This is a genomic window from Bacillus sp. FJAT-50079 (genome assembly GCF_018343515.1).
GTDB lineage: Bacteria > Bacillota > Bacilli > Bacillales > Bacillaceae_C > Lederbergia.
Genome location: NZ_JAGYPD010000001.1, coordinates 749,729 through 807,399, shown reverse-complemented (window position 1 = coordinate 807,399; position 57,671 = coordinate 749,729). Strand labels below are relative to the sequence as shown.

Here is a 57,671-nt window from a genome sequence, read left to right as displayed (position 1 = left end):
TTTAGAGTCCACTCAAAATTTTGTTATCGACTATTACATAGAGGGTCAAGAGGTCACTCCATTTTTAAATGAGTTAAAGAAGGAAAGCTTGTATTTTCCTAATTTCTATCATCAGACAGCCCAAGGAAAAACATCTGACGCGGAATTTATTATTGATAATGGTTTATTTCCGCTATCTGGAGGATCTGTATTTGTAAGAAAACCACAAAATACGTTTTATTCCTTGCCTCATATTTTGAAAGAACAAAATTATGTTTCTGCGTCGTTTCATGGGAATGATGCCCAGTTTTGGAACCGCTCGGTGATTTATGATGCACTAGGATATGATCATTTTTTCTCGAAGGAATATTATGATGTAGACGAGCAAAATTCAATTAATTATGGATTGAAGGATATTCCGTTTTTACAGCAAACCATTCCATATTTACAATCACTTTCACAGCCTTTTTACGCTAAATTACTATTGTTAACGAATCATTTTCCTTTTTTACTTGAACCTGAAGATCAATTCATCGCTGAAGCGAATACAGATCAAGGTGTAGTGAATCGCTATTTTACAACGGTCCGCTATGAAGATGAAGCGATTAAAACATTTTTTGAACAAATTGCTAATACCGATTTATATAAAAATTCGATATTCGTATTAGTCGGTGATCATTATGGACTATCGCGAAATTATTATGATGCACTTGGGCTAGCGTTAGAAAAGGAAATAACACCGGCAGAACATATTTCTCTGCAAAAAGTCCCGCTTATCATTCATATTCCAGGTATTGAAGGCCAAGTAATTGATACAGTTGGCGGACAAATTGATTTACGCGCAACGATATTAGATTTGCTTGGAATTAAAAAAGAACAAAAAACAATTGAATTTGGCTCTAGCTTAATGTTAGATGATCACCAAGATTATGTTATTTTTCGGGATGGAAGTTTTGCAACGAAGGAGTATGTCTATACGGAAGGTGCGTGCTTAAGTGGAAAAACGGGAGAAAAAGTAAAGAGAAATAAATGTACGCCATATATTCGACACGTTCAGCAAGAATTAACCTATTCAGATAAAGTCATTTATGGTGATTTGCTCAGGTTCACCGATGTAGAAGAATAATAGTGATCGTAGTTATTTATTAGTTATGAATCGATAGCTTGATGAGAAAGTTACATTTCTCATCGAGCTTTTTTTAATTTCATCTAAGCGCTTATTGTTATTCACATGTGGATAAGTTAAAATGAAGAGTACGGGTTTTTGCGTTTGTGGATAATTCGCACATGAAATAATCTCCACTTTCGATTAAGTGGAAATTTTGGTATTCTATTATATTGTGGATAAGTTTTTCTATGGCTATTTCATTTCATATAAAATGTAATCTTTTAGTAAGGTGAGGTGATAATGATGGAATTTGCAACGATTGCTGCGATCTCTACACCGATGGGTGAGGGAGCAATCGCAATTGTTCGTTTAAGTGGGGAAGAAGCAATTCAGATCGCCGATCAGATTTTCCGTGCGGCGAATGGACAGAAACTTGCGGAAGTAGGATCACATACGATTCATTATGGAACAATTATTGATCTAAAATCAAATGAGACGGCTGAAGAAGTAATGGTCAGCGTTATGAAGGCTCCGCGGACCTTTACAAGAGAAGATGTTGTCGAAATTAATTGTCACGGTGGTATCGTATCGGTCAACCGCGTGCTTCAGCTTGCTTTACAAGCAGGTGCCCAGCTAGCTGAGCCAGGTGAATTTACGAAGCGAGCATTTTTAAACGGGAGGATCGACCTATCCCAAGCTGAAGCAGTGATGGATTTAATTCGTGCGAAGACAGATCGAGCGATGAATGTAGCGCTTAATCAAATGGAAGGGCGCTTATCCAAATTAATTCAATCGTTAAGGCAAGATATTATCGAAACGGTCGCACATGTCGAAGTAAATATTGATTATCCTGAATATGATGACGTAGAAGAAATGACGCATCGGATTCTTATTGAAAAGGCGACACATATAAAGAGCGAGTTACAAGCGTTGTTACAAACTTCACAGCAAGGGAAAATTTTGCGGGATGGTCTTTCAACGGTGATTATTGGTCGTCCAAATGTCGGAAAATCATCTTTGCTTAATAGTCTTGTTCAAGAAAACAAGGCGATTGTTACAGATATTCCCGGGACAACAAGAGATGTCATTGAAGAATATGTAAACGTTCGTGGGGTTCCACTTAAATTAGTTGATACAGCAGGAATTAGGGAGACGGAAGACATCGTTGAAAGAATTGGTGTTGAACGATCGAGGCAAGTATTAAAAGAAGCCGATTTGATTTTACTTGTCGTCAATTCTGCCGATGATTTTACAAAAGAGGACAAGCAGCTTTTTGAAGCAGTTCAAGGCATGAACGTCATCGTTATTGCGAATAAGACGGATTTACCGCAAAAAATCGACATGGATGAATTGCGTGCCATTGCGGAAAATCACCAAATCGTTACGACTTCATTAGTAGAAGAAAAAGGAATTGACGAACTCGAGCAGTCAATCTCTAGTATGTTTTTTGAAGGTCAGATTGAAGCGGCTGATATGACCTATGTTTCAAATAACCGCCATATCGCACTTTTAAACGAAGCATTACAAGCAATTGAAGACGTGCTAACTGGGATCGATTTAGGCACACCAATTGATATCATTCAAATCGACCTAACCCGCACATGGGAATTACTTGGAGAAATTATTGGCGACGCTGTACAAGAAAGCCTAATTGATCAGCTTTTCTCACAGTTTTGCCTAGGAAAATAAATGAGCGATTTTTAAATAAAAGGGCTCTTTTAAAGATATAGTTGATAGGAGCGGTCTGAAGCGGAAATCAACGTATTCGATAACAGAACAAAATAAAAAAGGAGGAACGATTATGCAACGATATGAGGCAGGACAATTTGATGTCGTTGTTATTGGGGCAGGTCATGCCGGATGTGAAGCAGGTCTGGCGGCTGCTAGAATGGGTGCCGAAACATTAATGATTTCGATGAACCTTGATATGGTTGCCTTTATGCCATGTAACCCGTCGATCGGGGGACCGGCTAAAGGGGTCGTTGTCCGTGAAATTGACGCGCTTGGCGGCCAAATGGCTAAAAATCTCGATAAAACGATGATACAAATCCGCATGCTTAATACTGGAAAAGGTCCAGCCGTTCAAGCATTACGTGCACAAGCGGATAAGTTTGAATATCAGCATGAAATGAAAAGAACACTTGAAAATGAACCGAATTTAACATTGCACCAAGGAATGGTTGATGAGTTAATTGTAGAAGATGACGTGTGTAAAGGTGTTGTGACGATGACGGGAGCGGTGTACCGTGCGAAAACGGTCATCATTACGACTGGAACATTTTTGCGTGGCGAGATTATTCTTGGGGAATTGAAATATTCAAGCGGTCCAAACAATCAACAGCCATCAATCAAACTTTCTGAGCATCTTGAAAAACTTGGATTCCAATTGGAGCGATTTAAAACAGGAACGCCACCAAGAATCAATAGCAATACGATTGATTATAGTAAAACTGAAATTCAACCTGGTGATGAAGAGCCACGCTCATTTAGTTATGAAACAACGAAATTCATTACAGACCAGCTTCCATGCTGGCTCACCTATACGAACTTACGTACACATCAATTGATCGATGAAAATCTCCATCGTTCACCGATGTTTTCAGGGACGATTAAAGGAATGGGGGCACGTTATTGTCCTTCAATTGAGGATAAGGTCGTGAAATTCCATGACAAGCAGCGCCATCAAATTTTCCTTGAGCCAGAAGGAAGAAATACAAATGAAGTATATGTTCAAGGCCTTTCAACGAGTATGCCGGAAGAAATTCAGCAGCAATTAATCGAGACCGTTCCTGGCCTAGAAAATGCGCGAATGATGCGTCCTGGTTACGCGATTGAGTATGATGCGATTGTACCTACTCAGCTATGGCCAACACTTGAAACGAAAAAAATTAAAAACTTATATACAGCTGGCCAAATTAATGGGACATCTGGATATGAGGAGGCAGCTGCTCAGGGCTTAATGGCTGGAATCAATGCAGCAAGAAATGTATTTGACAAAGAAGAGGTCATTTTAAGCCGCTCTGATGGGTACATCGGAGTCTTAATTGATGATCTTGTTACAAAAGGAACGAACGAGCCATATCGCTTGCTTACGTCAAGAGCAGAATATCGCCTATTGCTTCGTCATGATAATGCAGATTTGCGGTTGACGGAACTCGGGCATAAAATTGGACTTATCTCTGAAGAGAGATACGAGAAGTATGTAGCGAAAAAGGCGATGATTGAGGCAGAAATTGATCGTTTGCGCCATACGATCTTGAAGCCAAATGAAAAAACGCAGGAAGTTATTCGCAATGCAGGCGGAAGTGAATTGAAAGATGGAATTCATGCGTCTGATTTATTAAAGAGAACAGAAATGAAATATGCGCATATTCATGAGCTAGTTCCGGCCGAGCAACAATTGCCTGCTGATGTTATCGAGCAAGTCGAGATCCAAATTAAGTATGAAGGCTATATTGTGAAGTCACTTCAACAAGTTGAGCGCTTGAAAAAGCTAGAGGATAAAAAAATCCCCGATAATATCGATTATCACGCGATCAATGGAATTGCGACCGAAGCTCGTCAAAAGCTTGATAAGGTTCGCCCGCTATCCATTGCCCAGGCTTCCCGAATTGCAGGTGTAAATCCTGCCGATATTTCCATTTTGCTAGTGTATATTGAACAAGGAAAAATTGCACGGGTTTCTGGAGAAGATTGATAAGGAATGAATGACAATGACGATGGATCAATTTATTCAAATGCTGGAAGAAAGGGGAATCAAGCTTGATTCCCACCAGCTTGCTCAATTTGAACGTTATTTTGAGCTGCTCGTAGAATGGAATGAAAAAATGAATTTAACAGCGATCACTGAAAAATCTGAAGTGTATTTGAAGCACTTCTTTGATTCGGTTAGCGCTGCTTTTTATTACGATTTTCATCAGCCACTTACATTATGTGATGTCGGAGCGGGCGCTGGCTTTCCTAGCTTGCCTTTAAAAATATGCTTCCCCGAACTTGACGTGACGATCGTCGATTCATTACAAAAGCGAATTGGCTTTTTAGAGCATGTGGCGAAGGAACTTCAATTAGAAAAGACTCATTTTTATCATGATCGTGCTGAAACATTTGCACAAAAACAAGATTTTCGTGAACAGTATGATATTGTTACCGCAAGAGCAGTAGCAAGAATGTCTGTATTAAGCGAATTATGTCTTCCTTTAGTGAAGGAAGGCGGGCAATTTATCGCGATGAAGGCAGCGAATGCAGAGGAAGAGTTGAAAGTAGCGAAGCGGGCCATTCACCAGCTTGGCGGTGAGCTTTCTACGATTCATTCTTTTACATTGCCGATTGAAGAAAGTGAACGAAATATCATCATTGTGAACAAGGTGAAGAAAACGCCGAAAAAATATCCAAGAAAGCCCGGTACACCGAATAAAATGCCGCTCGAATGAATGAGGATTCTTATTAAAGAAGGAACTTGTTGCAGGATATTGATAAAGAAAATAGAATGGTGTATATAAAGGGAGTTTCTATTTAAGGTGGTGTAGAAGGATGAAACATCCTTTCTCTCGTTTATTTGGCTTGGGCGAAAAAGAATTGCCATTAGAAAAAGAAATGGCAGAAGTACGTGATGAGGTAAAAAACATTCCCGTATCTACAATCGTCCCCAATCGCTTCCAACCAAGAACGGTTTTTGATGAAACGAAAATTGAAGAATTAGCGAGAACGATTCATACTCATGGTATAATCCAACCGATCGTCATCCGCGAACTAGGCGATGATCAATTTGAAATCATTGCGGGAGAGCGGCGTTTTAGAGCTGTCCAATTGCTCGGTTGGGAAGAAGTACCTGCCATTATAAAAAATTTAAGCGATGCAGAAACAGCCTCTGTTGCATTAATTGAAAACCTTCAGCGCGAAGAATTAACGCCGATTGAAGAAGCAATGGCATATGGAAAGCTCTTGGAAATTCATAATCTGACACAAGAGGCATTGGCACAAAGATTGGGGAAAGGGCAATCAACCGTTGCCAACAAGCTCCGTTTATTAAAATTGCCTGAGGAAGTGCAAGATGCGTTATTACACAAAAAAATTACAGAACGTCATGCACGGGCAATGATTCCATTAAAAATTCCTGAAAAGCAAATCCAATTGATGGAGCTCATTATCGAAAAAAATTTAAATGTAAAGCAGGCGGAGGAACAAGTAGTCAAAATGCTCGCAGCTGCTGAACCAAAACCGAAGAAACGGCGTAAGGCAATAAGTAAAGATATGCGGATTGCGGTAAATACAATTCGCCAATCACTTTCGATGGTTGCTGATAGCGGAATTAAACTCGACTCTGAAGAAGAGGAATTTGATGAGTTTTATCAAATTACAATCAAAATCCCTAAAAATAAATGAGCGTGTAGAGAAGAAAAAGATGAGCAACTTTTTTAATAAGCTGCTCATCTTTTTAATTTTTTTGTATTAAGGGAGTAATTTTTAATAATAGTTTGCTAGAATAGAGACAATATTGTAATTTTGAAGGAGTAAAGGGTAGGTGACATCGTTGGAAAAGATCATTTCCATAGCCAACCAAAAAGGAGGAGTCGGAAAAACGACAACTTCTGTTAATTTGGGGGCCTGCTTAGCATATATTGGGAAAAAAGTGCTGCTCATTGATACCGATCCACAAGGAAACGCAACAAGTGGCGCTGGAGTTGACAAGGGAGAGGTTCATCAATGTATTTACGATGTGCTCGTCGATGATGTAAAGATAAAAGAAATCATAAAAGAAACGGCGGTAGAAAACTTACATGTGGCACCGGCAACGATTCAACTTGCAGGGGCTGAAATTGAGCTTGTTCCGACGATTTCTAGGGAAGTACGATTGAAACGAGCTGTCGATGAAATTAAGGATCAATATGATTATATTATAATTGACTGTCCTCCATCGCTAGGGCTGTTAACGATTAATGCATTAACGGCGTCTGACTCGGTACTTATTCCTGTTCAATGTGAGTATTACGCATTGGAGGGATTAAGTCAGCTATTAAATACCGTTCGTCTCGTACAAAAGCATCTGAATCATCATTTGATGATTGAAGGTGTTTTATTGACGATGCTTGATGCAAGAACAAATCTTGGAATTCAGGTCATCCAAGAAGTAAAGAAATATTTCCAGAATAAAGTATATCGAACAATTATACCTCGTAATATCCGGCTAAGTGAGGCACCTAGTCACGGCCAACCAATTATTGTCTATGATCCGAAGTCAAGAGGAGCGGAAGTATATTTAGAACTTGCAAAGGAAGTGGCTGAAAATGGCTAAAGGTCTCGGAAAAGGGATTAACGCTTTATTTGCAAATATGGATATTCATACAGATGAAGCTGTTCGTGAAATTGAATTAAAAGACATTCAACCGAATCCATACCAACCGAGAAAGGTATTTGCGGCTGAAGCGATTGAGGAATTAAAAGAGTCAATCATTCAGCATGGAGTCCTTCAACCAATTATTGTCCGGAAAAATATAAAAGGGTATGAAATCGTCGTCGGTGAGCGCCGCTATCGAGCATCGAAAGCAGCAAAAATGAGTACAATCCCAGCTGTTGTTCGTGAATTAAATGATCAGCAAATGATGGAGCTTGCTGTTCTTGAAAATCTTCAAAGGGAAGATTTAACACCGATTGAAGAGGCAAAAGCGTATGAAATGCTAATGGACCGTCTACATATTACACAAGAAGAGTTGGCGAAAAGATTAGGAAAAAGCCGCCCGCATATAGCAAATCATGTTCGGCTTTTATCGTTGCCAGAACAAATTCAGCAACATATTACGGATGGAATCTTATCGATGGGACATGGACGTACATTGCTAGGTTTAAAACAAAAAGATAAAATGACTGTTATTGCCGATCAATGTGTGAAAGAAGGATTAAATGTTCGCCAATTGGAAAAGCTTGTACAAAACATGAACAAGGATGTTCCACGTGAAACAAAAAAAACGCTACAAGAGAAAAATGTATTTATTCAAGAACAAGAGAATCATTTAAGAGAAAAGTTCGGAACTACGGTAACAATTAAACAGGCGAAGAAAAAGGGCAAAATTGAAATTGAGTTTTTGTCAAACGATGATCTAGAACGAATTTTGGACATACTTGGGCAATCTAAATAAGCCATCTTTGGGTGGTTTATTATTTTTTGAAAATCAGGTGAAATGATGGCATTATTAGGAACAATTGTAAATGGAATATGTATTATCGCTGGAGCGATGATTGGCAGGTACTTGCATCGGATACCGGAAAAAATAAAAGCAACCGTTATGCAGGGGATCGGACTCATTGTTATAATTTTAGGGTTGCAAATGGGCTTAAAAAGTGAAAACTTTTTAATAGTCATATTAAGCATTGTAATTGGTGCCGTTTTAGGTGAATGGTTGGGATTGGAAGATAAACTGAATGAAGCCGGAAAATGGCTCGAGCTTAGAGTTGGAGCATCAAGTAAAGGCAATATTGCCCAAGGGTTTGTGACGGCAACGCTCATTTTTGCAGTAGGAGCAATGGCGGTCATTGGCGCACTCGATAGCGGAATTCGTGGTGATCACCAAGTGCTTTATACAAAAGCGATCATTGATGGATTTACAGCACTTATTTTAACATCAACATTAGGAATCGGTGTTATTTTTTCAGCGGTGCCGGTAGTAGTATATCAAGGGCTTATCGCTCTATTTGCGACCCAAATTGATCGGATCGTTCCTCAAGAAGTGATGGATATGTTCATTGTTGAAATGACTGCTGCTGGCGGAGCAATGATTTTAGCGATTGGTTTAAATTTATTAGGATTAACGAAAATTAGGGTCGCTAACTTACTTCCAGGAATTATCGTCGTTGCAATCATTGTGAGCTTAATTTATGCTTTTGAACATGTATGGTGAAAGAAACAGGTAGCTACCTGTTTCTTTTATTTGGCAGGTGCTTCATCATTCATATCCCATTCTAATTGTAATGAACTGCTAATCATTGAGTATGTTCTTTCCGCATCGATGATCGCGCTAGCCATTTGTTTTGCCATTTTCATAACAAGATTTAATCTTGTGTTTTGCAAAACAAAAAACTCCATATACCCACTTACATTGACGACACCAGTAATATGAATATTTCCAACGAAAGGAAGATCTTTATTCACTCCAGCTCCAGGTTTAACAGGACCGTCGCCGACTTTTAATGAGCCGATATTATTTACTTTTCCTAAACAGGCATCGATTCCAATAATGAAGGGGCGAAAATGATGTTTTTGAATATAGGACAGCTTTTCCTGTAAGTTGACGGCATGTACAGGGTCATCTAATGTCCCATATAGGTGGAACCGCCTTAATCCAGCCTCTTCGAGAAAAGTTCCAGTGAGAGGTCCAAGTGAATCACCTGTTGACCGATCCGTTCCAATGCAAACGATAACGATCGGACGATGGTGCCCAAATGGAAGATATTCAATAATCGCCTTGGAAAGCTTCTCACTCGAAGCTTCCTCATCATATTTTACACGTATTTCATTTTGTTTTTGTACGTTAAATAAAAGTCGAGGCTTCATCAAGATCGCTCCTTTCATTCCTCTTTTCCCAGTATACGGAGAAAAATTCCTTTCTATACGTATGATTCCAGTGTTTTGTCAACATATGTTAAAATAAGCTAAGGATTTTAATAAAAGGTGTGATTGTATGAAGGAAGAGCCAATTGATTTTGAAGAGCTATCTTGGTTTCGAGAAAAGTTAATGGATACTGACATGTGGCTAGGCTTTGGATGGAAAGCTGTAAAGATTATTCTGATCATTATTTTGGCTGGTGCTGTCATTCGCATTGGAAGAAGTATGATTGGAAACATATTGAAGGGGAAGAGAAGAAATCATATTAAGATGTCAGAAAGAAGGGAAAATACCCTTGTAAAACTACTGCAAAATATTGTTACGTATGTTGTTTCGTTTATTGCAATAGTGACGATTCTTTCGACATTAACGATTGATATTACTGGTTTGCTTGCGGGAGCTGGGATTTTAGGACTTGCGGTTGGTTTTGGTGCGCAAAGCCTTGTGAAAGATGTTCTTTCTGGCTTTTTTATTATTTTTGAAGATCAATTTTCCGTTGGTGATGAAGTGCAGATTGGTGAATTTGAGGGGACTGTGCAGGAAATTGGCTTACGAACAACGAAGATTCTTCATTGGACAGGCAAGCTGTTTATTTTACCCAATGGCAGCATTACAAATGTAACGAATTTATCTGTTTTTAATAGTACAGCTGTCATCGATTATTCAATTAGTTATGAAGGTGACATCCATAAAGTCGAAGCGGTTATTAATCAACTTCTGCAAACAATGCCGAATAAATACGAAGAACTCCTTTCAACGCCGAAGCTGCTTGGAATCGAGCAAGTAAGTGGCTCTGATCTTGTCTTTCGCATAACGGCAGAAACAATTCCATCCAAACATTGGTATATAGAACGGCAAGTTCGCAGGGAACTAAAAATTGGGTTAGATGCTCAATTGCCGGAAAGTCAACAGGAGGGATAAAAATTGGAGAAAAAAGAATTCAATCTTTATGATGTCGTGGAAATGAAAAAGCCACATCCTTGTGGGACCAATCGTTGGCAAATTATTCGAATGGGTATGGACATCCGGATTAAATGTGTCGGTTGTAATCATAGTGTGATGTTACCGCGCAGAGAATTTACAAGGAAGGTTAGAAAGATTTTAGAGAGGCATGAGGAGTAGTCCTTCGCCTCTTAACTTGTTGCGCTTTTGTTCTTAAATCACTATAATTGTGAAAGGATAATGAGGGGGAAATGACCGTATAGCGGAGTAAGCCCCGGAAGAGGAGTGACGGAAATGGCTCTTACAGCAGGAATCGTTGGCTTGCCAAACGTAGGAAAGTCAACGTTGTTTAATGCGATTACAAAAGCGGGGGCGGAAGCTGCAAACTACCCGTTTTGTACGATAGATCCAAACGTAGGGATTGTTGAAGTTCCAGACGATCGATTACAAAAATTGACGATGCTTGTAAAACCGAAGAAAACTGTTCCAACAGCGTTTGAATTTACCGATATTGCTGGAATTGTAAAAGGTGCGAGTAAAGGCGAAGGCCTTGGAAATAAGTTTCTTTCTCATATTCGCCAAGTAGATGCCATTTGTCATGTTGTTCGCTGTTTTGCTGATGATGATATTACTCATGTATCGGGGACGGTTAATCCAATCGATGACATTGAAACGATTAATCTTGAATTGATTCTCGCCGATCTTGAATCAATCGAAAGACGAATCGAGCGCGTTGGAAAAATGGCAAGGCAAAAAGATAAAGATGCAATGTATGAATTTGAAGTCCTTTCTAAGTTAAAAGAAGCATTCGAAGCAGACAAGCCAGCTCGGACGGTAGAATTTACAGACGAACAGATGAAGCTAGTGAAAGGGTTGCATCTATTAACGAGTAAACCTGTACTATATGTGGCAAACGTTGGGGAAGATGATATTGCTGATCCGTCAGGGAATGAATATGTTCAACAAGTTCGTGAATTTGCCGCGAAAGATGATGCGGAAGTGATCGTTGTTTGTGCAAAGATCGAAGAGGAAATTGCGGAGCTTGATGATGATGAAAAGGCAATGTTTCTTGAAGAACTAGGCATTGAAGAGTCTGGTCTTGATCAGTTAATTCGTGCGGCTTATCATTTGCTTGGCCTTGCGACGTATTTTACGGCAGGAGTGCAAGAAGTACGGGCATGGACGTTTAAACAAGGAATGAAGGCACCTGAATGTGCGGGCATCATCCATACTGATTTTGAAAAAGGCTTTATCCGTGCAGAAACGGTTTCTTATGAGGATTTGCTAGCAGGTGGATCCATGGCAGCAGCAAGGGAAGCTGGTAAAGTAAGATTAGAAGGAAAAGAATATATCGTAAAAGATGGAGATGTAATCCATTTCCGATTTAACGTGTAAGGCACCTAATAGGGTGCCTTTATTTTATTTAGCGAGTTAAAAAATCAATTGTTGAATATCTTTTGAGAAGGGGGAAAATTTCGATTTCCCTTGGCAGCCGAAAAATTGGATGGACGGTAACTCGAAAGAGGTTGGAATGCCCTTGATGGCGGAAAAAGTAGCTGGATGGTAATTCGGAAGTGACTCGACTGCCTTTTGAAAATGAAATGACTGTTTAGAAAAGCTTCAATGGAAAATGGGGAAGGATTATTGCAAGGTGGGGCGAAACATACATATATGTAAGTAAAGGAGAGGAGACGGACATGAGAGAGGTTGTCATCATCGAAGCGGTAAGAACGCCGATTGGCAGAAGAAATGGTGTGCTTAGTGGGATTCGTCCAGATGAGTTGCTTGCGCTCGTATTAAAGGAGACCGTACATCGGGCGGGTATAGATTCTGCAATCATCGAAGATGTCATTGCTGGCTGCGTTACTCAAGTGAGTGAGCAAGCACCTAATATTGCGAGAATGGCCGGATTAATTGCTGGCTTTCCAGTTGATGTACCTGGAGTGACGCTTGATCGCCAGTGTGGATCGAGTGAGCAGGCAGTTCATTTTGCTTCTCAAGCAATTGCGAGTGGCGATATGGATATCGTAATCGCTTGTGGAGTGGAAAGTATGTCGCGCGTTCCGATGTTTTCCAATATAGCAGGCACAGAGCATAGTTCGCTTTTAACGGATCAGTATGAAATCATCAATCAAGGAGTATCAGCAGAAAGGATTGCCGATCAATGGGGTATTACTAGGGAAGAGCTTGATCAATTCTCACTACAAAGTCATAAAAAGGCGGTCTTCGCAATTAATGAGGGAAGATTTAACCGGGAAAGGATGTCGGTTACGATTGGAGAATCGACGATTAAAGTGGATGAAGGCCCTCGCGCACAGACATCGATGGAGAAACTTGCAGCATTGCAGCCACCGTTTGTAGCAAATGGAAAAGTGACCGCAGGTAATGCTAGCCAAATTAGTGATGGAGCAGCAGCAATTTTACTAATGTCAAAAGAAAAGGCCGAAGATCTCGGCTTGAAGCCGCGCTTTCGAGTAATCGCTCGAGCGGTTGTCGGTTCAGACCCGACGCTGATGTTAACTGGTCCCATTGAAGCGACGAAGAAAGTGCTTCAAAAGGCAAAGCTTGAGCTAGATGATATTGACTTATTCGAAGTGAATGAGGCGTTTGCGTCCGTCCCACTTTGTTGGTTAAAAGAAACAGGTGTCGATCCGAATAAGTTAAATGTGAACGGAGGAGCGATTGCGCTTGGTCATCCATTAGGAGCAAGTGGAGCAAGAGTAATGACAACACTTTTGCATGAATTGGAGAGATCAGGAAAACGCCTTGGTTTGCAAACAATATGTGAAGGATATGGAATGGCAAATGCGACTATTATTGAAAAAATAAACTGAGTCGCAACTAATTGGCAATTTTTACATGTTATAAACAGCTTCTTTCTTCAAAAAATAGAACGGAATCATGAGCAATCATGTTCTTGGTTTCGATGAAGAGGAAAGGAGTAGATCATGTGAAAACGTTACGACGAATTGCATTAGCCTTAGTCGTCATTGGAGCGATAAACTGGGGGCTTATTGGGTTATTCGGATTTAACTTAGTTGGTGCAATCTTTGGAAATGGAGGCTTCGCCAGATTTATTTACACATTAGTCGGAATTGGCGGTATTATATGTATTGGGCTCCTCTTTAATGCTGATACAGTCGACGTTCCTGCGAGGGAAGAAAGTCAAGGTTTTACTAATACGAGCTATGCAACAGAATTTGCTGAGGAACCAGATCTTGAACGATTATACAATCCTTCAAGGGATGCGTATGAAAATGAGGATATTGAAGATGAAGATGAATTAGTGTAAGGAAAAACCCGACAATTTGTCGGGTTTTCATTTGCAATGATAAGACCTATATGATATAATTTTTCATTGTGAGTAATGAAAATTGCTCCTTGCCCTTTTTATACCAAAAAGGGCCGCATAGTCCATAAGGAGGTGACTGAACGATGAGAAAGTACGAAATTATGTACATTATTCGCCCGAATATCGAAGAGGAAGCGAAAACTGCTGTAGTTGAGCGTTTCGATAACATCCTTACATCTGAAGGCGCAGAGATCATCGAATCAAAAGATTGGGGTAAGCGTCGACTTGCATACGAGATTGAGGATTTCCGTGACGGTTTCTACCGTTTAATCCAAACGAATGCAAAACCTGAAGCTGTTCAGGAATTCGAGCGTCTTGCGAAGATCAGTGACGACATTATCCGTCATATTGTAATTAAAGACGAAAAATAAACATGATATGTTCCACGTGAAACATTTTATAAAGAGTAAAGCGGGAAGAGGTTGATTCTGATGATGAACCGAGTTGTATTAGTAGGACGATTAACAAAAGACCCAGATTTGCGCTACACTCCTAATGGAGTACCAGTTGCAACATTTACGTTGGCTGTTAACCGCACTTTTTCGAATCAACAGGGGGAGCGGGAAGCCGACTTCATTAATTGTGTTATTTGGCGTAGACCTGCAGAAAATGTAGCTAACTACTTGAAAAAGGGTAGCTTGGCTGGTGTGGATGGTCGAATCCAAACTCGAAATTATGAAGGTCAAGACGGCAAACGTGTATATGTGACGGAAGTAGTTGCAGACAGTGTTCAATTTCTTGAGCCTAGAGGTGCTGCTTCACAAGATCGCGGTGGCGACTTTGGAGGAAACCCATTCGGTGGTGGAACCCAATACGGTGAACCCCAAAGAAGTCAAAACAACTCCTATGGCCAAAATCAGAATCAGCAGCGCGGCAATCAAGGCTATACCCGTACAGATGAAGATCCGTTCTCAAATGATGGACAACCGATCGACATTTCAGACGATGATCTTCCATTCTAAAGTAAAAGGAGGTTTTTACTATGGCAGGTGGACGCAGAGGCGGACGCAGACGTCGTAAAGTGTGTTTCTTCACTTCAAACGGAATTACACACATCGACTATAAAGATGTAGACATGCTTAAAAAATTCATCTCTGAACGCGGAAAAATTCTTCCACGTCGTGTGACTGGAACAAGCGCGAAGTACCAACGTAAATTGACAAGAGCAATTAAACGTTCTCGTCAAATGGCACTTCTTCCATTCGTTTCGGGTGAATAATAAATATTAAAAAGAGTAGCACATCATGTTGCTGCTCTTTTTTTGTGCCTGTTACCACCCGTATATTTTCGAAACCATCGACAATAGCGGAGAAGTGACAGGCACTATTTTGTTACTTTATAAAAATTTAATCATTTGTTTAGCTTTTCTTCCCTTTTAACCAGTACAATGAATATTGATTCCATTACAATTGAGGGAGATTTCTATGTCTATACGTAAACGGTTTTTTCTTTCACATGCAGCGATGATTTTGACACCGATTATTGTAATTGTATTCATCGTATTTTTAATACAAGTTGTTCTTAATAGTGAATCAGAATGGAATAATCGCACACAAGAGAGAACCAGTATAGATCTTTATAATCGTTTGAAGAAGACAGCATTTCTGGAACAAGAAAAATTATTTGACAGAGAATATTTGGACTCCATCGCTACGCAGTTATTAAAGGAAAATAATTATTTAATCGTTCGTAAAGGGGATACGCTAGTATATACAACAAATTCAATAGAGATGTTATCAAATCAAGATTTACCTGTTTTTAATAGTGAGGAGCTTAATGCAGCTGATGGTTGGATTAATAGCTCGCATTTTTCTATAAAGCAATACGATTTTTATTTTAAAGACGAGGTGGAGGGGTCAATTTTTCTTTTAAAGAATAGCTCTTCTTTTAATAAAATGGCCAGGGTGTTGTTTCCAATTTTGTTCATTAGCTTGATTTTTACTCTGATCCTCACTAATGTTCTTCTATCTTATTTTATGTCGAGAATTATTTTGAAACCTGTTCAGGAGCTTTCTGAGGCGGCTGAAAAAATAAGTAAAGGGGATCTTAATTTTAAAATGGAGGTTCGGGGAAAGGATGAATTGAGTAAGCTTACTCAAACATTCGATTCTATGCGAGCGCAGCTAAAGGAATCGCTGGAATATAGAGATAAATATGAGAATAATCGTCGGGAGTTGGTTGCCAATATATCTCATGATTTGAAAACACCAATTACCTCAATTATCGGGTATGTAGAAGGAATCCAGGATGGCGTTGCTAATACATCAGAAAAGCGCAAGCAGTATCTAGATACTATTCATAAAAAGGCAATATATACGAATCAATTAATCGAAGAGCTTTCCTTATATTCTAAATTGGACATGAAAAGGGTTCCCTTTAACTTTGAAAAAGTAAAGGTCCAAGCATTTATAGAAGATTATGTTAATGAGGTAGAAGATGATCTCTATGAAAAAGGGGTTAGATTATTTTTACAATCTCGAGATATTCATGTGGATGTTTTACTTGATCGAAATAGCATGGTTCGCGTGCTTAATAATGTCATTTATAATAGCGTGAAATATTTAGATAAAAACCAAGGTCAAATTGAAATTTCAATTTCTAACCAAGGGGAATGGATTCAAGTGAGCATCAGTGATAATGGACCAGGCGTGTCTGAGGAGCAGCTCGGCACTATTTTCCATCGCTTTTACCAGGCGGACCCTTCGAGAAGTGCAGGGGGAAGCGGACTTGGACTCGCCATTGCCGCGCAAATTATTGAAGCGCATGGTGGATCCATTTGGGCAGAAAATAAATCTACTGGCGGACTTGTTGTTCACTTTACACTAAAAAAATTTAAGGATGATCGTAATGGGTAAGTCGATTTTGATTATTGAAGATGATGAGAGTATAGCTGAATTGGAAAGAGATTACTTGGAGATTGAAGGCTTTCAAGTGGAAATCACTATAGAAGGAAAGAGCGGATTAGAGAGAGCTTTAAGTAATGAGTTTGACTTAATTTTGCTTGACTTAATGCTGCCCAACATGAGTGGATTTGATCTTTGCAAAAAGATTAGAAGCCATACCAATATTCCCATATTAATGGTTACAGCTAAATCTGAAGATATCGATAAAGTTCGCGGTTTAGGGTTAGGAGCGGATGACTATATTGTGAAGCCGTTTAGCCCAAGTGAATTAGTCGCACGGGTAAAAGCCCATCTTGCCATTTATGAGCGACTTGTACATGTGAAGAGGCCTACTGAAGAAGTGGAAGTACGCAGTTTGCGTATTAATATATTATCTCGGCAAGTATTTATGCAAGATAAAGAAGTAGAAATGACCAATAAGGAATTCGAATTGCTAACATTTTTAGCCACTCATCCAAATCAAGTATTCTCAAAGGAACAGTTATTTGAAAGAATATGGGGACTTGATTCAATCGGGGATAATGCAACGGTTACTGTCCACATTAAACGAATCCGGAAGAAAATTGAAAAAGGCTCCACAGATTCTCAGTATATCCAAACGGTATGGGGATCTGGATATAGATTTAATAAATAAGATCACAATCACATTATCCCTTTGACGGATGGAGTGGTTGTTTTTTGTATGAAGCCGGAAAGAATACCGCATGTTCGATCAGCAGATACGCGATTTCAAAAAATATTAATGAGTATTTTAGAAAAAGTTTATAAATGCTTTAGGCCATGTTCAGTTTTGCTTAGTAAACTTAAAACTGTCGACGAGGAGGTGAAAATGTGAAGATTTCATTAACATCCAGGCGATGGTTGCTCATTATTCATATTTTGTTTTCGGCAATTATGTTTGGAAATATGGTAACTTTCCTTATTTTAAGTATCACGATTGCTACAACGGAAGATTCAAGCCTAATTGTAAGTTGTTATAAAGTGATGCATATACTATCTAATTCATCTATAAAAGCATCTACAATTGGTACAACGATCACGGGCATTCTGCTTTGCATTTGGACGAATTGGGGATTGTTTAAATATAACTGGATTATTGTAAAGGAAATTCTCACTTTATTGCTTATCGGCTTGAACGTGTGGGGTATGTACGCTTGGACTTTAGATGCATTAAATGGGGTAGGGGCCGAAAGACTTTGGGGCGCAAATCTCAGTCTATGGACTGGTATTATTCTACAAATTGTTTCCCTCATTTTCATATTTGCAATCTCGATTTTCAAACCGTGGGGTAAAAGAAAGATACAAAAAGCACCAGTTAAATAAACCAATCAAGGAACGTTAATTAATCAAAAGAATGGAGGAACCGATATTCATGCACATTATACCAGTTTTTCCTTTTATATTTATTGCATTCATCTTCACGGCTATTGTTATTTGTAGACGACAACGGGAGCATGAACATACGTCATTTAACCCAATGACCATATTGGAAACTCGTTTCGTGAACGGAGAAATCGATAGTGAAGAATATGCAAGGATGAGATCAGTACTGAAGCAAAGTCGTAGTAAAAAGACTAGAAACGATTAAGTAAGTGTCTGTCACCGCCTGATTTTCCATTCGTTGTTTAGGGGAATAATAAATATAAAAAGAGTAGCACATCGCGTCGCTGCTCTTTTTGTTTTATCTATTTCTCTTTTTCTTAAAGCGAATCTTGCAGTAAAGTTGAATGATGGGCGAATCATCGGTAAAATAAGAAGGTATCGATTAGGTTAGAAGAGGTGAAAGAGTGAATAAAACTCGAATGCTTACAGAAGGAGCAATGATGCTGGCAATCTTTACTGTATTGCTCTGGATTTCTATATACGTTCCAGTCATTATGATCATTGTGCAATTGATATTAATCTTGCCCTTCCTTCTATATAGCAGCAAATATCCATTAAAATCTGCCATACTTTTGCTTATTGGTTCAATAATGATTTCGTTTTTAGTAGGCCCATGGATTGCCACCGTACCATTCACAGTGTTATTTGGCACAACTGGAATGATGGCAGGGTATGGAGTTAGAACGGGCAAAAGCAAAATAATTATTTATATCTCTTCAAGCATCGTCTTTCTTTTTAATTTAGTGCTCGGCTTTGCGATTGCATCGAAATTCTTTCAAATTCATTTTTTAGATGAATTAACACAGATGTTACGCTCTTCAACAAGCCAGTACATAGAAGCTCTTGAAAAGCTAGGACAAGCACCGCCTGCGAATTTACAAGAACAAATGAATGAAATGATTTCAATGATTGGATCAATGGCTCCAAGCTTATTAATTGGAACCGCATTTTTCACTGTTTGGCTAATATTAGTCATCAACTTGCCAATTGTTAAGCGACTTGGGGTTGATGTTCCGAAATTTGAGCCATTTCGTAAGTTAAGATTTCCCAAAAGTGTATTATGGTATTATTTAATTGCACTGATTTTAACATTGGTGATGAATCCAGAAGAGGGTACATATTTATACATGGTACTGATCAACGGAGCGTTTATATTGCAAACCCTTTTAGTGATTCAAGGACTATCATTTATCTTTTTCTTTGCTTATGAAAAAAAGTGGCCAATGATTGTACCGATTATCGCAGTTGTGTTGACATTCATTATGCCAATCTTCCTTTCCATCGTAAGGATGTTAGGTATAATTGAAATAGGCTTTGATTTAAGACAGCGTATGGGTAATAAATGAAAACTGGAGAAGGAGCTGAAGGGATGCCTTCATATTTAAATCAACAAAAGCTGCGCTATCCTTTATATGGCATCATGGCTATATCAGCGATTCTTTTAGTGTTTATCAGTCTGCAACGCTGGTGGCTAGCCATAATCGGAGCCGTGCTTCTAAGTGTGCTCATTTATTCCATGTTTATCATTGAAAAAGAAATGGTGAAAGCAACAGAGGAATATATTACAACATTGTCATATCGAATTAAGAAGGTTGGCGAAGAAGCGCTTATGGAAATGCCAATTGGAATTATGCTTATTAATGATGAGTATTACATCGAATGGACTAATTCCTTTATGGCATCTTCCTTTAATGAGAACACACTTGCCGGCCGATCTTTATATGACGTAGCAGAAACGATCATTCCGATTATAAAACAAGAAATTGAATCGGAAATCGTGAATCTAAATGGGAAAAAATTTCGTGTTCATTTTAAACCGGAAGAGCGGCTCCTGTACTTTTTTGACGTTACTGAACAAATTGAAACGGTTAAAAAGTATGAACGTGAACGAAATGTGATTGCGGTTATCTTTTTAGATAACTATGACGATGCTACACAAGGAGTGGATGATCAGACGAGAAGCGGATTAAACAGTACGGTGACATCTTTGCTAAATAAATGGGCGCTAGATCACGGGATTTTCCTTAAACGTATATCGTCTGATCGATTTGTCACTTTATTAAATGAACAAATTTTGCAAGAGCTGGAAAAAGAGAAGTTTTCTATTTTAGATAAAGTAAGGGAAGCAACAGCGAAGGAAAATATCCCGCTTACGCTTAGCATTGGTGTTGGACTTGGGGAATCTTCATTACCTGAATTGGGTGTTCTTGCACAATCAAGTCTCGATTTAGCTTTAGGTCGTGGTGGTGACCAAGTAGCGATGAAGTTGCCGAATGGAAAGCTGAAGTTCTATGGTGGAAAAACGAATCCAATGGAAAAGCGGACACGTGTGAGAGCAAGAGTCATTTCCCATGCATTAAAAGAATTAATGGTTGAAAGTGACCATGTTATTGTAATGGGACACAAATATCCTGACATGGATGCGATTGGGTCAGCGATTGGTATTCGTAAAGCAGCCGAAATGAATCAGCGTGAGGGCTACATTGTGATCGATTTTGATGAAATTGATACAGGAGTTAAACGCTTAATTGAAGAAATGAAAAAGGATCCAGAATTGTATTCTTGGTTAGTCACGCCAGAAGAAGCAAGTGAGCTAATGACTGACAATACATTGCTCGTCGTTGTTGACACACATAAACCATCGCTTGTGATTGATGACCAATTGCTAAATAAAACCGATCGGATTGTTGTGATCGACCATCATCGCAGAAGCGAAGATTTTATAAAAAAACCATTGCTTGTTTATATGGAGCCGTACGCTTCATCAACGGCTGAACTTGTGACTGAGCTACTTGAATATCAGCCGAAGGGAAATAAAATCAATTCATTGGAAGCAACGGCGTTGCTGTCGGGAATTATCGTTGATACGAAAAGCTTTACATTAAGAACAGGGTCAAGGACATTTGATGCTGCCTCTTATTTACGAGCCTTAGGTGCCGATACTGTGCTGGTCCAAAAGTTTTTGAAAGAGGATGTCGCAACGTATATTAAACGTTCAAAGCTCATAGAAACGGTTGAATTTTATGGAGATGGGATTGCGATTGCCACAGGGGACGAAGACTTAGTGTATGATCCGGTCATCATTGCTCAAGCGGCAGATATATTGTTGACGATGAATGGAATCACTGCATCGTTTGTCATCTCTAAACGTAAGGAAGATGTTGTGGGTATCAGTGCCCGGTCGCTTGGAGAAATAAATGTTCAAGTAATTATGGAAGCTCTTGGCGGCGGTGGCCACTTATCAAATGCAGCGGTTCAACTGCCCGGGGTTCAAATCATTGAAGCTGAGCTATCATTAAAACAAGCGTTAGATGAATATCTGGAAGGGAGTCAATTATCATGAAAGTAATTTTTTTACAAGACGTAAAAGGTAGAGGAAAAAAAGGTGAAGTGAAGGATGTCGCGGTTGGTTATGCGCAAAACTTTTTAATTAAAAATGGGCTTGCGGTTGAAGCGACTCCTGGCAATATGAAAAATTTAGATAATAAAAAGAAAAAAGAGCAAAAGCTTGCAGATCAAGAGTTAGCTGAAGCGAAAAAACTGAAAGAAACGATTGAAAGCTTGACGGTGGAATTGAAGGCGAAATCAGGTGAAGGCGGCCGACTTTTTGGATCAATTACAAGCAAACAAATTGCTGATGAATTGAAAAAGGCACATAAAATTACGGTTGATCGCCGCAAAATTGTCCTTGATGATGCGATTCGTTCATTAGGAGTAACAAAGCTACCGATTAAACTTCACCCTCAAGTAACAGCAACAGTGACTGTCCATGTAAAAGAAGAAAACTAAAATTACCATATTTAAAATAGGTAATCCATGATAGAATAGATGTAGATAAAAAATGTGATCTGGTCCTGGCCGATCACATTTTTTCTATGAGTGTATGGACGAACATAGTATAGATAGATTCGTAGAGTTACCGCCCATTCATAGATTTATGGAGGTGGAGAAGTGTGAGTGACTTATTTGCGGATCGAATCCCACCGCAAAACATCGAAGCAGAACAAGCGGTGATTGGGGCGATTTTCCTCGAACCGCCGGCATTAATATTAGCATCAGAAATTCTTATTCCAGACGACTTTTATAAAAGTGCACATCAAAAAATCTTTGATGTGATGTTGAAATTAAATGAGCTTGGCAAAGCTGTTGACTTAATTACCGTAACCGAGGAGCTTGCAGCCGCAAAAATGCTGGAGGATGTTGGGGGAGTTTCGTATTTAAGTGAAATTGCTGTTTCCGTACCGACAGCAGCAAATATCGGTTATTACGCTCGCATTGTTGAAGAAAAGGCATTATTACGCCGCTTAATTCGGACAGCGACAAATATTGCAACGGATGGTTATACGCGAGAAGACGAAGTGAATCAGCTTCTAGATGAGGCGGAGAAGCAGATTATGGAGGTAGCTCAGCGTAAAAATGCTGGAGCATTCCATGATATTAAAGACGTGCTTGTACGTACGTATGACAATATTGAACTTTTGCATAACCAAAAGGGAGATGTTACTGGAATTCCAACGGGGTTTAATGAGCTCGATCGGATGACGGCAGGCTTCCAGCGCAATGATTTAATCATCGTTGCCGCCCGTCCATCGGTAGGGAAAACCGCCTTTGCTTTAAATATTGCGCAAAATGTTGGAACGAAAACAGGCGAAAATGTAGCGATTTTCAGTTTAGAGATGGGGGCTGAACAGCTCGTCATGAGGATGCTTTGTGCGGAAGGCAATATCAATGCACAAAACTTACGTACTGGTAGCTTAACAGATGATGATTGGAAAAAGCTAACGATGGCGATGGGAAGCTTATCGAACTCAGGGATATACATTGATGATACACCGGGAATAAGAATTGGCGAAATTCGTTCAAAATGCCGCCGGTTGAAGCAAGAACATGGGCTAGGAATGATTTTAATTGACTACTTACAGCTCATTCAAGGAAGTGGTCGTTCATCCCAGGAGAACCGTCAACAAGAAGTATCGGAAATTTCCCGTTCATTAAAAGCTTTGGCACGTGAATTGGAAGTCCCGGTTATTGCCTTATCTCAGCTTTCTCGTGGAGTAGAGCAAAGACAAGATAAACGCCCAATGATGTCTGACATTCGGGAATCAGGGAGTATTGAGCAAGATGCCGACATTGTTGCCTTTCTATATCGTGATGATTATTATGACAAAGAATCGGAGAATAAAAATATCATCGAAATCATTATTGCTAAGCAGCGTAATGGTCCTGTCGGTACCGTACAATTGGCGTTTGTAAAAGAATACAATAAATTCGTCAATCTTGAATATCGTTATGATGATTCAGCGGTCCCTTCTGGGGCATAACGGACAAGTAATCATGTAGCTATATAATATAGCTGATGAACGAATGGATTAAAATATAGATGAAGAAGACGACTTAAAGTTCAATTTTGAGTCGTCTTTTTTCATGGTTCATTTTAGAAAAAACAATTGAACATCCTTATTTAACAATAATTACAGGTATATGTTTTGTTTAGAGGATTTATTTCGATTGTTAATGGATATTTACGTTTTATTTAAGTCGTTTGTAATGTGAGGGAATTCGACAAACATTTATAATCAAAGAAATTATGATGACTGTACCTTTAAAAGAAAGGGGGGAAGAACAACCAACTTACCATTAAGGGGGAGAATAATTTGAAACGTATTTGGAAAGTATTAATTCCTATTATGACGATTATGTTTGTTACAGCTTGTGGAACGGATCAGGAGATGGATCCCGGTGAGCCGGTTGATATTGATGTAAACTCAGACGAACCAGCTAATAATATTGAACAGGAGCCTTCAATGGGGGATCCAAGTAATCAAGACTCTGAAGAATCAACTGAGTAAATAATACTTAGCTTAAGCCTTCCTTAGCATTGTCTTTTGCGAGGAAGGCTTATAACATTAATTATCAAATCAAGTACGATGCTGCCGATTGGCACTTCCCCAATTAATACTCCTTTTATTATATTTCAATCATCTATTAATAATTTCATCTTGAAAATTAACAAAATAGTGAATAATTGATTATTTTATTTAATTTGGCCTATCCCCTGATTTTATAAGGATCTCAAAATTTTTTCTTGCTATTTCAATGAATATTGATTACACTAAAATGCATAATTATTCTTATTCAGCAGGATAAATACATGAAGAGTGGAGTCTTTTATAATGAGTCAACAAAGCAGTAAACAAGTAAAATCTGCGGGCAAAAACATTAACGCCTTCGTTTTAATTTTTTGCGTTATGATTGTCGCAGCAATATTAACATATATTGTCCCAGCAGGAGAATATGAAAGGATTGAAGTGGACGAGCGTACGATCGTCAATCCAGAGTCGTTTCAATTTGTAGAACAATCGCCAGTTGGATTTTTTCAAATTTTTACGAGTATCCATTCAGGAATGATTGCGGGTGCAGGAATTATCTTTTTCGTTTTAATGATCGGCGGGGCATTTGGTATATTAAAAGCAACCGGTGCGCTTGATGCCTTCATCGTCGCAATTACAAAGAAATTGGCAAATAAAGAACTTATGCTTATTCCAGCTTTGATGCTGTTTTTTGCTGTTGGCGGAACATTAATGGGGATGTCAGAGGAAACAATTGTTTATGTAGCGATCGTTGCGCCACTTGCAATAGCTCTTGGCTTCGATTCAATCGTTGGATTTGCAATTGTTTCTTTAGGGGCAAATATTGGGTTTCTTAGTGCTGTCTTAAATCCATTTAACGTTGGTGTTGCCCAAGGGATTGCTGAATTGCCCACGTTTTCGGGAATGGGGCTTCGTCTCATTATGCTTGTTACATTTTACATAGCGGGTGTTATTTATGTTTATCGCTATGCGAAAAAAATAAAAGCTCAGCCTGAATTACGTTATATTGGACAAACAGGGAATACGACCGCTCTTAATCAAGAACTAAAATTAGAAACGAGGCATAAATGGGTATTAATCGCCTTTTTATTTAATTTTGTTTTCCTTATTATTGGAGTGTTAAAGTTTGATTGGTATATTACAGAAATCGCAGGTGTGTTTTTATTATTTGGAATTTTAATTGGCTTTATTGGAAAATTATCTCCGAGCAGCATTGCCGATCACTTTATAGCTGGAGCAAAGGATATCGTTGGCGGTGCACTAATTATTGGTTTTGCGCAATCGATTCTTGTCATTGTTCAAGACGGAAAATTAATGGATTCTATTTTATATTTTGCTTCTTCCATATTAAATCAATTATCACCAGCGTTTAATGCAATTGGTATGTTTGTTGTCCAGCTCTTTTTAAACTTCCTTGTACCATCTGGAAGCGGACAAGCCGCGCTAACAATGCCGATTATGACCCCGTTGGCTGATTTAGTCGGAGTAACGAGGCAAACGGCAGTACTTGCATTTCAACTTGGTGATGGAATCACCAACTCAATTTTTCCAACTGCAGGTGTATTGATCGCAGGTTTAGCTGTGGCTGGCATTCCTTATACAAAATGGTTCCGTTGGGTATTGCCATTTGTTATGATCGAAATTATTTTAGGGATTATCTTTCTACTCATTGCTCAAGCAATAAATTATGGGCCATTTTAAAAGAAATTCGAAGGAGGAGTTCTTGTGCTACAAACATCATTAGTAGATGCAAACTTAAAAGCATGGGCAATTGAGCAACGCCGGCATTTTCACATGCATCCTGAACTTTCAGGACAGGAATTTGAAACGGCTGCATACGTAAAAAAAATATTAACTGAATTTGACCTTCCGATTGATGAAACGTATTCCGCACCAAATATTGTTGCCTTTTTGAAAGGAACAGAAGGAAAGAAAACAATTGCCCTAAGAGCGGATATGGATGCTTTGCCGATTATAGAAGAAGGAGAAAACAAACCGTATATTTCTAAAAATCACGGCGTTTCACATGCGTGTGGGCATGATGGACATACGGCAATTCTTCTAGCAGTTGCTAAATGGATGAGCAGCAATCGCGATAAAGTGAAAAACAATATTAAGTTTATTTTCCAAAGCTCAGAGGAAGCTTCACCAAGCGGGGCGGAGCAGCTTGTAAAAGAAGGCGTACTTGATGACGTCGATTCAATTTTTGGAATCCACCTCATTCAAAATCTTGAAATGGGCAAGATTGGTTTTGCTGAGGGACCAGCGATGGCGTCATGCAATGACTTTGATATAGTGATTAAGGGTGTTGGCGGTCATGGCGGACAGCCTCAAGATGCAATTGATCCGATTTATATCGCTTCACACCTCATTCAAGCGTTCCAATCGGTCGTTAGCCGAAGTCTTCATCCCCTTCATGCGGGTGTGATTTCATTTGGCGGCATTCAGGCGGGGAATTCATATAATGTTATTCCATCTGAGGCAAGATTAACAGGAACGATTCGCGCGATGACATACGAAGCGGCTGATCTTATGTATGAACGGACAAAGCAACTAACAGAATCAATTTGTGCAAGTTTTGGAGCGACAGGTCAATACGAATATATTAAAGGTACACCACCACTTTATAATCATCCGGAGGCTTGCGCTTATGCCAAAGAAATGATTGCACAAACATTTGGAGAAGATGTTTTTACAGAGATGGATCCATCCATGGGTGCCGAAGACTATGCTTATTATTTAAAAGAAAAAACAGGGGCATTTATAAATGTCGGAATGCAAAGTGAGAAAAGCCAATATCCCCATCATCATCCGAAATTTGATATTGATGAAGATGCGATTCCAACTGCGATTGAGCTAATGATTCACTTAGCATTAAATAAATAACAAAAACGCAGATAATGATGATATAACATGAAAAAGAAGGTACTCTCCAGTAATTCCTTAAAATGAAGCAGATGGAGAAAAACAAACTGAAAAAGTCCTTCTAATTCAAGGATCTATTCAAACTGTTGATTTTCGCTCCAGGCGGACGTTTACCGCGGGGCGAGCGGTGAGCTGCTTCGGGCAACAGGATGTTGGTCACGCACACGATGTGGCGACTTTAGGCTTCGTTCCTAGGGCCTCTCCTGTCTCGCACATCCCGCTGGTGTCGCCGCCTTCCGCTCCAATCAACGGAATCTGCAAAAAATTCACTTTCAGGCTAATGGAGACAGGATTAAAAAAGGGATAATTATCGTATGAATTCTCTATGAAAGAGATACTATGTTTCAAAAACTGCAATCAATGATTTTCAATCCCTATATGACGATTTATGATTTAGTTGTTCTAAGAGATCATCTGTTGCGTAAAATGAACGATTTGGTCGACTTCTTCTATTTTCAATGATTGAAGATTCCAGCATTCTAGCCGTTTGTTGGTGTTGCTTGCAGTGCAGGCGCTGACTCCTGCGGGAATGACATGAGCCTTGAGACCCCGCAAGGCGCGCAGCGACTGAGGAGGCTCAAGCCATGCCCGCGGAAAGCAATAGATCGGTGACGTCGTTCGAATTTTGCGTTGATGTCATCTGTATATCTTCATACATAAAAAAGGGGCTATCACAGAAGGTCAGTTTTCACCTACTTTCTGGACAGCCCCTTCTTCTTATTAAAAAGTTTCATGCATGATCTGCCCCATTTGCGAAAGATTGTAATCTCCTAATGAATTAATTTCAGTTTGAAACGGTTCAGAAGATAAGATATCTTTTACATTCTGTATAAGTTGTTTGTTTTCGTCGGTTTTAAGAATAACGAGATCATAACGCTCTGTAATTAATGGGATAAAGTCGATACCGACGATTTTAGCCGCTTTTTCGATTCCCACACCTACATTTGCTGCCCCAGTAGAAACGGCCGATGCGACGCTTAAATGGCTTGTTTCAATATGATGATAGCCGTCAATGCTTTGGGCGGAAATATCATTGATACGAAGCTGCTCATCTAAAAGGATTCGTGCTCCAGAGCCTTTCTCTCGATTGACTAATTTTACTTGTTTCCGCTTCATATCCATCCAAGATTGGATGTTAAGCGGATTCCCCCTTTGAACGTACAATCCCGCTTGCCGTGAAATTAAGTTAAGCACAATATAAGGCTGTCCAACCAAGATTTTTTTTACATAAGGCAGATTGTATTCATCTGAATCCCCATCAAATAAATGTAAGCTTACGATATCGACATCTCCATTGTACATTGAAATCAAACTGTTTAAGCTGCCTGTATAGGACCGCAATGCTTGATAAGCCGAATTTTTCTCAACATGTTTTCCGAGAACATCTAGAACGAGGTCTTGACCACTAATAACAATTGCAGAGAACTTTGGAGCAACATGAGATGGTTGAGCCATAGGGGAGGGAACCACTTTACTCCGATTGGTCTTTGTTGTTTGGATATAGTTTTCCAAATCCTTCGCATCAATTCTCATCTGTCTTCCAACCCGGAATACGGGTAAATCACCTTTTTTCACGAGATCATATATCGTTAACTTTGAAACTTTTAAAAGTTGCGATACTTCTTCGACTGTATAGGAAAGCTCTGTTGACATATGTAGCCCACCTTTTTAGTAGTTTGGTCCTCCTATTTATATAAAAATAAATGAATGTGACATTTATCATATCATTATCAGTTATAACCAATTATAATTAGTTATAACTGAACATAACTAATAGGAGATGAGAAAATGATAAAAAGAGTATTTTTCCCACTCATGCTTTTCGTATTGATTTTATCAGGCTGTTCAGCAAAAGAACAGAAACAAGATGTGGAATTGACCGTATCAGCTGCCGCTAGCTTACAAGATGCGTTAAATGAAATAACAGAAATCTTTGTGGAAAAGCATCCTCATATAAAAATTAATTATAATTTTGGAGCTTCTGGGGCACTTCAACAACAGATTAGCCAAGGAGCACCAGTTGATCTATTTTTCTCCGCAGCAGAAGATAAATTTGATCTTTTAGTAGAAGAAGGATTAATTGAAAAGGAGAAAGGAATAGATCTTGTTGGCAATGAAATCGTATTAGTCGTTCCGAAAGAGGCTAATAAGGGAATTCAACAATTTGAGGAATTGAAAAAGGCAGATAAAATTTCAATCGGGATTCCTGAGTCTGTACCAGCTGGAAAATATGCGAAACAATCATTAGAAAATCTACATATTTGGAGTGAGCTTGAAGAAAAAATTGTATATGCAAAAGATGTTCGTCAAGTGCTAACATATGTAGAAACCGGAAATGTTGATGCTGGAATCGTCTATAAAACGGATGCACTTGTTTCCGACAAAGTGGAGATCATCGCATCAGCAGATGAGAACACTCATACACCGATTATATATCCGGTAGGTGTGATTAAAGATAGTGCGCATTTGCAAGAAGCTGAGCTTTTCTATGAGTATTTACAAAGTGAAGAAGCGCTGCAGATTTTAGAAAAATACGGTTTTAAAGGACTTGTTAAGTAAAATGACTCAAGCCTTTTGGCAACCTATTCAACTATCTGTTGAAATTGCACTCATATCATGCGTCATTGTTTTGGTTTTAGGGTTAATTTTAGGGAGAGTGATGTCCAATGTGACATTCAGAGGAAAGGCGATCGTAGAAACCATTTTCCTTCTCCCCCTCGTTCTCCCCCCGACTGTTATTGGGTTTTTATTAATTGTCGTGTTTGGAAAAAATAGTCCAGTTGGACAAATGATCGAGTGGATCTTTCATCAGCCGATTATCTTTACGTGGTGGGCGGCTGTTATTGCTTCAACGGTTGTTGCTTTTCCACTTATGTACCAGTCTGCGAAAACGGGATTTTCGTCAATTGATGTGGATATTGAAAATGCTGCACGTGTAGATGGGGCAAGCGATCTGAAGTTATTTCTTTTTGTTTCGGTTCCGCTTGCACTTAAGTCGATTATTTCTGGTGTTGTTTTAAGCTTTGCCAGGGCATTAGGTGAGTTTGGCGCGACGCTCATGTTTGCTGGAAACATTCCTGGAAAAACACAAACAACATCGACCGCCATTTATATTGCTCTCGACTCTGGAAATATGCAACTTGCATGGCTCTGGGTTGCTTGTATGATTGTAATTTCTTTTATTATGTTAATCTGTGTCCATTTGATCAAATCATAATAAAAAATAGATGAGAAAGAATACAAACGTTCTCATCTATTTTTTATGACATATTTTGGACACTTTATTGAAATACATTTGTAATAAATCTGATAATTGTGACGGATGGTGTCGAATCATAATAAAAGATAAGGCTATCAACGGTCTAAGCGCCTCTTTTGTTTATTACCTTCCGAGTAATTATACAATTATATTACATTCTTTTTAATCTCCTCAAAATGCTAGATTCCTATGTTAAAGTAAAGAAGGTAAAATATTCTATGCAACTAATGACCTATATAGAGAGAAACAGGCAATAGGCACTTAGGGGGATTATTTGAATGGATTCACGAATAAAGCGGCCAATGACGAACAAATTGGTTGGATTTTTCATAACACTGATTGTTTTTACTATCGCAATTACAACGATGTCATATACAGCTTCAGCTGATACGAAACTTGGAACTGATTATCATGTTTATCTAGATGATACATATCTTGGCATTGTTTCCGATAAAAGCATTGTTGATCAAGCGATTGAGCAATCGATTGACGGGATAAAGGAACAGTACCCGAATTTGAAGTTAAAAGCCGGTAACGAGCTTACATATATTACGGAGCAGGTTTTTCGTTCCAGAGCAGATAATGAACAAGTCACTTCAAAGCTTAAAGACGGATTGACGATCGTTGCAGAAACTGTTGCGCTTGCATCAGATGATCAAACACTTGTATACGTCAAAGATAAAGCAGAAGCAGAGCTTACATTACAAAAAATGAAATTTCTATATGTTACGGAAGAAGAGTTAGCACAAGTGGAAGCAGCACAAGCTGCTGACCAAGAGTTGCCAGCACTTGCGGATGGTGAAAGCCGAGTGCTAGATGTAAAGATTGATGAAGATGTTAACTTCCATAACGATGTCATTGATCCTGCTCAAATATTAAGTGCCGATGAGGCCGTTACTCTTTTAGAAAAAGGTACACTTAAAGAAGAAACATATGTCGTTAAAGAAGGCGATGTATTAGGGAAAATTGCAGCCGCTTATGATTTAACGAGCGAGGAACTCATCGAATTAAATGAAGGTCTTACGGAAGACTCTGTAATAAAAATTGGTCAAGAGTTAAACGTAACTGTGACAAAGCCGCTTCTTCACGTCATTGTTGAACAAGAAGCATACAATGAGGAAACAGTGAATTTTGCAAAAGAAGTTGTTGAAAATGACTCGATGCCTAAAGGAGAAACGAAAGTTACTCAAGAAGGAAAAAATGGCAAGAGCGGGTTCACATATAAAATAATAAAGCAAAATGGTCAGCAAATGAGTAAGGAAGTTACTAAAGAAGCAACAATTGAAGAACCTGTAACAGAAGTGATCCAAAAGGGGACAAAAGTAATCCCTTCGCGGGGATCAGGAAGCTTAGCATGGCCTGCAAACGGCGGATATATTTCCAGTCATATGGGAAATCGCTGGGGCAAGCTGCATAAAGGGATTGATATTGCTCGCCCAAGTAATTATACAATTAAAGCAGCAGATAATGGGGTTGTTGTTTCCGCTGGTTGGGATAATGGCGGATATGGAAATAAAATTGTTATCGACCATCAAAATGGAATGCGTACTGTATATGCTCACCTGGATTCAGTAGGAGTGTCAGCGGGACAAACCGTTGAAAAGGGCGCTGCGATTGGTGTCATGGGATCAACAGGGCAGTCAACAGGTGTTCACCTTCATTTTGAAGTGTATAAAAATGGAAAACTTGAAAATCCAATGAACCATTTTTAATGTAAATGTGTTCAGAAGTGGATAAAAAAGACCAAGAAGTTCGAGGCTCCGCCGCTTGGTGCAGCGGACCTGTACAGGAAGTTCCAAGAATTTCAAGGTGTTATGATTACTGGGTTTTTGAACAACTTCTATAAGAGACAGGTCTAATAAGCACAAATGCTTTTGGATCTGTCTCTTTCATTATGGTAAAATAAATAGATTAGAAGCAAAATAATAACATTTCATATAGAGCGATTATTTATTAAAGGAGACTATAATTAATGGAGAAAAAGATTCTTGTAGTTGATGATGAAAGGCCAATTGCTGATATATTGCAATTTAATTTAAAAAAAGAAGGATTTGCGGTGCAATGTGCCTATGATGGGGAGGAAGCGCTGCGCCTTGTTGAGGAGATAAAGCCTGATATGATCTTACTCGATATTATGTTGCCAATCCGCGATGGAATGGAAGTATGTCGAGAAGTTCGAAAAAAATACGATATGCCGATTATCATGCTTACGGCAAAGGATTCTGAAATTGATAAAGTACTCGGTCTTGAGCTTGGGGCGGATGATTATGTAACAAAGCCATTTAGTACGAGAGAATTGATTGCACGTGTAAAAGCTAATTTACGACGTCATTCTCAAATTGCCCAACAAGCTGAAGAGGAAGAAAATAATGAAATTACGGTTGGAACATTAACGATTCATCCAAATGCGTATGTCGTTTCAAAACATGGTGAAACAATCGAATTAACACATCGTGAATTTGAGCTGTTACATTATTTAGCGAAGCATATCGGACAAGTAATGACGCGAGAACATTTATTACAAACGGTTTGGGGTTATGATTACTTCGGAGACGTACGAACGGTTGACGTAACGGTTCGCCGTTTACGAGAGAAAATTGAGGATAACCCAAGTCATCCGACGTGGATCGTAACAAGAAGAGGAGTCGGCTACTATTTACGAGCACCTGAACAGGAGTAATCTACATGCAAAAAGTAAGCTTTTTTCGCTCGATCCATTTTAAATTTGTTCTCATTTATGTACTGCTGATTATCATCGCGATGCAAATCATTGGTGCTTATTTCGTTGGGAAATTAGAGGACCAGCTTGTAAAAAACTTCAAAAATGCGATTGAAGGTCGTCTTCCGCTTCTAGAATACAATATTAGAGAAGAGATCATTAAAGATCGATCTGGTGAAGATTCAACACCACTTGAAGAAGATATATATGATTTATTAGTCGACTTTTCCGCTAACGATATTTCTGAAGTTCAAATTGTAAACAATCGAAGCATCTTTATTGGGACATCAGAACCGAGTAATCAAGGAATTGTCGGACAAAAAACGACGAATCTAATGGTGAAACGAATTCTATCGGGTGGCGGACGAGAAGAAAAAATGCAAATCGACCAACAAACAGGAAGAATTTGGGTTTTAACCTCGCCGATTAAATTAAATGGTGAAGTGATCGGAGCGATTTATCTCGTTGCCAATATTGAAACGGTCTTTGAGCAGATGGATGAAATTAATGGCATTTTTATTGCTGGAACAGCGATCGCGATGTTAATTACCGCATTACTCGGCATTGTCCTCGCACGAATGATCACAAGACCGATTTCAGATATGAAACGGCAGGCAACAGCGATGGCTAAAGGAAACTTTTCAAGAAAAGTACGAGTGTACGGAGAAGACGAAATTGGACAACTTGCCCGTTCGTTTAACTATTTAACAAAAAGGCTCCAAGAAGCACATGCAATGACAGAAGGAGAACGCCGAAAACTAACATCTGTTCTTTCATTTATGACTGATGGTGTTATTGCAACCGATCGAAAAGGTAGAATTATATTAATTAATGAGCGAGCGGCTGAAATGCTGAATGTTTCACGTGAAACAGTGACAGCCGAACCATTTGTTGAAGTGCTTAAGCTAGACGATGAATATAGCTTTGATGATTTGTTTGAGGAACAAGAATCACTCATTCTTGATTATAGTACCGATGATTATCCTTATATATTGCGGGCGGATATTTCAGTTATTCAACGTGAAACAGGTTTTGCTAACGGATTAATTGCCGTCCTGCACGATGTGACAGAGCAAGAGAAACTTGATGCTGAACGCCGTGAGTTTGTCGCCAATGTTTCCCATGAGCTAAGAACACCGTTGACAACGATGCGCAGTTATTTAGAGGCATTGTCAGAAGGAGCACTCTATGATGACGAATTAGCGCCACGCTTTCTAGGGGTCACGCGCTATGAAACCGAGCGAATGATTCGTCTCGTTAACGATTTGCTTGATCTTTCGAAAATGGATAGTAGAAACTATCAAATTAACCCGACTTGGATTGATTTTGTGAAGTTTTTCAATCATATTATTGATCGTTTCGAAATGACGAAGGAACGCCATATTACATTTAATCGAGTGTTTCCGAATAAAGCAATATTTGTAGAAATTGATGAAGATAAATTAACCCAAGTAATCGATAATATTATTTCCAATGCGTTGAAGTATTCTCCAGAGGGGGGGAGGGTTACTTTTCGTATTAAGGAGCAAGAGGATAAAATTGAAGTGAGCATTAGTGACCAAGGCATTGGTATTCCGAAAGAAAATGTGGAAAGAGTATTTGAACGTTTTTATCGGGTAGATAAAGCGAGAACGAGACAACTCGGGGGAACAGGGCTAGGATTAGCAATCGCAAAGGAAATGATTAGTGCGCATGGCGGAGATATTTGGGCGAAAAGTAAAGAAGGAAAAGGAACGACGATTCTTTTTACTTTGCCTTATGACCCCGAACAAGAGGATGATTGGCTGTGAAATATGAAAACGTAAAATCACTCGTATTATTTCTGCTTGTAGCGGCTAGCGGTGTTTTAACATGGAGCCTTTGGACGTATCAGCCGAAATACGATGTAGTTAATAATAAATATGTGCATGAAGTATCTGTTTCAGAGCAAAGAGACGCAACTGACTTGATCAAGCCCATCCGTGTTTTATTCCATATCGATGATCTTCATTATGGCACGGTAATCGATAATGAGATTGATTCGATAATGGAGGAAATGAGCCATTGGAATTTTTATGATATTGGCGACGCAAGAATTGTCAATGATCAACAAATGGCTGAGATTTCCCATTCGAATAATCGCATTGAATTATCTTATCCTGATTTGCTTCCTTTTGAGTTGTATAAAGGGATTGTACATGTAGAAACGGAAAACTTACCGAAAGCATCCTTTGATCGAATCAGCATTAATATTGCAACTAATACAGAAGACGATGCGCTCATTTATTTTCTGAACAGCAAAGAAAACATTGTATATGAAGGCCATGTAAATCGAGAGAGAATTGCAGAATTGCTCAGTAAAGTGAATTATAAACGATTTGATGAGTATGAAGCCTATCCGATTACGAGCGAACGAAACGTGTTTTTACCTGCAAAGGAAACAAGCCTTTACACGTATCAGTATCTTCCAGATTATATTGATCCGGAAAAATTCAAAAATGCTCTATTTGGTGATCCGACTGTTGTAAGAAGAGATATGAAGGCAAACGGTGAGCAGTTTACAGATGATCGGAGTATGATGAACGTCGATTATACAACGAATATGATCTTTTATATTAATCCGATTCAAGAACCGGGAGGAAATCAGCCTAATCTTCACCCTGATTTATTGAAAAGAAGCATTGATTTTGTGAACGAGCATTCAGGATGGACAGACAATTATCGATATTTTGGATTTGATGCCTACCGTCAAAGAACGATATTTCGAATGTTTTGTAATAGTTATCCGGTCTTTAATGAAGAAGGAATGGCGGAAATACGTCAGCATTGGGGAGCGAATGAAATTTACCGCTACCAGCGGCCATACTTTTCTCTAGATATTGATATCTCAACTGATCGGGATCCGGTTATATTGCCATCAGGGGAAAGTGCCTTAAACCAGTTATTGAATGAAGATGAGATTGATGTGAATATGATTGAGGATTTACTTATTGGCTATCGACTAAGAAAGGACCCGAATAAATCAAAAGTGCTTATACTTGAGCCTTCTTGGTATTATTTATATGGGGGCTCGTGGATTCGCCTTCGTTCCGAAGATATAGGGGGAGATTTGAATGGATTGGAGTAGGATTAAAACGATTTATATCGTCGCATTCTTAATTCTCGACCTTTTTCTCGTTAGCCAATTAGTGACAAAGCATCAGACAAATAAACTTGAAGTAAAAAGTGATGCAACCCTTGAGGAAAATTTGAAAACAGATGGGATCGTATACGAAAATTTACCAAAGGATATCCCTCATTATCAATATATGAGTGCAAATACAAAGACTTTTACCGAAGATGAATTAAAGGAATTAAAAAATCAGGAAATTACAATTGAAGACAATTCAATTATTCATTCGGAGCTAGATGAGACAATAAAGCTTTCGGAAAAAGATTTCATCTCCGAACTAAATAGTCTTATAAAAGCAAATATTTTATACGGTGATCAATATAGCTATTGGGATTACGATAAAGAAGCAATGAAAATTACGTATTACCAAACGTTCAATGATCAACAATTATTAATGAATGGAAGTGCGCATCTCGTCTTTTATGTTAATGAATTCAATGAAATATATGCCTACGATCAAACGATGCTTGAAATCGGTGAGCCGCTTAATCAAGAGGAAGAAGTATTAACTGCGATCCGCAGCTTAGAAATTTTATATCGCAAAGGCATGTTGAAACCGAATAGTTGGGTGAAGAAGGTAGAAATGGGCTATTATACCCTCGTTAGCATGGAAGAATCGCAAGTACTAACACCAACATGGCATTTAGATGTAGAACATGATGGAGAGCGAGAACATTTATTAGTGAATGCATTTGATGGACAGATCATTCAAATGAATACGATAAACCAAGAGAAAAAGACAATGGAGTGAAAGGAATGTCAATGCGATTCAGTGTGCTTGCAAGCGGGAGCTCCGGAAATGCGATTTATGTTGAGACCGCTGAAAAAGCATTTTTAGTTGATGCGGGACTAAGCTGCAAGCAAATGGGGAATTTGCTTGAAAAAATTGATCGTGATCCGGCAAAATTAGATGGAATCTTCGTTACACATGAGCATAGCGATCATATTAAAGGCCTTGGAGTCATGGCGAGAAAGTATAAGCTGCCAATCTATGCGAATGAGCGGACATGGAAAGCAATGGACGGGCTTACAGGTGAAATTGCTACGGAACAGAAATTTGTATTTGGGATGGAAACCGTCCAATCATTCGCCGGGCTTGAAGTCGAATCATTTGGAGTCTCCCATGACGCGGCAGAGCCGATGTTTTATATTTTTCGGTCAGGTGGCAAGAAGCTTGTCATTATTACCGATACAGGTTATGTGAGCGATCGGATGAAGGGAATGATTGCAAATGCCGATATGTATGTGTTTGAGAGCAATCATGATATTCAAATGTTGCAAATGAGCCGTTATCCATGGAGTGTTAAGCGCCGAATTTTAAGTGATTTTGGCCATGTTTCAAATGAAGATGCGGCACTTGCGATGAGCGAAGTGATCGGTGATGCGACAAAACGGATTTATCTTGCTCATTTAAGCCGTGATAATAATATGAAGGATTTAGCACGAATGAGTGTGCAGCAAACACTCGAGGCACAAGGAATGCCGGTTGGTTTACAATTCGACCTATTTGACACAGATCCAAGCATTCCAACGGAATTAACAGCTGTATAATGAAATTGGTTTAATATCAACTTTTTATGGTAAAAAAGGAATGAAGAGCGCGGGAAATATCCTAGCCGTCATTCCTTTTTTTTCTTAACAGGCAGCCGTGCTTTTCTCATTTGAGCAAATTTAAGCATATCGATTATAATAATGTCATGAGAAGGCAAACTAATATGTATGAACTTGTGTAGAGAGGATGATGCATTGTGGGATTTTACGATGATCATAGCCCTAATCGTTATCAATCAAAAAATCGGGGCAGATCAAGCTTTTTTATCGGCCTCATTGGAGGAATCATTGGCGCATTGCTCGTTGGATTAATTTTTCCAGGGATGTTTGGCATGCAGAAGCAAGGTCATAACCAAGCGAACATTGAAACAAATCAGGGGAGTAACAATAATAATCTGACCAAGAATCTTTCGCTTGATATTACGACAGATGTAACAAAAGCCGTTGAAAAGGCAAGCAAGAGTGTTGTTGGGATTACAAATATTCAATCGGTAAATTTCTGGTCAACAACGGAGACGCAGGAAGCCGGTGTTGGATCAGGTGTAATTTATAAAAAAGCGGGGGATGTTGTTTACGCCGTGACGAATAACCATGTTGTTGAAGGTGCCTCACAGTTAGAGGTAACGCTGGCAGATGGAACCAAGGTGCCGGCAACGATTCGTGGAACCGATGTATGGACAGACTTGGCTGTTGTTGAAATGAGTGCAGAAGGAATAAACGATGATTTAATTTCTGAATTTGGTGATTCTGAGGCACTCAAAATTGGGGAACCGGTATTAGCGATTGGAAATCCACTTGGTCTACAATTTTCCGGTTCGGTTACACAAGGAATTATTTCAGGTGTAAACCGTACCGTGCCCGTCGATATTAATAATGATGGAATTCCAGACTGGCAGGCAGAGGTTATCCAAACAGACGCGGCAATTAATCCAGGAAACAGTGGCGGCGCACTCGTTAACATTGCTGGACAAGTCGTCGGGATTAACTCGATGAAAATTGCCCAAGCAGCTGTTGAAGGGATTGGATTTTCGATCCCAATTAACTACGTCGTACCCGTCATCGAAGATTTAGAGCAATTTGGCGAAGTAAAGCGTCCGGCAATGGGTGTCACATTGCGTAACGTATCGGAAATTCCTGCTTACCATCAACAACAAACGTTAAAGTTGCCAAATGGAATGAATGAAGGCATTATGATTGAGCAAGTCGTTCCAAATTCTCCTGCGGATAAAGCTGGATTAAAGGAGCTAGATGTCATTATCGAGCTTGATGGAGAAAAGGTTAAGGATGTTCTAGAGCTACGCAAATATTTATACAATCAGAAAAAAGTCGGCGATACGATGAAGGTGAAATATTACAGAGCTGGCACAGAAGAAGAAGTGACCATCACATTAACAGATGAAACACGAATGTAAATGTGGATAACTTAAAGTGGGAAGGCGATCAATAGCTTTCCCATAATTTTTTGCCAATGAATAAATCGGTTGTGGATAACTACCTTTGAAAAGGTAAGAAAAATCGCTCAAAAATGTACACATCATCATTCCACAAATAACGAAAATGATTAATGGATAAAAAACCAATAAGGAAGAGGGTTAGCAATGATTTATTGTTGTAAAGAACATGTTGAATTAGCCTTAGATATAGTCGTAGATGAACACGAAACGGCACCTGTTTTAGAGGAGCTAAAAAGTGATGAAAACTTATCCACACCCTGTGAATATTGTCAAAACCGAGCAGTCTATCTTGTGGGGAACTAATATTCCTATACTGGATATAGATCCTGAATGTGGATATGTGGATAGTTTCTGTGTATAAGTTGTTTGTAAGCTGTTGGTAACATGGGTGTAACATTGGAGGGGGAAAGTTGTGAATATTTCAATCATAACCGTTGGAAAACTAAAAGAAAAATACTTAAAGCAAGGAATCGCCGAATACGTCAAACGCCTTTCCGCTTACGCCAAAATCGACATCATCGAACTTCCCGATGAAAAAGCTCCAGAAATGTTGAGCGAAAACGAAATGATTCAAGTAAAAGGAAAGGAAGGCGATCGCATCCTTGCGAAAATCCCAGCTGATGCTCACGTCATCGCCCTAGCGATTGAGGGGAAAATGATGTCATCTGAGGAACTAGCCGAGCGGATGGATCGCCTAGCTACATATGGGAAAAGCAAAATCGTGTTTGTCATTGGCGGATCGTTAGGATTGAGCGACGAAGTAATGAAGCGAGCGGACGAGAGCCTATCGTTTTCAAGGATGACATTTCCGCATCAATTAATGAGGTTGATATTGGTGGAGCAGGTGTATCGGGGGTTTAGGATTAATCGGGGGGAACCGTATCATAAGTAAATGAGGTTTTTTGTTAATAGTGACAGTTTAAACTAGTTGTTTGAACTGTTTTTTTTTTGTGAAAACACGCACTAATTAAGTAATCTATATAGTAACTATCTTCAACTGAATCCAACAAGCATTGTCGATTTATGGTAAAATTAAGGGAGAAATATATGGAGGAGTTTGGCATGTACCCAATTCAAATTAGACATGTTCATGATAATCTATTACAATTTTATACTGGACTTATAGATTTAACCGACATTCGACCCGACCATGATCCAAGTAATTATTTTTTAACTCGGTCATTAGCTGCATTTTCTCTACAAAGTCTAGTGGGCATATCACCTGAAATTGCTGTGAAGGCAATTACAGATGGATACCATGATAATGGTATAGATGCCATATATTTTGATGGGGATAACAACGAATTATATTTTGTTCAATCAAAGTGGAACTATAAAGGAAATAAAACCCCAGAAGACGGTGAAGTGAAAAAGTTTACTGATGGAATTCGAGATATTATTGAATTTAGATTTGACCACTTTAATGAAAAGATAAAAAAACAAGAGCAAGAATTGAAAAGGTTAATTAGTAAACCCGGTATTAAAATAAGAATTATTTTGACTCATACTGGAGTCGGCTTATCTGATTATGCAACAAGAACACTAAATAGATTAATTGATGATCAAAATATGGCTAATGAAGATGATACAGCACAGTGGATTAATGTTGATTTGAAAAAATTACATAGAGTTGTGCTTGGAGAATCTGCATACGACCCAATCAATATTGATGGGATTATTCTAAATGAATGGGCGATGAAAGATAAACCGATAAAGTCATTCTACGGAAGAATCACAGGTGACCAGCTTGCAAATTGGTGGAACACGTATGGAGATAGACTTTTTGCAAAAAATATTCGCCATTTGTTACATGAAGGTGACGTTCATAAAGAAATTTCAAAAACAATTGATACTGAACCGTCAAATTTTTGGTATTTTAATAATGGAATAACTATGATATGTGATAGTGTGGAAAAGGCCACAGCTGGAGGAGATCGCAGAGATTTTGGAATTTTTGAATGTAAAAATGTCTACATTATAAATGGAGCTCAAACAGTCGGTACAATTGGAAGATACCTACAAAGGCAACAATCAAGTGATCAAGAAGATAGCGAAGAAAGTAATGTAAGATTAGAAGATATTGAGGTTTTAGTAAGGATAATTTCTGTTGGTAAGGAAGAAGCGGATTCGTCAGAAAAATTTGCTCAACAACTAACTAAAGCTAACAATAGACAAAATAAAATTGAAAATAGAGATTTTGTAACTTTAGATGAAAATCAAAAACGTATAGCACAAGAACTATCATTTTATAGTATCACCTACAATTATAAGCGTTCAACTGAAGAAAAAGCTGAAGAAAATATTTTTGGATTAATTGAGAGTACTGAAGCATTATCCTATGCTTATCACGATGTAGATGCAGCTACCTTAATTCACAGAGAACCAGGTAAAGTTTGGGAAAACATTGAACATAGTAGATACAGAAGACTCTTTAATACTGGCTTATCAAGTTTTTATGTATGGAACACAGTTACTATTTATAGGGAAATTAAGCAGGCGATAGAGATTGTTAAAGAAAAACTAAAAAATGAGCCAGAAGCAGTCTTAACACATGGCGATCATTTTGTTTCTCACCTTATTTTTACGAAAATAGGACCTGAAAAAATTAATAAAGAAAAAATGGGGCTGGATGATCTACTTAATGACGTTAATCTGGAAGAATTGGTTGAATTTTATGCAATTGAGGTAGCAAATGAGTCTAAAAACTATGAAAATACCATATCTGGAATATTTAAAACTTACACTATTCCAAGAGAACTTAAGGAAAAGATATTAGAAAAAGAAAGCCATAGGAACCCTGAGGAGCAAAAAGAAAGTCATGTCGGAAGCATTGACAGTCTAATTGAAATAAAGTTTAGAGAAGATAGACCAGTTATTAGAAACAGGATTTCTAACTTTGATGAGAAATTAAGTGGCGATACCATAGCTGAAAAAGGATTTACCTACTGGTTAAATGATCTTTATAATCCTTTAAAACATGAATGTGGAGTAGTATCAAATATTCATCAATACCTAAAAGGTGATGGGAAAAAAGATCAAAGATTCATTTTAAGAATTAAATATGATAATGGAATCGTTGTTGAATTTTCCCATAGTAGTTATGGAACTGACTATGTCAGCTTATTGTTTGCAAATGAGGATTTTCAACAATGGCTTTCAAATAAAGCCGATGAAAAGGGAAGATTAACAATAAAAGATGATGGTGATCTAGGCACATTAGAGGAATTGAAAATTTTTTTTGAGGCACTATAAAACAAAAAACCCGATTTGGTAAGAATAAACCAATTCGGGTTTTTATTTATATTAAATTTTAAGATATGGTAAATAAATTTACTTCTGAATCAAACTCTTTGTTATCGATCTTAGTGCTTGATTCTTTAGTTTTTAAAGTTTCGGGTAACCAATGCCCATTTTTAATTCTTATTTTTTTCATATCCTCTGTAAATAAGACGTTTTTCTTACTTTGGATGTCTTTAATCTGTTGTCTGTGAAAATCGATGTCATCAAAACGCTTTATTATTAAATCACATGGGCCAATTTCACTACCGATCCATTGTCTTTTCAATATTTCACTAACAATATAAGTTGTTCCACTGCCACCAAAAGGATCAAATACTACGTCACCTTCATTAGAGGCCATACTAATTATTCTCTCTAATAAATTTACAGGTAGCTGATTACTTCCTCTAGTTTTATACTTTCTATGTCTAACTGGTGAAATGTCTTTCCACACATCAGGAAGAGTAAGTCCCTTTTCATTTAATTTGTCCTTATACCCACCATAATCTTTTATGTCTCCGCCGCACCTTTTGCATATCTCTAGGGGAAGACGTTCTTGGTTAAACGTATTAGGTTTTTCTCCCTTAATATAGTAAAGAAGAGAGTAATGCGATGGGTAAAGTTTATTTGCAATTGGTAGGCTGTACTTTATATCAACCGCAATCCAATGTCTTAAATTAAGATGCTTATTTAATATTTCTGCACTATAGGTGTTCCATAATGGAAGATTCCAAATAAAGAATGATCCGCCTTCTTTGAGTAATTTTATACATCCCAAGATCCATTCTTCTGTCCATTTAAGGTATTCTTCCTTGGTGAGTTTATCGTTTATGTTTGATTCGTACGTCTTATTTAAATTGAACGGAGGGTCAGCAAAAATAAGATCAACGGATTCTTTAGGTAGTGATTTAATTAAAGAAAGACTATCCTCGTTGTATAGCTCACCTAATTCTGTTGTAAAAACAGGTTTGAACTTTCCTGCCGTTGATTCACCATTTTGAGAATCACTTTTTATAATATCTGTTATTTCTTTAGCTTTATTACTAATTAGATCTAATATCGTCGAATCTAGTACTCCGAGACTAAGCTTAAACTCTAATTCACTGATATTAAGTTCAGAAAGAATTTTGTTTAAGTCTTCATAATATGGAAATATTGCTTCATTATTATAATATTTTAATTTACCCACGGGGATTTTTACTTTTTTTGCAAAGTTTTTTAAAGCATCATTATCTTTAATATTTAAAACTGAAAATAATTTATTTTCGAACATAATTGCACCTCCAAGGGCAGTAAAGCAATATTAATATTAGCATTTTTTTGGGGTTTTGTTAAGGAATCTACCAGAACAGCCTAAATAATTCCAACAGGATTACAAAAAGTAGTTGACTATTTTTACTATCCATACTAGAATTAGATAAGCAATCCCGATGGTTATTATTTACATCAGGATCACAAAAAATTTAAGGGGCTACGTATATGAAAATAAAAAGTGTCGAGATTTTATTGGATAAAGGTCAACACAGTCATAGAACTGAAAAGATCATTGAGCATGTACTTGAATCAATAAAGTTAATGGACAACCCAAGAGGAACTGGGACATTTACACTTTATAATGGGAAAAAGGCAAATGGTGTGAAGCCAATTAAGGATTCATACATGGATAGACAAAAAGAACATGGTTGGATGCTAGAACACAAATTAGATGTCGGCGTTACAACAACAAGACCAGGTCCAATTGATGCGGTTTATCCAGTTGGGAATAAATACTTTGCTGTTGAATGGGAAACAGGAAATATCTCCTCTTCTCACCGGGCTGTAAATAAAATTATTACGGGTATCTTAAATGGTAAATTATTAGGAGGTGTACTGATTTTACCATCGCGAGAAATGTACGAATACTTAACCGATAGGGTTGGTAACTTTAGAGAATTGGCTCCTTATTTTGATGTTTGGTCGAAAGCAAATTATCCAATAGATGAAGGATATGTTGCAATTATAGAAATTGAGCATGATGAATTAACCGATGATCCAAGCTTGCAAATTAAAAAGGGTACTGATGGAAGAGCCTTAGTATAAAATAAAGGGAAAAAGTACTATGACCCTAGGAATTTGTCATAGTACTTTTAAGTACGTGGATATATAAATTTATCAACCTCCTTTATTCGGTAATATAATATATATTTATAATCCATCTCTAATACGGATGAACCAGTCAAGTATAAAAACAGTAGAAACGCATTTTAAATATATATTATTCCTATGAATCTAATATTTGAAGCCTGAGTATCATCGACGATACTTAGGCTTTTATTATTGTAAAGGGGAGTTTAAATGCAATCATCAAAACGAGTAAACATTGTATCGCTTAAATTAGTAAAGGAATCAAGTATTCTTTACAAAGAGCGATCAGTCAGATCACCTGAAGATGGTTATCAACTAATGAAGTTGTTTCTTGTTGATAAAGACCGGGAGTATTTCATTGTTGCTTCACTTGATACAAAGAATCAGCCTGTAGCAATTAATGTTTGTCACATCGGCAGTCTAAATGCCAGTTTAGTTCATCCTAGGGAGGTCATGAAGTCCGCAATTCTTTCTAATGCTGCCTCAATAATTGTTGGACATAATCATCCATCAGGGCTACCTGAACCAAGTAGGGAGGATATAGATGTAACCAAGAGACTTGTTGAAGTGGGGAAAATTATTGGCATAGAAGTAATAGACCATATCATTGTTGGAGATGACTCCTTCACTTCATTAAAGGAAAAAGGGTACATATGAGAGGAGTAAAAATCAATGAAAGTCACAAAAGGCATGATAAAAACAGAAGTCACTTATGATGATAAAGCGAGAAACAAGTATCTTATTAGGAAAGAGTGGGACAAGAATAATAGAAAAGCACTTGTCATCATGAAAAATGCGGGTCAATCAGATGAAATTGTGCAAGACCAAACAACGATGTATGTCATTAATAATCTTTCTAAATTGGAATACGGTACAGCTTACATTGCAAATTTATTTCCATCGATTGAAAAAGATGAATCGATGGAAGCTGCTGCTGAAAATTTAAAGGTTATTCAGGGGGCAATCACCAAAGTAGATGATGTCATTATTGCAGTTGGAAAAGGAGTAGAGACAAATAAAAAAGCTGTTGAACGGTTAAATATGATTTTAGCCATATTACTAGACAAGAGAGCCAACATTCTTCAAATAGAAGCAAATTTTGGTAGGAAAGGTTTCCATCCGCTCTATCCTGCTATTAAACAGCGGTGGAAATTAGTACCCTATGACGATAGCCATAATGTAAACCAATAATATTATTATAAGGAGTTACGTCATGTTTGGTTTAGAGCAATTAATAGATTTTATGGAAGAGAAATTCGGTGTAGCAGTTGAATTAAATGAGATAGGCGAGGAAACGGTACTGCTATATCATGAGGAACTAGACGAAGAACTTATTTCAGAGGATATGTTGCAAATATTACCGAATCCAGTTTCATTTTGCTCATATATATATAATGAAGAGTCAGAGTGGGTTATTGGAATTGCTTTAGAAGCAAAGACCAATAACCCACTCTTTTTAGTTTGTTTAAAAGATGGTGTAAGGGTGTATGAGGAATTGTTAAAAAGAGGTAAAAGTAAAAATGCTTGAACAACGTAAGCTTCGTCGTTATATGACGGGAGCTATTAATAGGGAATTGAATATTCTTCTGTGGGAGCTCTTGAATGTAATTACATTAAAAAGATAAAATGAATCTGATATTGATTATTTGTTTATCTTTTTGGAATCTTGGCAGCCAAAGTTGCAAGAAATAGAGAAGGTATAAAAGTCATCTAGCTTTGGTATTATATTTATATACAGTATTCTTCACCTAAAGATTTAGAGACTATCATCAATCGGTAGGTTCAATTCGACAAGGTACTGTAAAAAATAGGGAAACTACTGTCAGTATCGACAAGGCTTTCACTAAGCATGCTACTGACGCTACTTTAGAAAAATACAAGACTGACAAAAAGGGAGCGCCCAAAAAATGGAGGGAAAAATGCTTGGTAAGAATGGAATAATTGCATTGGTAAAAAAATATGGAGACATAGAAGATGAATTGGATCAAACTACATTAGAAAAAAGGCTAGATTGTGTAATTGACTTCCTTAATGAGGATCGTGTTAAAAGTGTACTTGAACAACAAACGCCAAAAGATGCGGGTAATTACTTTTATAATAAAGAAATGAATATTAGTAGGGCAAAATACAAAAGCAGTGTATTTGAAGGGTATAACTATAACTTAATTGACGCAATATTTTTAGCTGTATTAACTTCCCTATTTGATCAGTCTTTATTAAAAAAGCTTCGAACTCAAAAAAATATAAAAGATGTTTATCAAGAGGAAATTAATTGGATGGAAGACTCTACAAGGATATTGTATCAATTTGAAGGATTGTGGAATCAGGAAGGTAATGGAAAGGAATGGAAGATAATTGCAATAAACATTGAGAGCTTATTCTACCGTTTAACTTTATTGCCTGATATGAGCAGATATGCAGTAGAAATTCAAAGTCAACTACAGTCAATTTTAAATACATTTATTCCACTCCCAGATGAACATAAAGTAGCGTTTTATGGGAAGGTTATGAAAAACAGAATTACTAAAATGCAAACTGAGCTTGATCTATATATTCAAGAATTAAAACAAAATGATCCCAAAAGTTATTATTTTTACAAATCAAACCAAATGCTTGCTGATATTGATAAGAATTATGATTAATAAACATCTTGCCAAAAAAAGCAAGATGTTTTTTTGTTGTAATTTTCACTTCCGAATTTTTTTTGTGAAAAATGTTTAGAAATCTCTAATAGAGCGGACTTTTATTCTTTTGGTAGTATTTTAGCAGAGAGGTTAACCCCTACTCAATTTACAAAGGAGGAGACAATATGAATCAACTAGAAAGGGTGTCCCTAGATCTCACTGAATTCGAAGCATCTACTTGTGAAGCGAAATCTCGTGCAGGTAGAAAAGGAGGATTAACAATAGTTTATTCAGACAATGGAAAACGTCTTTCGTTAAGTATGTCGATTCTTAATCATTTATCAGATCTTAATTTTGTTCAGATCTCTTATAGTGATAATTTAATAGCTGTCGCCAATTACCTAGGAGAAGTGAACACTAAATATGCTATTAAAAAAAATGGTAATATCTACAATGCTGAAATCGTGAGAGAGTTAATCGATCGCTATAAATTAGACTTTTCGAATCGTACATCGTTAACATTTCCAGTGTTTGAAGTACAAGAAACGAAAAATGGAGAAGTAATATATATCAAGATGAAGCCATCTATGGAATGAATAATTTGTTAATTAATAGAAGGTAATACTTCTAATAGAATTTGTCGGAAATTTAGGGGGTATACAGATTGAGTGAATCGAATGAAATTGAACATTTAGTAAGCATTGTAAATGCACTAAAAGTGTTAAAGGTTAAACAAGAAGTCACTGAACTTCGTATATTAAAAACTTCTGAGGGTACTGTAAGTGGTTATTTTAATAATCATGAATCCCTAGCAAAAGAAGCATTAGTATATGATGGAAAAATTCCAGGTGTCTATATTACTCTAAATCCTGTAAAAAATGGATTGCTGACAAGAAATAATAACCGTGTGCAAAGCTTTGCTAAGCAAACAACATCGGATACGGATATTACTTCAAGAAAATGGTTACCAATCGATTTGGATCCAATTCGTAAGTCAAGTACATCATCAACGGAAGGGGAAAAAAATGCTGCATTGAACCTAGCAAAAGAGATCAAGCAATACCTAAACGACCAAGGTTGGCCGGAACCAATTTTGGCAGACAGCGGAAACGGATTTCATCTATTATATGCGATTGACTTACCAAATGATGACATTAGTCGGGAGCTTATTAAGAAAGGGTTGAAGTCATTAGATCTCCTATTCAGTAATCAAATGGTTGAAGTTGATACAACAACTTATAATGCAGCACGAATATTTAAACTTTATGGAACAATGTCCTGCAAAGGTGATGATACAGGAGAACGTCCACATCGACGTTCTCAGATCATCGAAGTACCAAAAGAGTTAACTAAGGTTCTAAATACACAACTGCAACAACTTATAAAAAATGTGGATTTTTCAGAGGTATCTAGTAGTCAGATTGAAGATTCTAGCAATAATTTTAACCTTGAATCATGGCTGGATAAATATAATTTAAACGTTGCCTTCAAAGGGAGGTGGGAGAAGAATGCTACGAAGTTTGTATTAGAAACGTGTCCTTGGAATAAGGAACACACAGATAGAAGTGCTTTTATTATTCAATTTCCCAATGGTGCAATTAGTGCAGGGTGCCATCACAATGGCTGCTCACACGAAAGTTGGCAAACGTTGCGTGAAAAATATGAACCTAGTTATTCTTCACAAAAAAAAGTTGCTGAAAAGGGCAAGCCAACCCAAGCCGATACTTTGATCCGTTTAGGAAGTACTGCAGTATTTTTTCAGAATGAATTAGAAGATGCTTATGCAGTAATACCCATTGATAACCACACGGAAATACACAAAGTTAAAAGTAGAACCTTTAAAATGTGGTTGACTAAAAAGTATTATGATGAAATAGGGCAAGCAGTTAATAGTGATGCTATGAACCAGGCATTAAGTGTTATGGAAATGAAAGCACTTTTTGAAGGAGAAAGGCACCGCTTGGAACTTAGGGTTGCGGAAAAGGCTGGAAAGTACTACTACGATTTGGCTGATAGTGAATGGAGAGTAATAGAGGTTACCCCCAATGGCTTTGAGGTTCTTGACCAACCTCCTATTCTTTTTACGAGAAATAAAAATATGCAGAAACAGGTAATGCCTGCTCTTGATGGGGATATAGGATTATTGTTGAAGCACGTTCGTATCAAAAATAAATATGACCAAATTCTCTTTTTAGTCTATATTATAACTTGTTTCATACCTAATATACCCCATGCTGTACTTGTATTTAGCGGTGAAAAGGGTGCAGCAAAGTCAACTTCTATGAGATTCATGCGTCAGGTTGTTGATCCAGCGGCACGTGATTTATTGACCATGCCAAATAGTATTCAAGATCTAGCAATTTCATTAAGTAACAACTATATGCCATGTTTTGATAACCTTGATAGTCTTTCGGCAGCCAAAAGTGACTTATTATGTATCGCTTCCACAGGTGGTGGATTTAGTAAGCGTACTTTATTTACTGATGATGATGAAACATTACTTGAGTTAAAACGATGCCCTGCACTTAATGGAATTAATATGGTTGTTACTAGTCCCGACTTAATGGATCGCTCAATTCCTATTGAGTTGGAAAGAATTTCTGAGGAAAATCGTAAAGAAGTAAAAGTAGTTGAAGAGGAATTTGAAAAAGATAAACCATTTATAATTGGTGGAGTTTTTAAAACTTTATCCAAGGCAATGGCAATTTATCCCGAAGTAAAACTTGATAAATTATCTAGAATGGCGGATTTCACTCGATGGGGATTTGCGATTGCAGAAGCAATGGGGTATGGAGGAGATCAGTTTCTAGAAGCTTATAGGAAAAATCAGGATCGTTCAAATGAAGAAGCTATTTCTTCTCATCCTGTTGCTGCTGCTATCGTTTCGTTAATGCAAAATCGTAATATTTGGACTGGAACAGTTGCTAATTTGCTAACTCAACTGGACTTCGAGGCAGGTCGTGAAAGAATAGATACCAATGTTAAGTCATGGCCAAAAGGAGCACAAATTCTTAGTCGACGTTTGAAGGAAGTTAAATCGAATTTAAAAGAAGTTGGTATTACATTTGACATTCGTCATGCAGGAGATGCGAAGAAGGTAACAATTACCAAGAGTAGTAGCAAAATTATTCCTCTTGAGAAAAATGAGCTAAATATCTCACCAACCAATCCAGACGATATAGAACTATCACCAGAATATGATGAGTTTGCTGACCTGTGACTAAGAGAAAGTAGCAACAGTGACGTCAGTAGTGACAAATATTGACGCTACTACGCTACTGTCGCTATATTGGCTAGGGAACAGGGGTTACAATATTTAGTGCTAACTTAATTGCACAATCTACTAATTGTTTCCAGCACTTCATTATCAAATTAAAATATATATTATTTAATTGATCTAACAGGGGGTAACTGTTGTGGAAAGTGAAACATCAAGTGATTATCAACTTAATATTTTAATAGATGTTTTATCTGAAATGGTAACGAATTATTTATCAGATAACAACATCAAAAGTGAGGAGAAAGGAAGTGTATCAGATGAAAATTCAAACCATAGTGATTAATCCACTACAACAAGTTGAGAGGTATAGTTCTCCAGGGGAGATTTCTGATAATAAAAGAAGGTGGTGTTTTTGAATGATATTGCTGTAAATCAATTTGGATCATTAGCTCAATCTAATCCGCAAAAACGTATAGCAATCTATGCTCGTGTATCGACTGTTGAACAGGCTGAGGAAGGTTACAGTATTGATGAACAAGTAAGAATTTTGAGACGAACTTGCGAACATGAAGGAAATGTTATCTATAAGGAGTATGTGGATCGAGGGAAAAGTGCAAAGAATATTAAAGGAAGGCCTGCAATGCAACAGTTATTAATTGATGCAGAACAAAAGTTATTTGACCTAGTATTAGTTTGGAAAATGAATAGGCTCTCTAGAAAAACACTGGATTTATTAAGTATTGTTGATAGATTGAAAAGCAAGAATATTGGATTCCGCTCATATACCGAAAAATATGAAACAGAAACTCCAGCAGGTGTTCTTCAGTTTCAAATGATGGCTGCTATTGCTGAGTTTGAAAGAGCTAATATTGCTGAAAACGTAAAAATGGGTATGATAGCACGTGCGAAGGAAGGATCATGGAATGGCGGTCAAGTATTAGGTTATGATGTTATAAGTGTGCCAGGTAATGATAATAAAAAGAAGATATCCAAATTAGTAATTAATGATAAAGAAGCAATTGTTGTTCGAAAAGTATTTAACCTCTATATAGAAGGAAATGGATATAAAGCAATAGCGCAGAAAGTTAATAAAAAAGGTTATCGAACAAAGAAAAATAAAGCATTTTCTATAAATGGTATTAGAACAATTCTTACTAACCCTTTATATGTTGGAATTATCAGATATAACGTTAGAAGGGATTGGAACGAAAAAAGGAGAAATAATATTAATCCTAACCCAGTCATTGAAAAAGGGAGACACAAACCTATCATTACAAAGGAAGTATGGGAAAAAACAGAGGCTATCATGAAGAATAGAAGGGGAAAACCAAATCGGGTTCATAGTGGGGAATGGCCATTGACAGGAATTATGAGGTGCCCTGTGTGTGGAGCTGGGATGGTACTAAGCAGAACAACAAACCGTAATAAAGACGGAACAAAACGGGTACTTGAATATTATGCTTGTGGTAATTGGAAAAATAAAGGTACGGCGGTTTGTAGATCAAATGCAGTTCGGACGGATTACGCAGATAAGTATGTATTAGATAAGTTATCAAAGATAGCAAGTAATGATATATTGATTAAACAAATTGTTGAAAATATTAATAAAAAGAATAAGGAAGATTTAAACCCTCTTCAGCGGGAATTTGAATCATTGAAGAAATCATTAAATTCAATAGAAGCAAAGAAAGAGAAGATATTTGGTCTGTATGAAGATGGGATTATAGCTAAGGCAGAATTTATAAATAGAATAACCAGTCTAAATAATGAAAAGGAATTGTTAGACCAAAGGATCGCTCCTGTCGAACAGCAATTGAATCAAGGTGAAGTAGCTACAATAAGTTATAAGATAGTACAAAAGGTAATGCAGAGATTTACTGAAGCATTTAAAAAAGCGTTAACTAGTGAACAAAGAAAAAGATTAGTTCATTTATTAATTAATAAGATAACAATCTCAGAAAGTCGTAAAATTGACACCATCCAAATACAATTGAATAAGGAAGTGGTTACTCACTTCACTACTAAAGAGGAAGAGGGTTCATCGTTGCTAGATGAGCTCTCTTCCTCTTTTACTGTGTATATAAATATTTAAAGGAGGTGAATTGATGAAACCGGTAGAGTTGTTGAAAGCTGGAATAATGTTTGGCGTGTCAGTTTATTATTATATTAGAGAGCAAAGGTAAGCCAACAATTAAAGAAGGACGGTTAAAATAATGGGATATTTTATATTAGGTATTGGATTAGCTTTGACTATATGCTTAGTTGTGGAATGCGGCGAAATACGAAGAGTAAGTTTCTAAGGTTATTATAAGGTATATGGCTGTTCTTTGTACTATGGTTGATTCAAGGGATAAGAAGCTATTGTAAGAAATATGATTATATAATGGAAATGTTGGCACGATAGGAATTATTAGCAATAGAAAACATATGTTATTACTAATGATAGTATTAGCAAGCTTGAAAAAGGAACGGTTCTATAGGAGTATGATTGTATTTTAAGAAAAACTTTTTCATTATTAAATAAAAATAGTGAGAAATAAGGTGGTTTGATTACAAATGAAAAAGATTAGTGTTTAGAAGGCTAATGGCGTGTTATGTCAAACATCATTAGCCTTTTTATAATAGCCCTGTAAGGTTTGTTGGATTTAAGTAAATTATATATGGAATGACAATGCGAAACTATTGTAGTGCTTATGTAAACGGAAAAAGTACAACAGTCATTGATGCCTAATGGTGTCAATGACTGTTTTTCAATTTGCAATTACTTTGCTTGGAAGAATAATCAAGCTTGGAAATTCAAGCATTCAGTCTATGGGTATTTGAAGCCGAGGAAAGGCACAAAGACCGTTAAATAAAGGTTTGTAAAATATCCTTTAATTCACAGCAATATCGCTACAAGGCGTTTCCTAGTCTGTTTATAGTGTTAAATCTTATTTGTTATTTAACCCAGTGAACTATTTAAAGTACGTTCATAATTAATCAGATATCTTATATAGGGATTACCAAAAGCCACTTACATAACTACTATAAATAAAATAGTAGGATATGAAACATCAATAAGTATGCTAGATTCTACAACTATACAAACAAGCAGTAGTAGGACATACATTAATCAAGGGGGAAATTGAATGAAACGTATCCAAAGAATGAAAGATGTTCATGTACTAAAAACGAGAAAACATCTTCCTTCATTTTATGTTGAGGAAATAGAGAATCAGTTTTTAATGTGGTACGAAGCAGAAAATGAAGGTGAGTCGCTTAAAGAATTTAGTTTATTAAATCATAGCTGTATTTATCATTTTGATAAAGAAGAAGATATGCAGATGTTAGTAGATTATATTGGCGATGTGGAATATGTCGAGGTAGAAAATGTAGCTGGAAAAAAATACTTTCGAATTGGGCTTATGCAAGATCATCATATTTCAATTATCTACTTTTTAGAAGGGACTCTGCCACGAAAAACTGAAAGGTGGCTAACAAATAAAATCCTATAGAATTTCATGGATTTATTGAAATTTTTTCCATGAAAAATAGACTTTTATTTGTGAAAAGACATTGGATAATAGAAATGCTTAACCATTGTATAAATGTAATAGTAAATGCAGATCAATTTGAAAGGAAGATATACAGTGGATATAAGAGCATTAGATAGCTCGTGTTTTAACGGTGTATATAAAGAGTTAGTAGAGTTAATCGGTCATAAAAATACGATCCTCATACATAGCTACTTTGCTGGTCAATATGTAACATTTCCAAAAAAAGTTTTATCTGAAGAGTATTTGCATCAACAAATAGTCCATGAATATAACGGAAAAAATGCGAAAGAGTTAGCAAGAAAATATGATTATTCCTATAGTTGGATTATGAAAATTTTAAAAAAGTATAACTAATATTACAGCAAAAATTTTGCTAATAACTTAAAATATTGGAGGATAATATGAAAAAATCTTTATTTGGTTTATTAATTATATTTGTACTTACTGCTTGTAGTAATGTGGGTCGAACGGATTCTGAAAATTATGAAGTAATAGGAGGTGAAATCGCAGAAAGCGCAACCATAGACAGTAGTCAACCCATCAGTGATATATATGATCCTATAGAAATAGCGGAGATTTTAGTTAGACAGGAAATGGAAAAAAGACAAATAGATCCTAATAATTGGAAAATAACTGAAGTTGGAATATCTTTTGATAGAATGATTGATAATATAGCTGACTATGATAAACCGGTAGGGAAAATGAGGGTAGTTTGGGTTACTGGTAATGTAAGTGGTATTAACGACGTAGGAAACATTGATTTAGAACTATATAAACTAGATGGAGATAATGTTTGGTATATTGATGAACATTGGGGAGTATTAAGAGATATTGAAGTAGCTGAAATGCCTATAGTAGATGAATCAAATTATCAATTGAGCACTAGTGAGGAATTACCGTTTAATGATAGTAATGTAGATGAACAAGAATTCAACAATCAAGAAACAGAAGATGATAAGGACACAAGTGAATATTTTGCAGAGCTAGAACAGAGATATTTAGATTCTATGTACGAACATTTTAATGATATTGGATTAATAGAGTATTTGAATGGAGGAAATTTTAATGTAAAAGATGTTGAGGTGTTTGAAAATCCTCCTGCAATTTCAGACAGGCGTGAATACACGTATTACTTAGAAGGTACATTAACTAGTGACTTTAATGCTTTAACAGAGAATGAACAATTTGACATTTTATCTAGACTAAATTTTGGTTCCTATGAATTTTATGAAGGACACCAATTTGATGTGAAATCTTTGGAGTTATCAAATGGTTCGGATATTTATATTAGAACTTCTAGTTCCTTAGAAAAAAATGGAGAAAGTTTTTAGCATCAACTTGATAATAAATTTGAATACTAGTAGCCTATAAAATGAATAATGTAGGTTGAAAGATAACTAGTTGGGTATTGGGTGAAAATGGTAAAGAAGAAATAGAATTAAAAATAGATTACAATAAGACAGTATAAAAACTAAAAGGGAGAGATTAATCTCCCTTATTCTTATCACTATTTTTATTGAGGAGGTCATGTATTGGAAACAAGAAGAAATAGGAAAGCTATTTTAGAAGAATTCAATAAAGTAGAGAAACAACTGGAAATTGAAATAGCAGCAATGGATGCTCAAAACCCGGAGAATCTCCAAGAGGACAATCATCATTATGATGCTCCGCAAGATGCAATCAGTTATTTAGCAGATAAAAAAGATGAATTAAAAAAAGAACTAATTGAAATTGATTATAGAGATGAGTTCGTAAAAAGACAAAGAGAGATAAAAGATGATCTATTTCATGAAGGATACATTATAACTGATAGTGATAGTTCAAGTGATTTCTTATCTAGGTTACCAGAAGCAAAAGATATTAGTAAGCTTATTCTAAATAAGAGAACAATCAGCCCACTAACTATAGGGATATTTGGAAATTGGGGAGAAGGAAAATCGACATTTCTAAAATATATTGGCGAGAATTTAGAAAGTATAAATAATGAAGTAGATGATGAAGAGAAATATAATAAAGCCCATATCGTAAAATTTAATGCATCAGAATATAATGATCAAGATAAAATTTGGTATTCAATGCTAAGTGAATTGTTTTCAGTATATGAAAGTAAAAACAAATGGAAAGCCAAGCTAAAATATAATTTCAACCTAATATTTAGAGTTTTACGGGAATCGATTTTCAGTTATAATTTGATATTATTAGTAATTTTTATATTTTGGTTATGGTTCTATACTAAAGATAAATCATTGATAGATGTGATAATGAATAACCCAATATCATCAAATTTAATTGGAATATTCTCAACTATAGGAATTGCTACAAATATACTAATCCCAATCTTAAAACGTCTAAAATTTTTATCTAAACCAATTTCGGATAGAATATTAAATGAAGTTAAATATCCTAATTATAAAGATTTATTGGGTACAAGGGAGAAGGTAAAAGATAACCTGAGTATACTTATCAAATCATGGATAAAAGGAAGGCGAGATAAGATTGTAGTAATGGTAGATGAATTGGACCGTTGCTCAGAGAAAACGATTGTTGAGTTTTTTGATGCACTACACTTATTTTTACCTAATGAATCACTAGTTTTTATACTTAGTATCAATAAAGAGGCAGTTTGCTACGCACTTGCAAATAACAACAAACATTTTTTTGAACAAGAAGTTATTACAAACGACATGAAGTTAAAATTTGGAATGGACTATTTAGAAAAGTATATTACTATTCCTTATCATCTGAAAAATACAGAAAATTATGGTAGTTATATTGATAATCTATTAAACAATAATGTAGATAATAACAAGATATTTACTGAGCAAGAAGCAGAAATCTTAACGGTAATGATTACCGAAATTAATAAAAAAAGACATATTACTCCTAGAGAAGTCAAAAAAAACATCAATCTATTGTTACTATCAAGAGAAAAGATAAAAACCTATTATAGTTTGGGTGAAAATGTAGGTTCTTACATTAAATTTGATGAGTACATATGTTTATTTATTTATAAGTACTATTTTCCTAAGACTTTTGATATTATTGTTCAAATTATTAATGATAATAATCCTAAGTTAAAACATCCTTTAGAGGATATTTACTTTAGGAGTAACAGAAATTTGATGAGTGCATTTGAGATGGAAAAATCGGAGCAATACATAAAATATATCGATAAGATAAGATTGGAATATATTCTCTTAGCCAATCGTATTTCTAATAATCTAACTTAAAAAGAGATAAAGGATAAGAATAATATTAAGCAATCTTTAAAACTGCTCCTGAAAAAATAATAAATATTTCCTATTGAGCTGTTGAGACGGTCTAAGTAACTTTTTCTTAAAGCAAGTTATAAACACATAGACAGAGTTTAACTCCTGCTATATTAGTAATTACAATATATTCATAATTTGTATATAGGAATAAACCTCATTTAGCTATATCACGGTGAACCGTACCATAAGTAACTGCAAATCCTTAACTATCCCCCAATAACTATATTGATAGTTTAGGGAAAGTATTTATTAATAAGAGGTTGTAAATATATAAAGAAAACCGCTCGCTTTGCTCAAATTTTTTCTAAAGTATCCCCTTTGTAAAGGACATTTAGAGGTAGCTTCTAAGAAAAAACAACTTTGATCAAGAACCTTGAAAGTACAGGGTCGCTTATAAACGTTTGATATAGATGAGTTCCAACA

Annotated in this window: 54 protein-coding genes (1 of these 54 cut by a window edge); 51 read left to right on the top strand and 3 right to left on the bottom strand. The window is 37.0% G+C overall.

Annotation, left to right across the window (positions count from 1 at the left end; translation table 11 throughout):
- The 8 genes from KHA95_RS03715 to KHA95_RS03680 all read left to right on the top strand — a co-directional run.
- Nucleotides 1-1,105, top strand: partial view of an LTA synthase family protein gene (locus KHA95_RS03715; protein WP_213136093.1) — the 3' portion only. Its footprint begins 743 nt before the window's first position; 1,105 of the gene's 1,848 nt are visible here — the last part of the coding sequence; its start codon lies off the left edge, out of view; its stop codon occupies nucleotides 1,103-1,105.
- 285 nt (nucleotides 1,106-1,390) lie between these two features.
- Complete coding sequence (mnmE, locus tag KHA95_RS03710; RefSeq protein WP_213136164.1) at nucleotides 1,391-2,776, top strand: tRNA uridine-5-carboxymethylaminomethyl(34) synthesis GTPase MnmE; 1,386 nt, start codon at nucleotides 1,391-1,393, stop codon at nucleotides 2,774-2,776.
- 112 nt (nucleotides 2,777-2,888) lie between these two features.
- Nucleotides 2,889-4,784 carry a tRNA uridine-5-carboxymethylaminomethyl(34) synthesis enzyme MnmG gene (gene mnmG, locus KHA95_RS03705; RefSeq protein ID WP_213136092.1) on the top strand — a complete coding sequence of 632 codons (1,896 nt, stop codon included), beginning with the start codon at nucleotides 2,889-2,891 and terminating at the stop codon, nucleotides 4,782-4,784.
- Between the two features lie 16 nt (nucleotides 4,785-4,800).
- A complete protein-coding gene (gene rsmG, locus KHA95_RS03700; RefSeq protein ID WP_213136091.1) occupies nucleotides 4,801-5,517 on the top strand; it encodes a 16S rRNA (guanine(527)-N(7))-methyltransferase RsmG in 717 nt (238 codons plus the stop codon).
- Nucleotides 5,518-5,617: 100 nt separating this feature from the next.
- The gene (gene noc / locus KHA95_RS03695; protein ID WP_213136090.1) at nucleotides 5,618-6,469 is read left to right on the top strand and encodes a nucleoid occlusion protein; all 852 of its coding nucleotides are present in this window, start codon (nucleotides 5,618-5,620) and stop codon (nucleotides 6,467-6,469) included.
- Nucleotides 6,470-6,617: 148 nt separating this feature from the next.
- Nucleotides 6,618-7,379: a ParA family protein gene (locus KHA95_RS03690; RefSeq protein ID WP_213136163.1), complete on the top strand. Its 762-nt coding sequence runs from the start codon at nucleotides 6,618-6,620 to the stop codon at nucleotides 7,377-7,379.
- A complete protein-coding gene (locus KHA95_RS03685) occupies nucleotides 7,372-8,220 on the top strand; it encodes a ParB/RepB/Spo0J family partition protein (RefSeq protein WP_213136089.1) in 849 nt (282 codons plus the stop codon). Before KHA95_RS03690 ends, KHA95_RS03685 begins: the two co-directional genes overlap by 8 nt.
- 45 nt (nucleotides 8,221-8,265) lie before the next feature.
- Entirely contained in the window at nucleotides 8,266-8,979 is a 714-nt protein-coding gene (locus KHA95_RS03680) for a DUF554 domain-containing protein (protein ID WP_213136088.1), read from the top strand.
- A 26-nt stretch (nucleotides 8,980-9,005) separates the two neighbouring features.
- Here KHA95_RS03680 and yyaC read toward each other — a convergent pair whose 3' ends face one another.
- Nucleotides 9,006-9,632 (bottom strand): spore protease YyaC, encoded by a 627-nt coding sequence (gene yyaC, locus KHA95_RS03675; RefSeq protein ID WP_213136087.1) that lies wholly within the window; start codon nucleotides 9,630-9,632, stop codon nucleotides 9,006-9,008.
- 127 nt (nucleotides 9,633-9,759) lie between these two features.
- Between yyaC and KHA95_RS03670 the strand changes: the two genes are divergently transcribed.
- The 18 genes from KHA95_RS03670 to KHA95_RS03585 all read left to right on the top strand — a co-directional run bounded on the left by KHA95_RS03670 (nucleotide 9,760) and on the right by KHA95_RS03585 (nucleotide 27,020).
- Complete coding sequence (locus KHA95_RS03670) at nucleotides 9,760-10,605, top strand: mechanosensitive ion channel family protein (protein WP_213136086.1); 846 nt, start codon at nucleotides 9,760-9,762, stop codon at nucleotides 10,603-10,605.
- 3 nt (nucleotides 10,606-10,608) lie between these two features.
- Nucleotides 10,609-10,806, top strand: a complete 198-nt coding sequence (locus KHA95_RS03665) for a DUF951 domain-containing protein (protein ID WP_213136085.1) — start codon at nucleotides 10,609-10,611, stop codon at nucleotides 10,804-10,806.
- A 114-nt stretch (nucleotides 10,807-10,920) separates the two neighbouring features.
- Entirely contained in the window at nucleotides 10,921-12,021 is a 1,101-nt protein-coding gene (ychF, locus tag KHA95_RS03660; protein WP_213136084.1) for a redox-regulated ATPase YchF, read from the top strand.
- Between the two features lie 302 nt (nucleotides 12,022-12,323).
- On the top strand, nucleotides 12,324-13,460 hold the full coding sequence (locus KHA95_RS03655; RefSeq protein ID WP_213136083.1) for a thiolase family protein: 1,137 nt from the start codon (nucleotides 12,324-12,326) through the stop codon (nucleotides 13,458-13,460).
- Between the two features lie 116 nt (nucleotides 13,461-13,576).
- Nucleotides 13,577-13,918, top strand: coding sequence for a DUF378 domain-containing protein (locus tag KHA95_RS03650; RefSeq protein ID WP_213136082.1), 342 nt, complete (start codon nucleotides 13,577-13,579; stop codon nucleotides 13,916-13,918).
- Nucleotides 13,919-14,061: 143 nt separating this feature from the next.
- Nucleotides 14,062-14,349 (top strand): 30S ribosomal protein S6, encoded by a 288-nt coding sequence (rpsF, locus tag KHA95_RS03645; protein WP_213136081.1) that lies wholly within the window; start codon nucleotides 14,062-14,064, stop codon nucleotides 14,347-14,349.
- 60 nt (nucleotides 14,350-14,409) lie between these two features.
- Nucleotides 14,410-14,940, top strand: coding sequence for a single-stranded DNA-binding protein (gene ssb, locus KHA95_RS03640; protein ID WP_213136080.1), 531 nt, complete (start codon nucleotides 14,410-14,412; stop codon nucleotides 14,938-14,940).
- A gap of 20 nt (nucleotides 14,941-14,960) precedes the next feature.
- Nucleotides 14,961-15,197 (top strand): 30S ribosomal protein S18, encoded by a 237-nt coding sequence (gene rpsR, locus KHA95_RS03635; protein ID WP_213136079.1) that lies wholly within the window; start codon nucleotides 14,961-14,963, stop codon nucleotides 15,195-15,197.
- A gap of 205 nt (nucleotides 15,198-15,402) precedes the next feature.
- The gene (locus KHA95_RS03630; protein WP_213136078.1) at nucleotides 15,403-16,833 is read left to right on the top strand and encodes a sensor histidine kinase; all 1,431 of its coding nucleotides are present in this window, start codon (nucleotides 15,403-15,405) and stop codon (nucleotides 16,831-16,833) included.
- A complete protein-coding gene (locus KHA95_RS03625; RefSeq protein WP_481748400.1) occupies nucleotides 16,826-17,515 on the top strand; it encodes a response regulator transcription factor in 690 nt (229 codons plus the stop codon). Before KHA95_RS03630 ends, KHA95_RS03625 begins: the two co-directional genes overlap by 8 nt.
- Nucleotides 17,516-17,712: 197 nt before the next feature.
- Nucleotides 17,713-18,204 (top strand): hypothetical protein, encoded by a 492-nt coding sequence (locus tag KHA95_RS03620; protein WP_213136077.1) that lies wholly within the window; start codon nucleotides 17,713-17,715, stop codon nucleotides 18,202-18,204.
- A gap of 464 nt (nucleotides 18,205-18,668) precedes the next feature.
- Nucleotides 18,669-19,610 carry a YybS family protein gene (locus tag KHA95_RS03615; protein ID WP_213136076.1) on the top strand — a complete coding sequence of 314 codons (942 nt, stop codon included), beginning with the start codon at nucleotides 18,669-18,671 and terminating at the stop codon, nucleotides 19,608-19,610.
- A gap of 23 nt (nucleotides 19,611-19,633) precedes the next feature.
- Entirely contained in the window at nucleotides 19,634-21,607 is a 1,974-nt protein-coding gene (locus KHA95_RS03610; protein WP_213136161.1) for a DHH family phosphoesterase, read from the top strand.
- Complete coding sequence (rplI, locus tag KHA95_RS03605) at nucleotides 21,604-22,053, top strand: 50S ribosomal protein L9 (protein ID WP_213136075.1); 450 nt, start codon at nucleotides 21,604-21,606, stop codon at nucleotides 22,051-22,053. The genes KHA95_RS03610 and rplI overlap by 4 nt, the downstream gene beginning before the upstream one ends.
- Nucleotides 22,054-22,217: 164 nt before the next feature.
- Complete coding sequence (dnaB, locus tag KHA95_RS03600; RefSeq protein WP_213136074.1) at nucleotides 22,218-23,585, top strand: replicative DNA helicase; 1,368 nt, start codon at nucleotides 22,218-22,220, stop codon at nucleotides 23,583-23,585.
- 333 nt (nucleotides 23,586-23,918) lie between these two features.
- On the top strand, nucleotides 23,919-24,113 hold the full coding sequence (locus KHA95_RS03595) for a hypothetical protein (RefSeq protein ID WP_213136168.1): 195 nt from the start codon (nucleotides 23,919-23,921) through the stop codon (nucleotides 24,111-24,113).
- Between the two features lie 324 nt (nucleotides 24,114-24,437).
- The gene (locus KHA95_RS03590) at nucleotides 24,438-25,835 is read left to right on the top strand and encodes a YfcC family protein (RefSeq protein WP_213136073.1); all 1,398 of its coding nucleotides are present in this window, start codon (nucleotides 24,438-24,440) and stop codon (nucleotides 25,833-25,835) included.
- 24 nt (nucleotides 25,836-25,859) lie between these two features.
- Complete coding sequence (locus KHA95_RS03585) at nucleotides 25,860-27,020, top strand: M20 metallopeptidase family protein (RefSeq protein WP_213136072.1); 1,161 nt, start codon at nucleotides 25,860-25,862, stop codon at nucleotides 27,018-27,020.
- A 759-nt stretch (nucleotides 27,021-27,779) separates the two neighbouring features.
- Here KHA95_RS03585 and KHA95_RS03580 read toward each other — a convergent pair.
- Nucleotides 27,780-28,712 carry a helix-turn-helix transcriptional regulator gene (locus tag KHA95_RS03580; protein ID WP_213136071.1) on the bottom strand — a complete coding sequence of 311 codons (933 nt, stop codon included), beginning with the start codon at nucleotides 28,710-28,712 and terminating at the stop codon, nucleotides 27,780-27,782.
- Between the two features lie 135 nt (nucleotides 28,713-28,847).
- Between KHA95_RS03580 and modA the strand changes: the two genes are divergently transcribed.
- The 12 genes from modA (at nucleotide 28,848) to KHA95_RS03520 (ending at nucleotide 42,445) form a co-directional block, all read left to right on the top strand.
- Nucleotides 28,848-29,618 (top strand): molybdate ABC transporter substrate-binding protein, encoded by a 771-nt coding sequence (modA, locus tag KHA95_RS03575; RefSeq protein WP_213136070.1) that lies wholly within the window; start codon nucleotides 28,848-28,850, stop codon nucleotides 29,616-29,618.
- Between the two features lies 1 nt (nucleotide 29,619).
- Complete coding sequence (modB, locus tag KHA95_RS03570) at nucleotides 29,620-30,276, top strand: molybdate ABC transporter permease subunit (protein WP_213136069.1); 657 nt, start codon at nucleotides 29,620-29,622, stop codon at nucleotides 30,274-30,276.
- A 320-nt stretch (nucleotides 30,277-30,596) separates the two neighbouring features.
- Nucleotides 30,597-32,030 carry a M23 family metallopeptidase gene (locus KHA95_RS03565; protein ID WP_213136068.1) on the top strand — a complete coding sequence of 478 codons (1,434 nt, stop codon included), beginning with the start codon at nucleotides 30,597-30,599 and terminating at the stop codon, nucleotides 32,028-32,030.
- Nucleotides 32,031-32,290: 260 nt separating this feature from the next.
- Complete coding sequence (yycF, locus tag KHA95_RS03560; RefSeq protein WP_213136067.1) at nucleotides 32,291-32,998, top strand: response regulator YycF; 708 nt, start codon at nucleotides 32,291-32,293, stop codon at nucleotides 32,996-32,998.
- Nucleotides 32,999-33,003: 5 nt separating this feature from the next.
- Nucleotides 33,004-34,827 carry a cell wall metabolism sensor histidine kinase WalK gene (gene walK, locus KHA95_RS03555; RefSeq protein WP_213136066.1) on the top strand — a complete coding sequence of 608 codons (1,824 nt, stop codon included), beginning with the start codon at nucleotides 33,004-33,006 and terminating at the stop codon, nucleotides 34,825-34,827.
- Complete coding sequence (locus tag KHA95_RS03550; protein ID WP_213136065.1) at nucleotides 34,824-36,143, top strand: YycH family regulatory protein; 1,320 nt, start codon at nucleotides 34,824-34,826, stop codon at nucleotides 36,141-36,143. The genes walK and KHA95_RS03550 overlap by 4 nt, the downstream gene beginning before the upstream one ends.
- Nucleotides 36,130-36,939 (top strand): two-component system regulatory protein YycI, encoded by an 810-nt coding sequence (locus KHA95_RS03545; protein WP_213136064.1) that lies wholly within the window; start codon nucleotides 36,130-36,132, stop codon nucleotides 36,937-36,939. The genes KHA95_RS03550 and KHA95_RS03545 overlap by 14 nt, the downstream gene beginning before the upstream one ends.
- Nucleotides 36,940-36,944: 5 nt before the next feature.
- Entirely contained in the window at nucleotides 36,945-37,739 is a 795-nt protein-coding gene (locus tag KHA95_RS03540) for an MBL fold metallo-hydrolase (protein WP_213136063.1), read from the top strand.
- 197 nt (nucleotides 37,740-37,936) lie between these two features.
- Nucleotides 37,937-39,151, top strand: coding sequence for a S1C family serine protease (locus KHA95_RS03535; RefSeq protein WP_213136062.1), 1,215 nt, complete (start codon nucleotides 37,937-37,939; stop codon nucleotides 39,149-39,151).
- Nucleotides 39,152-39,337: 186 nt separating this feature from the next.
- Nucleotides 39,338-39,496, top strand: a complete 159-nt coding sequence (locus KHA95_RS03530; RefSeq protein ID WP_213136061.1) for a CxxH/CxxC protein — start codon at nucleotides 39,338-39,340, stop codon at nucleotides 39,494-39,496.
- 109 nt (nucleotides 39,497-39,605) lie between these two features.
- Complete coding sequence (rlmH, locus tag KHA95_RS03525; RefSeq protein ID WP_213136060.1) at nucleotides 39,606-40,085, top strand: 23S rRNA (pseudouridine(1915)-N(3))-methyltransferase RlmH; 480 nt, start codon at nucleotides 39,606-39,608, stop codon at nucleotides 40,083-40,085.
- Nucleotides 40,086-40,240: 155 nt separating this feature from the next.
- The gene (locus KHA95_RS03520; protein WP_213136059.1) at nucleotides 40,241-42,445 is read left to right on the top strand and encodes an AIPR family protein; all 2,205 of its coding nucleotides are present in this window, start codon (nucleotides 40,241-40,243) and stop codon (nucleotides 42,443-42,445) included.
- 58 nt (nucleotides 42,446-42,503) lie between these two features.
- Here the strand turns inward: KHA95_RS03520 and KHA95_RS03515 are convergent, their stop codons facing one another.
- A complete protein-coding gene (locus tag KHA95_RS03515) occupies nucleotides 42,504-43,745 on the bottom strand; it encodes a DNA-methyltransferase (RefSeq protein WP_213136058.1) in 1,242 nt (413 codons plus the stop codon).
- A gap of 206 nt (nucleotides 43,746-43,951) precedes the next feature.
- Here KHA95_RS03515 and KHA95_RS03510 point away from each other — a divergent pair, with 206 nt between their 5' ends.
- The 13 genes from KHA95_RS03510 to KHA95_RS03450 all read left to right on the top strand — a co-directional run bounded on the left by KHA95_RS03510 (nucleotide 43,952) and on the right by KHA95_RS03450 (nucleotide 57,206).
- Nucleotides 43,952-44,551 (top strand): PDDEXK family nuclease, encoded by a 600-nt coding sequence (locus KHA95_RS03510; RefSeq protein ID WP_213136057.1) that lies wholly within the window; start codon nucleotides 43,952-43,954, stop codon nucleotides 44,549-44,551.
- Between the two features lie 255 nt (nucleotides 44,552-44,806).
- Entirely contained in the window at nucleotides 44,807-45,253 is a 447-nt protein-coding gene (radC, locus tag KHA95_RS03505) for a RadC family protein (protein WP_213136056.1), read from the top strand.
- 15 nt (nucleotides 45,254-45,268) lie between these two features.
- Entirely contained in the window at nucleotides 45,269-45,787 is a 519-nt protein-coding gene (locus KHA95_RS03500) for a DUF1643 domain-containing protein (protein WP_213136055.1), read from the top strand.
- A 22-nt stretch (nucleotides 45,788-45,809) separates the two neighbouring features.
- A complete protein-coding gene (locus KHA95_RS03495; protein WP_213136054.1) occupies nucleotides 45,810-46,124 on the top strand; it encodes a hypothetical protein in 315 nt (104 codons plus the stop codon).
- Between the two features lie 379 nt (nucleotides 46,125-46,503).
- Nucleotides 46,504-47,238: a hypothetical protein gene (locus tag KHA95_RS03490; RefSeq protein ID WP_213136053.1), complete on the top strand. Its 735-nt coding sequence runs from the start codon at nucleotides 46,504-46,506 to the stop codon at nucleotides 47,236-47,238.
- 167 nt (nucleotides 47,239-47,405) lie between these two features.
- Nucleotides 47,406-47,816, top strand: coding sequence for a hypothetical protein (locus KHA95_RS03485; RefSeq protein ID WP_213136052.1), 411 nt, complete (start codon nucleotides 47,406-47,408; stop codon nucleotides 47,814-47,816).
- 68 nt (nucleotides 47,817-47,884) lie between these two features.
- The gene (locus KHA95_RS03480) at nucleotides 47,885-50,440 is read left to right on the top strand and encodes a hypothetical protein (protein ID WP_213136051.1); all 2,556 of its coding nucleotides are present in this window, start codon (nucleotides 47,885-47,887) and stop codon (nucleotides 50,438-50,440) included.
- 196 nt (nucleotides 50,441-50,636) lie between these two features.
- Nucleotides 50,637-50,783 (top strand): hypothetical protein, encoded by a 147-nt coding sequence (locus KHA95_RS03475; protein ID WP_213136050.1) that lies wholly within the window; start codon nucleotides 50,637-50,639, stop codon nucleotides 50,781-50,783.
- Nucleotides 50,784-50,852: 69 nt separating this feature from the next.
- Nucleotides 50,853-52,532 (top strand): recombinase family protein, encoded by a 1,680-nt coding sequence (locus KHA95_RS03470; RefSeq protein ID WP_249316489.1) that lies wholly within the window; start codon nucleotides 50,853-50,855, stop codon nucleotides 52,530-52,532.
- A gap of 1,036 nt (nucleotides 52,533-53,568) precedes the next feature.
- Nucleotides 53,569-53,934, top strand: a complete 366-nt coding sequence (locus KHA95_RS03465) for a hypothetical protein (RefSeq protein ID WP_213136048.1) — start codon at nucleotides 53,569-53,571, stop codon at nucleotides 53,932-53,934.
- A 135-nt stretch (nucleotides 53,935-54,069) separates the two neighbouring features.
- Nucleotides 54,070-54,330, top strand: coding sequence for a Mor transcription activator family protein (locus KHA95_RS03460; protein ID WP_213136047.1), 261 nt, complete (start codon nucleotides 54,070-54,072; stop codon nucleotides 54,328-54,330).
- Nucleotides 54,331-54,377: 47 nt separating this feature from the next.
- Nucleotides 54,378-55,307 carry a membrane lipoprotein lipid attachment site-containing protein gene (locus tag KHA95_RS03455; RefSeq protein ID WP_213136046.1) on the top strand — a complete coding sequence of 310 codons (930 nt, stop codon included), beginning with the start codon at nucleotides 54,378-54,380 and terminating at the stop codon, nucleotides 55,305-55,307.
- A gap of 201 nt (nucleotides 55,308-55,508) precedes the next feature.
- Nucleotides 55,509-57,206 (top strand): KAP family P-loop NTPase fold protein, encoded by a 1,698-nt coding sequence (locus KHA95_RS03450; RefSeq protein WP_213136045.1) that lies wholly within the window; start codon nucleotides 55,509-55,511, stop codon nucleotides 57,204-57,206.
- Nucleotides 57,207-57,671: the final 465 nt, after the last annotated feature.

Bases quoted from the DNA above. Each gene is read 5' to 3' on its own strand.
- mnmE (WP_213136164.1), top strand. From the start codon at position 1,391: ATGGAATTTGCAACGATTGCTGCGATCTCTACACCGATGGGTGAGGGA.
- mnmG (WP_213136092.1), top strand. From the start codon at position 2,889: ATGCAACGATATGAGGCAGGACAATTTGATGTCGTTGTTATTGGGGCA.
- rsmG (WP_213136091.1), top strand. From the start codon at position 4,801: ATGACGATGGATCAATTTATTCAAATGCTGGAAGAAAGGGGAATCAAG.
- noc (WP_213136090.1), top strand. From the start codon at position 5,618: ATGAAACATCCTTTCTCTCGTTTATTTGGCTTGGGCGAAAAAGAATTG.
- KHA95_RS03685 (WP_213136089.1), top strand. From the start codon at position 7,372: ATGGCTAAAGGTCTCGGAAAAGGGATTAACGCTTTATTTGCAAATATG.
- KHA95_RS03680 (WP_213136088.1), top strand. From the start codon at position 8,266: ATGGCATTATTAGGAACAATTGTAAATGGAATATGTATTATCGCTGGA.
- yyaC (WP_213136087.1), bottom strand. From the start codon at position 9,632: ATGAAGCCTCGACTTTTATTTAACGTACAAAAACAAAATGAAATACGT.
- KHA95_RS03670 (WP_213136086.1), top strand. From the start codon at position 9,760: ATGAAGGAAGAGCCAATTGATTTTGAAGAGCTATCTTGGTTTCGAGAA.
- ychF (WP_213136084.1), top strand. From the start codon at position 10,921: ATGGCTCTTACAGCAGGAATCGTTGGCTTGCCAAACGTAGGAAAGTCA.
- KHA95_RS03655 (WP_213136083.1), top strand. From the start codon at position 12,324: ATGAGAGAGGTTGTCATCATCGAAGCGGTAAGAACGCCGATTGGCAGA.
- rpsF (WP_213136081.1), top strand. From the start codon at position 14,062: ATGAGAAAGTACGAAATTATGTACATTATTCGCCCGAATATCGAAGAG.
- ssb (WP_213136080.1), top strand. From the start codon at position 14,410: ATGATGAACCGAGTTGTATTAGTAGGACGATTAACAAAAGACCCAGAT.
- rpsR (WP_213136079.1), top strand. From the start codon at position 14,961: ATGGCAGGTGGACGCAGAGGCGGACGCAGACGTCGTAAAGTGTGTTTC.
- KHA95_RS03630 (WP_213136078.1), top strand. From the start codon at position 15,403: ATGTCTATACGTAAACGGTTTTTTCTTTCACATGCAGCGATGATTTTG.
- KHA95_RS03625 (WP_481748400.1), top strand. From the start codon at position 16,826: ATGGGTAAGTCGATTTTGATTATTGAAGATGATGAGAGTATAGCTGAA.
- KHA95_RS03610 (WP_213136161.1), top strand. From the start codon at position 19,634: ATGCCTTCATATTTAAATCAACAAAAGCTGCGCTATCCTTTATATGGC.
- rplI (WP_213136075.1), top strand. From the start codon at position 21,604: ATGAAAGTAATTTTTTTACAAGACGTAAAAGGTAGAGGAAAAAAAGGT.
- KHA95_RS03590 (WP_213136073.1), top strand. From the start codon at position 24,438: ATGAGTCAACAAAGCAGTAAACAAGTAAAATCTGCGGGCAAAAACATT.
- KHA95_RS03580 (WP_213136071.1), bottom strand. From the start codon at position 28,712: ATGTCAACAGAGCTTTCCTATACAGTCGAAGAAGTATCGCAACTTTTA.
- modA (WP_213136070.1), top strand. From the start codon at position 28,848: ATGATAAAAAGAGTATTTTTCCCACTCATGCTTTTCGTATTGATTTTA.
- modB (WP_213136069.1), top strand. From the start codon at position 29,620: ATGACTCAAGCCTTTTGGCAACCTATTCAACTATCTGTTGAAATTGCA.
- KHA95_RS03565 (WP_213136068.1), top strand. From the start codon at position 30,597: ATGGATTCACGAATAAAGCGGCCAATGACGAACAAATTGGTTGGATTT.
- yycF (WP_213136067.1), top strand. From the start codon at position 32,291: ATGGAGAAAAAGATTCTTGTAGTTGATGATGAAAGGCCAATTGCTGAT.
- walK (WP_213136066.1), top strand. From the start codon at position 33,004: ATGCAAAAAGTAAGCTTTTTTCGCTCGATCCATTTTAAATTTGTTCTC.
- KHA95_RS03545 (WP_213136064.1), top strand. From the start codon at position 36,130: ATGGATTGGAGTAGGATTAAAACGATTTATATCGTCGCATTCTTAATT.
- KHA95_RS03540 (WP_213136063.1), top strand. From the start codon at position 36,945: ATGTCAATGCGATTCAGTGTGCTTGCAAGCGGGAGCTCCGGAAATGCG.
- KHA95_RS03530 (WP_213136061.1), top strand. From the start codon at position 39,338: ATGATTTATTGTTGTAAAGAACATGTTGAATTAGCCTTAGATATAGTC.
- KHA95_RS03520 (WP_213136059.1), top strand. From the start codon at position 40,241: ATGGAGGAGTTTGGCATGTACCCAATTCAAATTAGACATGTTCATGAT.
- KHA95_RS03515 (WP_213136058.1), bottom strand. From the start codon at position 43,745: ATGTTCGAAAATAAATTATTTTCAGTTTTAAATATTAAAGATAATGAT.
- KHA95_RS03510 (WP_213136057.1), top strand. From the start codon at position 43,952: ATGAAAATAAAAAGTGTCGAGATTTTATTGGATAAAGGTCAACACAGT.
- radC (WP_213136056.1), top strand. From the start codon at position 44,807: ATGCAATCATCAAAACGAGTAAACATTGTATCGCTTAAATTAGTAAAG.
- KHA95_RS03500 (WP_213136055.1), top strand. From the start codon at position 45,269: ATGAAAGTCACAAAAGGCATGATAAAAACAGAAGTCACTTATGATGAT.
- KHA95_RS03495 (WP_213136054.1), top strand. From the start codon at position 45,810: ATGTTTGGTTTAGAGCAATTAATAGATTTTATGGAAGAGAAATTCGGT.
- KHA95_RS03490 (WP_213136053.1), top strand. From the start codon at position 46,504: ATGGAGGGAAAAATGCTTGGTAAGAATGGAATAATTGCATTGGTAAAA.
- KHA95_RS03485 (WP_213136052.1), top strand. From the start codon at position 47,406: ATGAATCAACTAGAAAGGGTGTCCCTAGATCTCACTGAATTCGAAGCA.
- KHA95_RS03465 (WP_213136048.1), top strand. From the start codon at position 53,569: ATGAAACGTATCCAAAGAATGAAAGATGTTCATGTACTAAAAACGAGA.
- KHA95_RS03455 (WP_213136046.1), top strand. From the start codon at position 54,378: ATGAAAAAATCTTTATTTGGTTTATTAATTATATTTGTACTTACTGCT.